At 68.6% G+C, this 57,671-nt stretch carries 44 protein-coding genes (1 of these 44 only partly in view); 24 read left to right on the top strand and 20 right to left on the bottom strand.

Going from position 1 to position 57,671, the window contains the following annotated elements:
* From fdhF to H7F49_RS07975, 7 genes are all read left to right on the top strand, one after another.
* Nucleotides 1–2,211 carry the 3' portion of a formate dehydrogenase subunit alpha gene (fdhF, locus tag H7F49_RS08005; RefSeq protein ID WP_185683055.1) on the top strand. Its footprint begins 627 nt before the window's first position, so 2,211 of the gene's 2,838 nt are visible here — the last part of the coding sequence; the start codon falls outside the window, past its left edge; the stop codon is at nucleotides 2,209–2,211.
* Nucleotides 2,208–2,444, top strand: coding sequence for a formate dehydrogenase subunit delta (locus tag H7F49_RS08000; RefSeq protein WP_235982011.1), 237 nt, complete (start codon nucleotides 2,208–2,210; stop codon nucleotides 2,442–2,444). Before fdhF ends, H7F49_RS08000 begins: the two co-directional genes overlap by 4 nt.
* Before the next feature lie 114 nt (nucleotides 2,445–2,558).
* Nucleotides 2,559–3,332, top strand: coding sequence for an SDR family NAD(P)-dependent oxidoreductase (locus tag H7F49_RS07995; protein ID WP_185683054.1), 774 nt, complete (start codon nucleotides 2,559–2,561; stop codon nucleotides 3,330–3,332).
* A gap of 74 nt (nucleotides 3,333–3,406) precedes the next feature.
* The gene (locus H7F49_RS07990; protein WP_185683053.1) at nucleotides 3,407–4,477 is read left to right on the top strand and encodes an acyl-CoA dehydrogenase family protein; all 1,071 of its coding nucleotides are present in this window, start codon (nucleotides 3,407–3,409) and stop codon (nucleotides 4,475–4,477) included.
* Nucleotides 4,474–5,646: an acyl-CoA dehydrogenase family protein gene (locus H7F49_RS07985; protein ID WP_185683052.1), complete on the top strand. Its 1,173-nt coding sequence runs from the start codon at nucleotides 4,474–4,476 to the stop codon at nucleotides 5,644–5,646. Before H7F49_RS07990 ends, H7F49_RS07985 begins: the two co-directional genes overlap by 4 nt.
* 51 nt (nucleotides 5,647–5,697) lie before the next feature.
* Nucleotides 5,698–6,234 carry an Lrp/AsnC family transcriptional regulator gene (locus H7F49_RS07980; protein ID WP_235982010.1) on the top strand — a complete coding sequence of 179 codons (537 nt, stop codon included), beginning with the start codon at nucleotides 5,698–5,700 and terminating at the stop codon, nucleotides 6,232–6,234.
* A complete protein-coding gene (locus H7F49_RS07975) occupies nucleotides 6,234–6,788 on the top strand; it encodes an Lrp/AsnC family transcriptional regulator (RefSeq protein ID WP_185683051.1) in 555 nt (184 codons plus the stop codon). Before H7F49_RS07980 ends, H7F49_RS07975 begins: the two co-directional genes overlap by 1 nt.
* Before the next feature lie 110 nt (nucleotides 6,789–6,898).
* On the opposite strand, the gene H7F49_RS07970 is transcribed toward H7F49_RS07975, so the two are convergent.
* From H7F49_RS07970 to H7F49_RS07950, 5 genes are all read right to left on the bottom strand, one after another.
* Entirely contained in the window at nucleotides 6,899–8,623 is a 1,725-nt protein-coding gene (locus H7F49_RS07970; protein ID WP_185683050.1) for a TonB-dependent receptor domain-containing protein, read from the bottom strand.
* Between the two features lie 44 nt (nucleotides 8,624–8,667).
* Nucleotides 8,668–9,063, bottom strand: coding sequence for a nuclear transport factor 2 family protein (locus H7F49_RS07965; protein ID WP_185683049.1), 396 nt, complete (start codon nucleotides 9,061–9,063; stop codon nucleotides 8,668–8,670).
* Entirely contained in the window at nucleotides 9,060–10,157 is a 1,098-nt protein-coding gene (locus H7F49_RS07960; RefSeq protein WP_185683090.1) for a cobalamin-independent methionine synthase II family protein, read from the bottom strand. The genes H7F49_RS07965 and H7F49_RS07960 overlap by 4 nt, the downstream gene beginning before the upstream one ends.
* A 67-nt stretch (nucleotides 10,158–10,224) precedes the next feature.
* Nucleotides 10,225–11,622 carry a syringate O-demethylase gene (desA, locus tag H7F49_RS07955; protein WP_185683048.1) on the bottom strand — a complete coding sequence of 466 codons (1,398 nt, stop codon included), beginning with the start codon at nucleotides 11,620–11,622 and terminating at the stop codon, nucleotides 10,225–10,227.
* On the bottom strand, nucleotides 11,606–12,364 hold the full coding sequence (locus H7F49_RS07950; RefSeq protein WP_185683089.1) for an alpha/beta fold hydrolase: 759 nt from the start codon (nucleotides 12,362–12,364) through the stop codon (nucleotides 11,606–11,608). The genes desA and H7F49_RS07950 overlap by 17 nt, the downstream gene beginning before the upstream one ends.
* Nucleotides 12,365–12,604: 240 nt before the next feature.
* Here H7F49_RS07950 and H7F49_RS07945 point away from each other — a divergent pair, with 240 nt between their 5' ends.
* The gene (locus H7F49_RS07945; RefSeq protein WP_185683047.1) at nucleotides 12,605–13,336 is read left to right on the top strand and encodes an IclR family transcriptional regulator; all 732 of its coding nucleotides are present in this window, start codon (nucleotides 12,605–12,607) and stop codon (nucleotides 13,334–13,336) included.
* 30 nt (nucleotides 13,337–13,366) lie between these two features.
* On the opposite strand, the gene H7F49_RS07940 is transcribed toward H7F49_RS07945, so the two are convergent.
* From H7F49_RS07940 to H7F49_RS07930, 3 genes are all read right to left on the bottom strand, one after another.
* The gene (locus H7F49_RS07940; protein WP_185683046.1) at nucleotides 13,367–14,452 is read right to left on the bottom strand and encodes a glycosyltransferase family 4 protein; all 1,086 of its coding nucleotides are present in this window, start codon (nucleotides 14,450–14,452) and stop codon (nucleotides 13,367–13,369) included.
* A complete protein-coding gene (locus H7F49_RS07935) occupies nucleotides 14,449–15,330 on the bottom strand; it encodes a UDP-2,3-diacylglucosamine diphosphatase (RefSeq protein ID WP_185683045.1) in 882 nt (293 codons plus the stop codon). Before H7F49_RS07935 ends, H7F49_RS07940 begins: the two co-directional genes overlap by 4 nt.
* 133 nt (nucleotides 15,331–15,463) lie before the next feature.
* Nucleotides 15,464–16,192, bottom strand: coding sequence for a ParA family protein (locus tag H7F49_RS07930; protein WP_185683044.1), 729 nt, complete (start codon nucleotides 16,190–16,192; stop codon nucleotides 15,464–15,466).
* A gap of 329 nt (nucleotides 16,193–16,521) precedes the next feature.
* On the opposite strand from H7F49_RS07930, the gene H7F49_RS07925 reads away from it, so the two are divergent.
* Nucleotides 16,522–18,747 carry a TonB-dependent receptor gene (locus tag H7F49_RS07925; RefSeq protein ID WP_185683043.1) on the top strand — a complete coding sequence of 742 codons (2,226 nt, stop codon included), beginning with the start codon at nucleotides 16,522–16,524 and terminating at the stop codon, nucleotides 18,745–18,747.
* Between the two features lie 69 nt (nucleotides 18,748–18,816).
* Here the strand turns inward: H7F49_RS07925 and H7F49_RS07920 are convergent, their stop codons facing one another.
* Entirely contained in the window at nucleotides 18,817–20,178 is a 1,362-nt protein-coding gene (locus tag H7F49_RS07920) for a M20/M25/M40 family metallo-hydrolase (RefSeq protein ID WP_235982009.1), read from the bottom strand.
* A gap of 140 nt (nucleotides 20,179–20,318) precedes the next feature.
* Nucleotides 20,319–22,121, bottom strand: coding sequence for a tannase/feruloyl esterase family alpha/beta hydrolase (locus H7F49_RS07915; RefSeq protein WP_185683042.1), 1,803 nt, complete (start codon nucleotides 22,119–22,121; stop codon nucleotides 20,319–20,321).
* A 129-nt stretch (nucleotides 22,122–22,250) separates the two neighbouring features.
* Here H7F49_RS07915 and H7F49_RS07910 point away from each other — a divergent pair, with 129 nt between their 5' ends.
* Nucleotides 22,251–22,676, top strand: coding sequence for a MarR family winged helix-turn-helix transcriptional regulator (locus H7F49_RS07910; protein ID WP_185683041.1), 426 nt, complete (start codon nucleotides 22,251–22,253; stop codon nucleotides 22,674–22,676).
* A 58-nt stretch (nucleotides 22,677–22,734) separates the two neighbouring features.
* Here the strand turns inward: H7F49_RS07910 and H7F49_RS07905 are convergent, their stop codons facing one another.
* Nucleotides 22,735–24,996 carry a TonB-dependent receptor gene (locus tag H7F49_RS07905; protein ID WP_185683040.1) on the bottom strand — a complete coding sequence of 754 codons (2,262 nt, stop codon included), beginning with the start codon at nucleotides 24,994–24,996 and terminating at the stop codon, nucleotides 22,735–22,737.
* 172 nt (nucleotides 24,997–25,168) lie between these two features.
* Here H7F49_RS07905 and H7F49_RS07900 point away from each other — a divergent pair, with 172 nt between their 5' ends.
* The 3 genes from H7F49_RS07900 to H7F49_RS07890 all read left to right on the top strand — a co-directional run bounded on the left by H7F49_RS07900 (nucleotide 25,169) and on the right by H7F49_RS07890 (nucleotide 30,222).
* Nucleotides 25,169–26,746 carry an amidohydrolase gene (locus tag H7F49_RS07900; protein ID WP_185683039.1) on the top strand — a complete coding sequence of 526 codons (1,578 nt, stop codon included), beginning with the start codon at nucleotides 25,169–25,171 and terminating at the stop codon, nucleotides 26,744–26,746.
* Nucleotides 26,747–26,837: 91 nt separating this feature from the next.
* Complete coding sequence (locus H7F49_RS07895; RefSeq protein ID WP_185683038.1) at nucleotides 26,838–28,382, top strand: S10 family peptidase; 1,545 nt, start codon at nucleotides 26,838–26,840, stop codon at nucleotides 28,380–28,382.
* Between the two features lie 193 nt (nucleotides 28,383–28,575).
* Nucleotides 28,576–30,222 carry a family 43 glycosylhydrolase gene (locus H7F49_RS07890; RefSeq protein WP_185683037.1) on the top strand — a complete coding sequence of 549 codons (1,647 nt, stop codon included), beginning with the start codon at nucleotides 28,576–28,578 and terminating at the stop codon, nucleotides 30,220–30,222.
* Between the two features lie 64 nt (nucleotides 30,223–30,286).
* Here H7F49_RS07890 and H7F49_RS07885 read toward each other — a convergent pair whose 3' ends face one another.
* The 4 genes from H7F49_RS07885 to H7F49_RS07870 form a co-directional block, all read right to left on the bottom strand.
* Complete coding sequence (locus H7F49_RS07885; RefSeq protein WP_185683036.1) at nucleotides 30,287–31,546, bottom strand: M24 family metallopeptidase; 1,260 nt, start codon at nucleotides 31,544–31,546, stop codon at nucleotides 30,287–30,289.
* Nucleotides 31,547–31,621: 75 nt separating this feature from the next.
* Nucleotides 31,622–32,893: a Xaa-Pro dipeptidase gene (locus tag H7F49_RS07880; protein ID WP_235982019.1), complete on the bottom strand. Its 1,272-nt coding sequence runs from the start codon at nucleotides 32,891–32,893 to the stop codon at nucleotides 31,622–31,624.
* Nucleotides 32,894–32,992: 99 nt separating this feature from the next.
* Nucleotides 32,993–36,589 carry an ABC transporter permease/M1 family aminopeptidase gene (locus H7F49_RS07875; protein ID WP_235982008.1) on the bottom strand — a complete coding sequence of 1,199 codons (3,597 nt, stop codon included), beginning with the start codon at nucleotides 36,587–36,589 and terminating at the stop codon, nucleotides 32,993–32,995.
* A 16-nt stretch (nucleotides 36,590–36,605) separates the two neighbouring features.
* Nucleotides 36,606–37,496, bottom strand: a complete 891-nt coding sequence (locus H7F49_RS07870; protein WP_185683035.1) for an ABC transporter ATP-binding protein — start codon at nucleotides 37,494–37,496, stop codon at nucleotides 36,606–36,608.
* Nucleotides 37,497–37,830: 334 nt separating this feature from the next.
* Between H7F49_RS07870 and H7F49_RS07865 the strand changes: the two genes are divergently transcribed.
* Both H7F49_RS07865 and H7F49_RS07860 read left to right on the top strand, forming a co-directional pair.
* Nucleotides 37,831–38,940, top strand: a complete 1,110-nt coding sequence (locus tag H7F49_RS07865) for an IS110 family RNA-guided transposase (protein ID WP_185683034.1) — start codon at nucleotides 37,831–37,833, stop codon at nucleotides 38,938–38,940.
* A gap of 417 nt (nucleotides 38,941–39,357) precedes the next feature.
* Nucleotides 39,358–42,204, top strand: a complete 2,847-nt coding sequence (locus H7F49_RS07860; RefSeq protein ID WP_185683033.1) for a M16 family metallopeptidase — start codon at nucleotides 39,358–39,360, stop codon at nucleotides 42,202–42,204.
* 9 nt (nucleotides 42,205–42,213) lie between these two features.
* Here the strand turns inward: H7F49_RS07860 and madM are convergent, their stop codons facing one another.
* Nucleotides 42,214–42,987 carry a malonate transporter subunit MadM gene (gene madM / locus H7F49_RS07855; protein WP_328806599.1) on the bottom strand — a complete coding sequence of 258 codons (774 nt, stop codon included), beginning with the start codon at nucleotides 42,985–42,987 and terminating at the stop codon, nucleotides 42,214–42,216.
* On the bottom strand, nucleotides 42,980–43,345 hold the full coding sequence (madL, locus tag H7F49_RS07850) for a malonate transporter subunit MadL (RefSeq protein ID WP_185683031.1): 366 nt from the start codon (nucleotides 43,343–43,345) through the stop codon (nucleotides 42,980–42,982). The genes madM and madL overlap by 8 nt, the downstream gene beginning before the upstream one ends.
* A gap of 257 nt (nucleotides 43,346–43,602) precedes the next feature.
* Here madL and H7F49_RS07845 point away from each other — a divergent pair, with 257 nt between their 5' ends.
* On the top strand, nucleotides 43,603–45,126 hold the full coding sequence (locus tag H7F49_RS07845) for a malonate--CoA ligase (protein WP_235982007.1): 1,524 nt from the start codon (nucleotides 43,603–43,605) through the stop codon (nucleotides 45,124–45,126).
* 54 nt (nucleotides 45,127–45,180) lie between these two features.
* On the opposite strand, the gene H7F49_RS07840 is transcribed toward H7F49_RS07845, so the two are convergent.
* Complete coding sequence (locus H7F49_RS07840; RefSeq protein ID WP_185683030.1) at nucleotides 45,181–46,143, bottom strand: sugar phosphate isomerase/epimerase family protein; 963 nt, start codon at nucleotides 46,141–46,143, stop codon at nucleotides 45,181–45,183.
* The gene (locus H7F49_RS07835) at nucleotides 46,143–47,375 is read right to left on the bottom strand and encodes an MFS transporter (protein ID WP_235982006.1); all 1,233 of its coding nucleotides are present in this window, start codon (nucleotides 47,373–47,375) and stop codon (nucleotides 46,143–46,145) included. The genes H7F49_RS07840 and H7F49_RS07835 overlap by 1 nt, the downstream gene beginning before the upstream one ends.
* Nucleotides 47,376–47,531: 156 nt before the next feature.
* Between H7F49_RS07835 and H7F49_RS07830 the strand changes: the two genes are divergently transcribed.
* Genes H7F49_RS07830 through H7F49_RS07820 form a run of 3 tightly spaced genes read left to right on the top strand, consistent with a single transcriptional unit; the run spans nucleotide 47,532 to nucleotide 50,838 of the window.
* Nucleotides 47,532–48,071 carry a gluconate 2-dehydrogenase subunit 3 family protein gene (locus tag H7F49_RS07830; RefSeq protein WP_185683029.1) on the top strand — a complete coding sequence of 180 codons (540 nt, stop codon included), beginning with the start codon at nucleotides 47,532–47,534 and terminating at the stop codon, nucleotides 48,069–48,071.
* Nucleotides 48,072–48,121: 50 nt separating this feature from the next.
* Nucleotides 48,122–49,807, top strand: a complete 1,686-nt coding sequence (locus tag H7F49_RS07825; RefSeq protein ID WP_185683028.1) for a GMC oxidoreductase — start codon at nucleotides 48,122–48,124, stop codon at nucleotides 49,805–49,807.
* A gap of 20 nt (nucleotides 49,808–49,827) precedes the next feature.
* Nucleotides 49,828–50,838 carry a LacI family DNA-binding transcriptional regulator gene (locus H7F49_RS07820; protein WP_185683027.1) on the top strand — a complete coding sequence of 337 codons (1,011 nt, stop codon included), beginning with the start codon at nucleotides 49,828–49,830 and terminating at the stop codon, nucleotides 50,836–50,838.
* Nucleotides 50,839–50,868: 30 nt separating this feature from the next.
* Here H7F49_RS07820 and H7F49_RS07815 read toward each other — a convergent pair whose 3' ends face one another.
* Nucleotides 50,869–51,333 (bottom strand): Lrp/AsnC family transcriptional regulator, encoded by a 465-nt coding sequence (locus H7F49_RS07815; RefSeq protein WP_185683026.1) that lies wholly within the window; start codon nucleotides 51,331–51,333, stop codon nucleotides 50,869–50,871.
* Nucleotides 51,334–51,608: 275 nt separating this feature from the next.
* Between H7F49_RS07815 and H7F49_RS07810 the strand changes: the two genes are divergently transcribed.
* The 5 genes from H7F49_RS07810 to H7F49_RS07790 all read left to right on the top strand — a co-directional run bounded on the left by H7F49_RS07810 (nucleotide 51,609) and on the right by H7F49_RS07790 (nucleotide 57,349).
* Complete coding sequence (locus H7F49_RS07810; RefSeq protein WP_185683025.1) at nucleotides 51,609–53,261, top strand: carboxylesterase/lipase family protein; 1,653 nt, start codon at nucleotides 51,609–51,611, stop codon at nucleotides 53,259–53,261.
* 40 nt (nucleotides 53,262–53,301) lie between these two features.
* Nucleotides 53,302–55,155, top strand: a complete 1,854-nt coding sequence (locus tag H7F49_RS07805) for a bifunctional sugar phosphate isomerase/epimerase/4-hydroxyphenylpyruvate dioxygenase family protein (protein WP_185683024.1) — start codon at nucleotides 53,302–53,304, stop codon at nucleotides 55,153–55,155.
* 76 nt (nucleotides 55,156–55,231) lie between these two features.
* A complete protein-coding gene (locus H7F49_RS07800) occupies nucleotides 55,232–55,876 on the top strand; it encodes a TetR family transcriptional regulator (protein WP_235982004.1) in 645 nt (214 codons plus the stop codon).
* A 169-nt stretch (nucleotides 55,877–56,045) separates the two neighbouring features.
* Entirely contained in the window at nucleotides 56,046–57,020 is a 975-nt protein-coding gene (locus H7F49_RS07795) for an alpha/beta hydrolase (protein ID WP_185683022.1), read from the top strand.
* Nucleotides 57,017–57,349, top strand: a complete 333-nt coding sequence (locus tag H7F49_RS07790; protein WP_185683021.1) for a hypothetical protein — start codon at nucleotides 57,017–57,019, stop codon at nucleotides 57,347–57,349. The genes H7F49_RS07795 and H7F49_RS07790 overlap by 4 nt, the downstream gene beginning before the upstream one ends.
* Nucleotides 57,350–57,671 lie beyond the last annotated feature (322 nt).

Here is a 57,671-nt window from a genome sequence, read left to right as displayed (position 1 = left end):
GAATGCGTGTCGTGCGGGGCCTGCGTCGCCGCCTGTCCGACCGCGACCCTGAACGAAAAGGCGGTGAAAGAGATCGGCAAGCCCGAGCGCGCGGTGATCACCACCTGTGCCTATTGCGGAGTGGGCTGCACCTTCCGCGCGGAAATGCGGGGGCAGCAATTGGTGCGGATGGTGCCCTGGAAGGACGGCAAGGCCAACCGCGGCCACTCCTGCGTCAAGGGCCGCTTCGCCTGGGGCTATGCCCACCACGCCGACCGCATCACCCGGCCGATGATCCGCGAGGCGATCACCGATCCGTGGCGCGAGGTGAGCTGGGACGAGGCGATCCGCTTCACCGCCGCGCGGCTGACAGCGATCAAGGACCGGCACGGCGCGCGGGCCCTGGGCGGGATCACCTCGAGCCGCTGCACCAACGAGGAGACCTTCCTGGTCCAGAAGCTGGTGCGCGGCGGGTTTGGATCGAACAATGTCGATACCTGCGCGCGGGTCTGCCATTCGCCCACCGGCTATGGTCTGGCCAAGACCTTCGGGACCAGCGCGGGCACGCAGGACTTCGATTCGGTCGAGCATACCGATGTGGTGCTGATCATCGGCGCCAACCCGACCGACGGGCACCCGGTCTTTGCCAGCCGGCTGAAGAAGCGCTTGAGGCAAGGCGCCAGGCTGATCGTGATCGATCCGCGCCGGATCGACATGGTGCGATCGCCGCATGTACAGGCGGATTACCACCTGCCGCTCCAGCCCGGGACCAACGTGGCGATCCTGACCGCGATGGCCCACGTGATCGTGACCGAGGGGCTCGCGGACGAGGCTTTCGTGCGCGAACGCTGCGACTGGGACGAGTATCAGGACTGGGCCCGCTTCGTCAGCGATCCGCGGCATTCTCCCGAGATACTGGAAGCCGTCACCCGCGTTCCCGCCGCCGATCTGCGCGGGGCGGCGCGGCTGTTCGCGCAGGGGCCCAACTCGGCGATCTACTACGGCCTCGGCGTCACCGAGCACAGCCAGGGCTCGTCGACCGTGCTCGCCATCGCCAACCTCGCCATGGCGACCGGGAACATCGGCCGGCCCGGGGTCGGGGTGAACCCCCTGCGCGGGCAGAACAATGTCCAGGGCGCCTGCGACATGGGCTCGTTCCCGCACGAGCTGGCGGGCTATCGCCATATCTCGGACGCCGGCACCCGTTCGTTGTTCGAGGCCGAGTGGGGCACGCCGATCGATCCCGAGCCGGGACTGCGCATCCCGAACATGCTCGACGCGGCGGTCGAAGGGACGTTCAAGGCGCTTTACATCCAGGGTGAAGACATCCTGCAATCGGATCCGAACACCCACCACGTCGCGGCCGGGCTCGCCGCGATGGACTGCGTGATCGTCCACGACCTGTTCCTGAACGAGACCGCCAACTACGCCCACGTCTTCCTGCCGGGCTCCACCTTCCTGGAAAAGACCGGGACCTTCACCAATGCCGAGCGGCGGGTGCAGATGGTGCGGCGGGTGATGGACCCGGCGAATGGTTATGAAGACTGGGAAGTCACCCAGCTTCTGGCGAAGGCCATGGGTCTTGGCTGGTCCTACACCCATGCCAGCCAGATCATGGACGAGATCGCCCGGCTGACCCCCAGCTTCGCCGGGATCAGCCATGCCCGGCTCGAGGCCGAGGGCGGGCTGCAGTGGCCGGTCAACGATGCCGCGCCGCAGGGCAGCCCGGTCATGCATGTCGACGGTTTCGTGCGGGGCAAGGGCAAGTTCGTCGTCACCGAATACATCCCGACCGACGAGCGGACCGGGCCGCGCTATCCGCTGCTGCTGACCACCGGGCGGATCCTCAGCCAGTACAACGTCGGCGCGCAGACCCGGCGCACGGCCAATGCGGTGTGGCACGAGGAGGACCTGCTCGAGATCCATCCGCTCGATGCCGAGAACCGCGGGCTCAAGAGCGGCGACTGGGTGCGCCTCGCCTCGCGCGCGGGGGAGACGACCTTGCGGGCCCTGGTCACCGACCGGGTCGCGCCGGGGGTGGTCTACACGACGTTCCACCACCCCGACACCCAGGCCAATGTGGTCACCACCGAGAACAGCGACTGGGCAACCAACTGCCCCGAGTACAAGGTGACCGCGGTCCAGGTCTCGGCCAGCAACGGCCCGTCGGACTGGCAGCGCGACTATGCCGCGCAGGCGCGCCGGTCCCGCCGGATCGAGGCGGCGGAATGAGCGGCGGGACGACCGCGAACCTGGTCCGCATGGCGAACCAGATAGCCGCCAACCTGGCTGCCCATGGCGCCGACGCGGCCGCGGCCGAGACCGCCGAGCACATCGCCCGCTACTGGGATCCGCGGATGCGCGCCGCCCTGCGCGAGGTCGATCCGGCGCAGCTCAGCGCGATCGCCCGTGCGGCCGTGGCCCGGCTCGACCCGGCCGGCGCTGCGAGTCCCCCTTCCGATTAGCGCCAAATCATGCGTTGTACGTATAAAATGACGTGTTGATTTACGCATACGGTTGACAGAGAGCCGATTCTGATCGCAGGTGCGTGGCAACGCACAGCTTGGAAGAGGTTCGACATGTCCCAGGAATTCGCCGGCAAGGTGGCGCTCATCACCGGTGGCAGCGACGGCATCGGCCTTGCCACCGCGCAGTTGCTTGCCCGCGGCGGGGCCAGCGTGGTGATCTGTGGCCGGCGGCAGGAGATGCTCGACCAGGCCAAGGCGCGGATCGAGGCCGAAGGCGGCCGGGTCGAGGCGATCCGGCTCGACGTGTCCGATCTCGATGCCTATGCCGCGGTCGTGGCCGATGTCGCCGCGCGGCATGGTCGGCTCGACATGCTGGTGAACAATGCCATGTCGGTCCACTATGCCCCGATCGGGCGGCTCAAGCTGGAGCACTGGCGCAAGGATTTCGCCGTCAATGCCGAGGCCGTGTTCGTCGGCACCAAGGCGGCGATGACGGTCATGGCCGAACAGGGCGGCGGGTCGATCGTCAACATCGCCTCGACCACCGGGATCCGGGCGATGGCCAATTATGCCAGCTATTCCGCGTCGAAGGCGGCGTTGATCCAGTTCTCCGCGGTCGCCGCGATGGAGGGTTCGCGCAAGGGCATCCGCGTCAACGTGGTCGTGCCCGGCCAGGTCGACACCGCTGCCACGCTCGACTTCGCCGCCAAGGCGCCCGAGATCGCGGCGCAAACCGCCGATGCCATCCCGATGGGCCGAGGTGGCCAGCCGGAGGAACTGGCCGAGGCGATCGTGTTCCTGCTGTCGGACCGCGCCAGCTACATCACCGGGATCGCCCTGCCAGTCGATGGCGGAAAGAGCGTGCAGCTTTACATTCCGGGCTGATCGCGGCCCTTCCGCTTGTCGCCCTAACCCCGCCCCCACTCCCCATCCCCCTCGCACCGAGGATCGACCATCCCATGGAATTCGCCCTTTCAGACGAACAGCAGATGATCGCGGAAACCGCACGGGCGTTCTTTGCCGAGAACGCGACCAGCGCGCGGACCCGCGCCGCCATGGCCGCCAGCGGACCCGACGCCGGGATCGACCGCGCGCTGTGGCAGGCCTTCTGCACCGAGCTTGGCCTGTCGGGGATCGGGATTGCCGAGGAGGCCGGGGGCGCCGGGCTGGGCTTCGTCGAGCTGGCGCTGGTGGCCGAGGCGGCCGGAGCGCAGGTCGCGGCCCTGCCGATGCTGGGCAGCCTGGCCCTGGCCGCCCAGGCGATCGCCGCCGGAGGCACCGCGGCCCAGCGCGCCGACGTGCTGCCGGGCCTGCTTTCGGGCGAGATCATCGCCGGTTACGTGCACGATGCGGGCCTGAAGGCCGAGGACAACCGGCTGACCGGTCGTGACGCCTTCGTGGCCCATGGCGCCGCGGCCGGCCTGTTCGTGGTGACGTCCAACCAGGGTGCCTGGCTGGTCCGGGCCGATGCGCCGGGGCTGACGGTCATCCCGCAGACCACCATGGACCAGACCCGTCCGATGGCCCGCGTCACGCTCGACGGGGTCGTGGGCGAGCCGCTGGCCGATGCCGCCGCCGCCATGGCCCGGGCGCAGGCCTGCGGCTGGATCACGCTGGCCGCCGAAGCGCTTGGCGGGGCGCAGGCCGCGCTCGACCGGACCGTCGCCTATGCCAGGGAGCGGGTCCAGTTCGGCCGGCCGATCGGCAGCTTCCAGGCGTACAAGCACCGCCTGGCAGACCTGGTGATCGAGATCGAGCAGGCACGGTCCGCGGTGTGGTGGGCGGCCTGCGCCGTCGACGAGGGCGCCGAGGATGCCGCGCTGGCGCTGCACGCCGCCAAGTCCTTCGCCGCCGACACCTATTTCCTGTGCGCCGGCAACATGATCCAGCTTCACGGCGGGATCGGCTTCACCTGGGAGCATGACGCCCACCTGTTCTTCAAGCGCGCCCGCGCGATCCAGACCGCCCTGGGCCAGGGCTCGTGGCATCGAGAGCAGGTCGCCACCCTCATTCTTGGAGATGCCGCATGAAGCTCGGCTTTTCGCCCGCCGAAGAACAGTTCCGCGCCGAATGCGCCGACTGGCTGAACGGCCAGATGGCCGGCGAGTTCAAGGACATCAAGGGCATCACCCAGCTCACCGCCATGCCCGAACGGCGCAAGGAGTGGGAACAGCAGCTCGCGGCGCATCGCTGGTCGTGCATCGGCTGGCCCGAGGAGTGGGGCGGCCGCAATGCCACCCTGGCGCAGCAGGTGATCTTTGCCGAGGAATATGCCCGCGCCGGGGTGCCGGGACGCATCAACCACATCGGCATCGAGCTGGCCGGGCCGACCATCCTGACCTTCGGCACCGACGCGCAGAAGCGCCGCTTCCTGCCCGATATCGCCGCGGGCAAGACCATTTTCTGCCAGGGCTTCTCCGAACCCGGCGCGGGGAGCGATCTCGCCAGCGTCCGGACCAAGGGCCGGGTCGAAGGCGACGAATGGGTGGTCAACGGCCAGAAGATCTGGACCAGCCTGGCCCACATCTCGGACTGGATCTTCGTGGTGACCCGCACCGAGGAGGGATCACAGGGTCCCAAGGGCCTGTCCTTCCTGATGATGCCGATCGACCAGCCCGGGATCGAGATCCGCCCGATCCGCCAGATCAACGGCGATGCCGAATTCAACGAGACCTTCTTCACCGACGCGCGCTGCCCGGTCGACAGCCTGATCGGTGCGCCGGGGGAAGGGTGGAAGATCGCCATGGGCCTGCTCGCCTTCGAGCGCGGCGTCTCGACGCTGGGCCAGCAGATGGGCTTCCGCAACGAGCTGGACGAGATCATCGCCGCGGCCAAGGCCAACGGCGCCGCGCGCGATCCGCTGATCCGCCAGCGTCTCGCCAAGGCCGAGATCGGCCTCAGGCTGATGCGCTATGGCGCGCTGCGCATGCTGTCGAACAGCGACCATTCGAAGATCGACGGGGCGGCGCTGACTTACAAGATCCAGTGGGCCAGCTGGCGGCGCAACCTGGGCGAGCTGGCGATGGACGTGCTGGGCCAGGCCGGCGAGGTGGCGGCCGGGGACCATTACGAGTGGGACACCCTGCCGAACCTGTTCCTGTTCAGCCGTTCGGACACGATTTATGGCGGCACCAACCAGATCCAGCGCAACCTGATCGCCGAACGCGGGCTGGGCCTGCCCCGCGAGCCGCGCGGCTGAGCCGGGCCGTGGTGCTTGCCTGCCCGATCGGCTTGGCCTAGCGGGACAGGGATGGAGCACGGGCTGGACATGCTCGACAAGGCGCTGGTGGCGGCGACCGGCGGGGATCGTCCGCCGCGGCGGACCCGCGGGCAGGCGCTGGACGCGATCGACCGGCGGATCATCGCTGCGCTGCAGCGCGATGGCCGGGCCCAGAGCACCGCGATCGGCGAGGAGCTGGGGCTGTCGGGCAATCTGGTGGCCAACCGCATCCGCGCCATGGATGCCGCCGGGCTGATGCGGGTCGTCGCGGTGGCCGACTACCGCGTCCATGGCTATCGCCTGCTGGCCCGGATCCGCCTGACCGTGTCGGGCCGCTCGCCGCGCGAGGTGGCCGAGGAGCTGGCGGCGCGGGCCGACGTGCTGTCGGTCCACCTCACCTCCGGCCGGTTCGCGGTCAGTTGCCTGCACGCCTTCACCACGGCCCGCGACATGATCGAGGCCGCCCGCGACGTCTCGGCCGGGATCCGCGGGGTGCAGGATGTGGATGTCGAACTGGTCAACACCGTCTATCGCTACAGCCCGTCGGTCGGGCCGCTGGAGGCCTGATGCCTGACGATCTGCCACCCGTTGTCGCGCCCGACCTGCTCGACCGCCAGATCGCGGCGATGCTGGCCCAGGACGCCCGGCTCAGCTTTCGCAAGATCGCCGCCGACCTGGGCGTGACCGAAGGGACCGTGCGCGGGCGGGTCAAGCGGCTGCAAGCCGGCGGGCTGCTCAAGCTGACCCCGATCGTCGACATGTTCCGCGCCGGGCTGGCCGATGGCGGCGGGCAGATCATGGTCTTCGTCACCGTGACCTGCGCCAGTGGCCGGCTCGACGAGGTGCGCGACCGCCTGCTCGACCTGCCGCTGGTCCGCGCGCTGTACGATGCGAACGCCGCGCACCGGCTGGTCGCGGTCTGCCTGCTGGCCACCGTGGCCGAAGCGGCCGAGGTGACCAACCAGATCCTCGCTCTCGACGGCATCCGCGAGGCCGAAAGCGAGATCGTGCTGCAGACGGTCAAGTACAACGCCGCGATCGGGCCGATCGCCACGTTGGAGGACTTTGCCCCGGCCGCGACCGAGACGGCCCGCCGCTCGACAGCGGCCTCCTCCGAATAGGTGGCCCGGACCAGATCGGACCATGGCTCTCGCCCCTGCAGGACGGGCTCTAAAGGAACCCGCCTCGGGCCGTCCTGCCCCGACCGCTGAAGCACGGCGCGAGCGTCGGGTCAGATGTCGGCGACCAACTGGACCAGCAACAGCCTGGGATTGATGTAGGTGAAGCCTCCGCTGGCTGACACATTCCAGGCGTAGGCGTTCAAGGCGTTCTGCAGCTGGAGGCGCAGCATGATCGGCTTGTCGTGCACCGCGAAGCGGTAGCGTGCGCCCAGGTTCAGCGTGGTGCGTCCCGGTGCGAACAGGGTGTTGGGGATGTTGGCGGTCCGCGCCGACAGGCTCTCCGCCGCCAGGTCGAGCGAGAGCGGTCCCTTGCCCTGCTGCATCCGCCAGTCGATGTTGAGCACCGATCGGCGGCGGGCCTGGCCAACCGGTCGCGGGCCGATCTGACTGAGCGAGGCCGGGTCGCCGCCGATGCGCGAATCCATCAGGAGCGTGCCGGCGACCGCCACCAGCCCCGGGGTTAGCTGGCCCGTCAGGGAAAGCTCGATCCCCCGGTTGCTGAGGCTGCCGATCTCGCGATAGCGGAACGCCGGATCCAGATTGTAGTAGGGCTTGCTGATGCGGAAGGCCGTGGCGACGAGGCCCAGTTGCTTGCTCAGCGTGAAACGGGCCCCGGCTTCGATCTGGCTGGTGCGGATGGCTGGCGGAGCCTCCGCGCGATTGGTCGCCACGTCGGGCGCGATCAAGGCCTCCTCCTGCCCGCGCGTATAGCCGCCGAACAGCGTCAGGCCGCGCACCGGGACCGCCCAGGCCGAGATGTTGCCGATCAGCGGGCGGTCGCGCACACGGATGTCGGGACTCGTCGGGGCCGAGAAATCGATGGTCTTGGAGTAGTCGGTGCGGGACAGCGCAAAATCCAGCCCGGCCTTGCCACGCAGGGTGCCGCTGTACGCGAAACCATAGGTGCGCTGGCGCACCACGTCATGGTCGAGCGCGGTGGTCACGATCGCCGGGGCGGGGCGCGGGTCGGGATTGATCGCCGAGCTGGGGCCCAGCGCGATGCGCTGGCCTCCGCCAAACCAGCGCTCCTTGTTGCGCCCGCGCAGGCTGAGCACGAACGAGTGGTTGATCCGGCCGGTTGCCCAGTCGCGAACCAGGCGGAGTTCGCCGGACAAGGCCTTGTCGCGGTTGTCGCGCGCGGCCACGATGATGCGGTTGGCGGTGCTGCCGCTGGCCGTCACCCCGGTCAGGTTATCCGAGAAGTTCCAGAGCAGGATGCGCGCCGAGTTGAACAGGCCGGCTTCGATCCGCAGCGACCCGATCTGCCACTTGCCGGCGAACCCCACGAGATTGCCGTCGGTCTCGCGCCCGGTCCAGGGCTGTCCGAGGAACAGGCCCCTGCGGACACGCGGGGGCAGTGCGGTGCCGGCCGGAAACAGGGTCGCCCGCGCCTCCTCGCTGCGGGTGAAGTTGGCGCCGCCGAACAGCAGCAGCTCGGCACCGGGAGCCGGCCGCAGCAGCAGGGTGCCCGCAATCCCGCGGCCGCGGTGGCTGCCACCTTCGGGACGGCGCGCCTCGCGGAAGCCGAAGCCGAGAAACAGACCGCCGCTTTTGCTGGCAAAGGGCAGGGAGAGTTCCAGGTTCCCCCCGGGGCCCGGACTGACCGGAGACGCGGTGTCGAGCTGCAGGCTCAGGCCGGTTTCCGAGCCGACCTGGTTGATGTCGAAATCGACCAGCCCGGTCGGGGCCGGGAACGGAAAGCGCTGCGCGGCGATGCCGACCCGGATCGTGTTGCCATCGACCAGCCGCGGCGGCACCCGGTCGACGATGTCCACGTAAAGCCCCCGCAGCCGCACATTTCCGGCGTCGACCCCGGCGTTCAGGGACTGAAGGTCATCGTTCCGCGCCGCTCGCTGAACCGCCAGCCCGCCGTCGTGCGGATGAAGCGATCGTGAAACCAGCCGACCGCGGGCGGAGTAGTCCCGGTGTAGAGCACCATCGCGCTCGTGCCGCGGGCGTGATCGGCATCTTCGACATCGATCACCACGTTGCTGCAGACATGCCGCGTAAGGCGCGGGGGACGGGCGCGGAAGGCGGCGAGGATGGCCGTGTGCCCACGGATCTCGATATCCGGGGCTGACGGGCGGGTCATGATCCCGTCCTCGGCGTAAAGCGCAGCCAGATCCGCCCAGTGCGCAGCGTCGTTGAGGTTGGCATAGAGCGCGACGAGACGCGCGCAGTCCCACTCGATCGCCCGGCGTTCGTCGGGGCTCACAGCCGGGCCCCGGCGATGTCGGCACCCGCGCGCAGGGCCTTGAGCTTCTTCTCGGTGACCAGCGGATCGATCTTGCCGTAACCGGCGAAAGTGCCGAAGCCGCAGTCGGTGCTGCCGATGACACGGTCGGCCCCGACGATCCCGGCGAACCGCTCGATCCGCTGGGCGATCAGCTCGGGATGTTCGACATAGTTCGAACAGGTGTCGATCACCCCGGGGGCGAGCACCTTGGTGTCGGGCACCTCGGCATCGCGCCAGACGGTCCATTCGTGTTCGTGGCGCGGGTTCGCGGCCTCGAACAGGACCGTGCCGGGTCGCGCCTTGAGCACGATGTCGATCACCCGTTCGAGCGGGATATCATGATCGTGGGGACCTTCGTAATTGCCCCAGCACACGTGCATCCGCATCCGCTCGGGCGGAATGTTCGCGGTGGCGGCGTTGAGCGCCTCGACGTTCGCGGCGGCGACCTTCAGGAACTCGGCCTCGCTGAGATCCTGGTAGCCGGTGTGCCGCGACATGGCGAGGTCGGGACAGTCGAGCTGGAGATCGAACCCGGCTGCGACGATCGTCTCGTACTCCTCGCGCATGGCATCGGCGAGATCGGCGAGATAGGCCTCGTGGCTGGGATAGTACCGGTTCACCTGGAAGGCGGTGATCAAGCCCGGCGAAGCGGCATTCATGAACCCCCGTGCGCCGCCGCCATGGGTATCGAGCGCGGCGCGGAACCGGCGGATGTCATCGTGCAGCGGGGCCAGCGTGACCAGCCGCACCGGCCCGACGCAGGAGGCGCGGACGAACTCCTGGCTGCCCATGATCGTCGCCAGCTTGCGGCTGAGCTCCGGCACTTCGGCGAGATCGGCCGCAGGCTTGCGGTCGACATGACCGCCGAACCCGGAAAGGCGCTCGATCATGTAGGTCGAATAACCGACCTTGCCCATCTCGCCGTCGCTGACAATGTCGACCCCGCAGCCGGCCTGGAAGGCGACGGAGCGGTTGACCGCGGCGGTCACCACGCGATCGAACTCCTCCGCATCGAACGGTTTGCCGCCGTCGCGGGCGAGCAGCAGCGCGGTCAATTCGGGGCCGCGCGGCATGCTGCCGACGTGGGTGGTGGCGATGGGCGTCAAGTCCGCTCTCCTGTGCTGGTCTGGGTCCGATCCCTCAGCCGCGCTTCGTCCGCCAGCCGTCGGCATAGCTGTCGCGCGCCACCTCGGAATAGGGCACGGGCGAGACGACTGCCTTGATCTCGGTCTGCACGTGGCGCTCGACCGTCGGCTTGGAGGTGCCGCCGTCGGGTTCGCCCCACAGCAGGCTGACCTCGGTCCCCGGTTCGGCCACGCTCTCGTCGACCATGGCGAGGGCGAGGAACCGTCCGGCATTGACGGTGTAGCCGATCCAGGTGGAGAGGCCGACCGTCCGCCCGTCCTGCAGCACCGCGTCATAGGGGTGCATGGCATAGACCGCGCTGGGAAACTCCAGGAACTTGGCCTTGTCGCCGGTCTGCAGCATCGAGCTCATCACCCGGACAATGTCCGCATTGTCGAGCGCCAGGGTGACCTTGCGGCGGTGCGGCCGGTCCTTCATCGCCTCGAGCGCCTCGCGCCCGACGAAGTCGTGATCGAACTTGACCATGTGGCCATAGCCGAGGTCCCACGGCGTCAGGTAATAGTCCTCGATCCGGTCCGACACGAAACTCCCGCCGATCGAGCACATCCCGGCATAGGCATTGGCGGGCAACCACTCGCGGAAGGCTCTGGTGCCGTCACCGGTGTAGACCGCCGGGAGGGGCGAGGGGATCCACCCGGATTCGAGCGTGTTCGAGCTGTAGGTTCGCCCGCCGCTGAGCCTGAGGCCGAAGTCCTGCCCCGCTGCGATCAGCGCGTCGCGCACCATGTGGTAGTCGGCCCAGGGACCGAACAGCTCATAGCCCGGCTGCCCCGCCATGCCGTGCCGCAGCGCGCGCACCTGCGCACCGGCGATGGCCACCGTGGTCATGTGGAAGAACTTGAGGTCGGGCGGGGTCTGGCCCATCGCCCGCTCGAGCACGGCCATGGCGTTGGGGCCCTGCAACTGGAAACGGTAATTGCGACGATGGCCCTGCTGGTCGAGCGGGCGGGCGGCGGTGCGCTCGTCGCGCTCCACCCGCACGTCCCACCGCCCGGTCGAGGCCCAGTACTCGACCCATTCGATGGTCGGCGCGCGGCCGACCAGCTCGAAGGTGTTCTCGGCCAGGTAGAACAGGATCACGTCGCCGATCACATAGCCTTCCGGGGTGACCGGGGCGAACTGCTTGGCGCGGTCGGGGACGAAGCCCTTGAAGCTGTTCGGGGCAAGCCAGGCCAGCATGTCGAAGGCACCGGGCCCGGTGACCAGCAGATCGACCATGTGGAAGCTCTGGTTGAACAGGATCGCGGTCTCTGCCCAGGCGCGCTGTTCGTCACGCCAGTTGGTGTATTCGGCCGGCACGCCCGGATAGACGTTCGGCCCGACCTGCTGGTTGCGCAGGAAATCGACGATGCTGGTCTGGGCATTCAGCTTAAGCTCAAGCGAGGCGGTCACGGTGATCTCCTGGGGCAGGACATGGGGAGCCGGTGGCGGGGTGGGCCAGCCATTCGGCGAGGACGGCAACAAAGGCTTCGGGCGCCTCGGCGGGCAGCATGTGGCCGGCCCCCGCGATCACGCGCAGGACCGCGCCGGGAATGGCCGCTGCGATCGCCTCGTGCTGGGCGGGCGGCGACCAGCGGTCCTCCGCGCCGACGATCACGAAGGTCGGGCAACCGATTCCGGGCAGGACCGCCAGCGCATCGGGGCGGGACAGCAGGGCCGTGACCTGCGCCGCGTAGATGTCGAGGCCCGCGGCGATGCACATCGCGCGCAAGGCCGCGACGAGCTCGGGCCGCTCCCGCGAGCGGTCCGCCAGCATCGGCGGCAGCCAACTGTCGACCAGCGCTGCCATGCCGTGCTCCCGGCCCAGCGCGCCCAGCGCATGGCGATTGTCCACCTCGCCGGGGGCCACCGGATGGACTCCGGTATCGACCAGGGCCAGGCGTTCGACCCGCTCCGGCGCCCGGCGCACGATCTCCAGGGCAACCCGCGCCCCCATCGAATGGCCGAGCAGGCTGACCCGCCCGGGCAGGCGCGACAGGGCATAGTCCGCCATCGCCGCGATCGTGCTCGCCCCGCCGTAGAAGCCATCGATCACCCCGGCCTGCGGCAGGCGCGCGATCGCGTCCCCGAACATGCGGGAATCGCACAGCAGGCCGGGCAGGATCGCCACGGGAGGCATGGGGTGTGATGACATCGCATCCATGAAACATTCACCTATACGAAACAAACCGGTCTTGCTAGGATCAATCGGTCAGCCCTTCGTCGAGCCCCGCCCCGCATGTTCGGATCATCGCGCTGCAATGCCACGCCCGGCTTTGCTGGAGCGATAGCCGTCCCGACGGGGTCGGACGGATCGCTCCAGCTTCTTGTTTTGGCGCGCTTTCCGAATCACCGGATGATTCCATCCGGTTCGAAAACGCTCTAGGCTGGCGCCATGACGAGTGTTTCCGCCCGGTCGCCGCAGGTCAAATCCGCGATGCGCACGCTCGACATCATCGAATTCGTGGTCGGCCGGACGGAACCGGTCCAGGCGCAGGAGGTGGCGACCGCGCTCGGCATTCCGATGAGCAGCATGTCCTACCTTCTGAGCACCTTGTGCGACCGGGACTACCTGGTGCGGGACGGACGCCGCTACAGCCCCGGCCCGGGGCTGCTCCGCCTGCGCACGCCGGAAACCGCCCTGTCGCTGGAAGCCCGCCTTGCCCCCATGATCCGCGCCGTGCGGACCGAGCTGGACGAGACCGTGTCCCTGTTCGGCCTGGACGGCTGGGAGGCGCGGGTGCTCGTCACCGAGGCGAGCGGCCAGTCGCTGCGCTATGCGATCGAGCCCGGTGCCCGTCGGCCGCTCCATGCCCTCGCCGGGGGCAAGGCCCTGCTCTCGCTGCTGCCGGACGACGCCCTGGCGCGCTACTTCCGCGAAAGCGCGCGGGACAGGTTCACCACACACACCCTGGTCGACGAAGCCGACCTGCGCGCCGAGATCGACCGGGTGCGGACCAGCGGCTTTGCCGAGGCGCGCGAGGAGAGCCAGTCCGGGATCTGCAGTCTGGCACGCCCCATCGCGCTGCCGGGCCAGCCGATCTGCGCGGTCAGCATCGCCGTGCCTGCGGTCCGCTATACCGACCGGCTGCGGGCCCAGGCCCAGGCGCTGCTGCGGCACTGGTGAGCCCGTCGCACCCGGCCCGCATGATCGCGGTCAGGCCGGCTCGAGCGCGCTGATCGCGGAGTCGGACGGAACCTTGCTCCCCGTCGCCCCGGACAAAGCGGACAGGAACTGGTCGGTCGCCGCTTGCCAGGTGTACCGCCGCGCGAAGACGGCGGCGGCTTTCCGGTCGCAACCCAGGGCGCGGCCGATCGCGGTCGACAGATCCGGGTCCAGGCAGCCGATCCGGGCGGGAAAGTCGCCATCCGGGCCATAGCCCTTGAGCCCGATGATGTCGCTTGGCCCGGTGACCGGGAAGGCCGCCACGGGCAGACCGCAAGCCAGGGCCTCGATCATCACCAGGCCGAAGGTGTCGGTCAGGCTGGGAAAGACGAACAGGTCGGCCGCGCGATAGGCACTGGCCAGGTCCTCCCCCTCCAGGGTGCCGAGGAAATGGACCCCGGGATAGCGCGCCCTCATCATGGCCAGGTCGGGCCCGTCACCCACGACCACCTTGCTGCCGGGCAGGTCGAGCGCGAGGAAGGCGTCGAGGTTCTTCTCCGGGGCCACGCGTCCGACGTTGAGCAGGATGGGCCGGGGCAGGTCGGCCAGAGCAGGATGGCGGGACCCGTCGGGCCGGAACAGCCAGTGGTCGATGCCGCGCGTCCAGCGATGGGTCCGCGCAATCCCCCGCGCGTTGAGCTCGGCCTCGAGGCTGGGGGTGGCGACCAGCACGGCGCGGCTGTCACGATGGAACCGCCGCAGCAGTGGCCAGAACCGTTCCACCGACAGCCCGGTGCGGACCGCCGCATATTCGGGGAAGCGGGTATGGAACGCCGTGGTGAAGGGCACGCCCTGGGCCAGGCACCAGCTTCGCGCCGCCCAGCCGATCGGCCCCTCGGTGGGGATATGGACAATGTCCGGGGCGAAGGCGTGCAGCAGCTTCCGGGCGGTGAAGCGCGGCGCGACCGCCAGGTCGATCGACGCATAGCCGGGCATCGGCACGGTCAGGAACCGGGCGGGCGTGATCAGTTCGACCTCGTGACCGCGCAGGTCCAGCTCGGCCACGGTCGCGGCCAGCGTGCGCACCACACCGTTGACCTGCGGCAGCCAGGCATCGGTGGCGATCGCGATCCTCATGCCACCTGCTCCACGGCTTCGGCAAAGGCCACGGAGGCCGATGGATCATCCTTCCATTCCACGATCGAGATGGCGCCGGCGAAGTCCTCCACCAGGGCGGTGCAGCTTTCCACCCAATCGCCGTCGTTGAAATAGGTGATGTCGCCGATCTGGCGGATCTCGGCGCAATGGATGTGCCCGCAGACGATCCCGTCGAAGCCGCGCGTCCGGCCTTCGTTGGCCAGAGCCTGCTCGTAATTGCAGACGAACTGGACGGCGTTCTTGACCTTCTTCTTCATGTAGGCCGAGAGCGACCAGTACGGCATGCCCATCCGCTTGCGGACGGCATTGACCACGATGTTGGCGCGCAGCAGCAGGGCGTAGGCCTTGTCGCCCAGGAAGGCGAGCCAGCGGGCATAGAGCACCACGCCGTCGAAGGCGTCGCCATGGGTGACCAGCAGCCGGCGACCGTCGGCGGTGCGGTGGACCGCCTCCGTCGCCAGCTCGACGCCGCCGAAGCTGAACCCGGCGAAATCGCGCAGCACCTCATCGTGATTGCCGATGATCAGGGTCACCTGGGTGCCGCGATGGGCCATCTTGAGGATCCGGCGCACCACCTCGTTGTGGGCATCGGGCCAGAACCAGGCCTTGCGCAGGCTCCAGCCGTCGATGATGTCGCCGACCAGATAGAGGTGCTCGGTCTCGATCGCGCGGAGGAAGTCGACCAGCATGTCGGCCTGGCAGCCGCGTGTGCCGAGGTGGACGTCCGAGATCCACACCGCCCGGTACCGCCGCTTGGGCCGGAAGCTGCGGGGCTCGGGCAGGTTGAGCCATTCGGGCACCCGGGCCGCGGGATCGCGCCGGGCGGGCAGGGTGTTTCTGTCGAGGTCGGTGATCATTGGCCGAGTCCCAGATGCTGTGCCTGGTGGTCTCCTGCCAGAGGGGAATGTCGGCGCGATGACGACTTGAAGACAGTTCCGTGAATGGACTGACTGGCCCCCGCGCCCGCGCCGCGCGTGTCTTGACGGCGGCTCAGCCCTGCAGCTTGCGCTCGATCCCGGCCCACAAGGCCCGCACCGCATCGGCCGCCGGGGAGCGCGGGGCGAAGGCGCCGACCGGCTTGCCCTGCACGCCCATCTGCTCGACCACGCTGGCCATCGGCACCACCGGCCAGTCGGGTTCGGCGGCATGGGCCTGCAGGTGGAGCTTGCGGCGGGCATCGTACATCGCGAAGACCGGCAGGACCGGCGCATGCCGGCCGTGATGGCGGCGCAGGTCATCCAGCACGTCGTCCAGCGCGCGGCGCGCCAGCGGGGATGCAGTCAGCGGCACGATCACCACATCCGCGGCCCGGATGATCTGGTCGCTCAAGGCGTTGACGACCGGAGGACAGTCCAGGATCACGCGATCGTACCATTCGGCCAGCGAGCCGGTCAGCCGGGCGAGCCGCTTGCGCTTGCCGAGCCGGTCAAGCAAGCGGTCGATCCCGCGCAGGCTCGGGTCGGCGGGCAGGACGTCAAGGCTGGGCCAGGCGGTTGGCACGATCCCGTGGCGATCGAGCGTGCTCTCCTCGAACAGGGCCGCGGCCCGGGCGTCGCGCCGACGCTCGACCCCCAGCAGGAACCCCCCGCCGCCCTGCGGGTCGAGGTCCCACAACAGGGTGCGCCGGGCCGACACGCAGGCCGAGGCCCAGGCCAGATTGGCGGCGAGGGTGCTCTTCCCCACCCCGCCCTTGCAACTGTAGCAGGCGACGACCTTCATCGATCGGGACCAAAGCGCGTCATGCCCGGATGCTGCCTTGGCCGGGCCGGCGCGGCAAGCCCGCCCTGCTCGATGCCCCGGTGTGGCACAGTGGCGGGGTGGCTGATTCCGGGCGATGCCACCCGTTTTCACGATAGCGCGAAAAATTCCGTTTTGAGATACGCAAACATGGACTCATGTCCAGATATGTGAAAAATATGCGTGAAAGAATCCCGCAAATCATGCGCTAAATGGGGGGTGGTATGGGCAACGGCGGCAATTCCGGCGGGAGGCATCAGCGGCGTGGAGCTGGTCAGCGGTTGGTTGTGCCGCGTTGGGGGATTTCGGCCATGGCTGTGCTGGCAGCCCTGCCGGCCAGCGCTCAGGACAGGGGTAGCTATGCCTCCGCGGGGGCGGACCGCGCCGACGAGATCGTCGTTACCGCCCGCAGGACCGCTGAGCGTCTGCAGGACGTGCCGATCGCGGTGACGGCCCTCTCCGGGCGGGCGCTCGAGGCGAGGGGCATCGGTTCGGTCACCGAACTGCAGCAGGTCGCGCCCAATCTTCAGTTCACTCCAGGAACCGGCGGCAACAGCGGGGCGATCGCCCCGTTCATTCGCGGTGTCGGTGAGAACGACTTCATCATCACCGCCGATCCCGCCGTGGGCACCTACTTTGATGGGGTCTATGTCGCCCGGACATTCGGCGCTCCCGCGGAGTTGCTCGACGTCGAGCGCGTGGAGGTGCTGCGCGGACCGCAGGGATCGTTGTTCGGCAAGAACACCGTGGGTGGCGCGATCAGCGTGGTGACAAGGTTGCCGGGCGCCGCGCGCGAGGTTGAGGGTGACCTGCGTTACGGATCGTACAACGATGTGCGCCTGCGCGCCCGGTTGGCGGTTCCGCTGGGCGAGGGGCTGTCGCTGGGGCTGTCAGGTCTGGGGCAGTGGGGTGACGGCTGGCAGAAGGTGCCCTCCGGCAGGAACCTGGGGAACCGGAACGTGGTGACCGGACGCGGGGTGCTGCGCTACGTCTCGGGACCCTTCGAGGCCGTCGCGGAGGTCGACGGATTGCGGCGTCGCCAGAACTCGGCGGCCCATTCGTTGCTGGCGTTCAGCCCGACGTTCTTCTCGTTCCTGCAGTCCACCTTCATCGCGCCATGCTGCACCGTCCCGGACAGAATCGACCGCACCGACACGTCGCCCCAGTTCAACCGCGACCATGCCGATGCCGTCAATTCGTCGCTGACGCTGAGCTATGACCTGGGCGGTGCCAGGCTGAAATCGATCAGCGCCTACCGCTGGGTCCACGCCCAGTTCGGCCGCGATGGCGACGCCTCGTCGAAGGTGAACTATGCTGGCGATTTCCATAACGAGCGGGCCAGGCAGTTCAGCCAGGAACTGCAGCTCAGCACCCCGCTGCTTGGGCGGGGCAACCTTCTGCTGGGGGCCTACTATTTTCGCGAGAGCAGCATCGATCTCACACACCTGACGGTTGCCGACGGCCTGTTCAAGGCGCCCGGGTTCGCGGCCTTCTCCAGCGGGGTACTGGGCATTCCCCCGGCCTTCCTCGATTTCAACCTCGATTTCGACAACCGGCAGACCAACACCAACCTTGCGGTGTTCGGCAATGCCTCGGTCCCGCTGGGCTCCGCCGTCACGCTTGAGCTTGGTGGGCGCTACACGCACGAGAAGAAGTCGTTCTTCCAGGCTGCCAATCGGGTCGACAGCAACACTCCGCTGCTGTTCGGGACCCCGTCCTATACCCTGGCGCGAAGCTGGGACGCCTTCACGCCGCGGGTGTCGCTGAGCTATCGCTTGCGTCCCGACATCCTGGCCTATGCTTCCTGGTCCCAAGGGTTCCGAAGCGGTGGGTTCAATGGTCGCCCGACCTCGCTCGAGGAAATCGGATCGTACAATCCGGAACGCCTCGACGCTTTCGAGGTCGGCCTGAAGAGCCAGCTCGGCAGCGCCGTCACTCTCAATCTGGCGGCTTTCCGCAACCAGTACCGTGACCAACAGCTGCTGATCAGCACCGTCAGCAAGTCCACCGGGCTGATCGTGGTCAGGACCGAGAACGTCGGACGGTCCCGGATCCAGGGCCTTGAGGTCGAGGCTGTCGTGAGGGTATCGCCGCGCTTTCGTATCGATGCCGCGCTCGGCCTGCTCGATGCGAAGTACCAGAACTATGTCTCGGTCATCGCCGGGGTGCCGACCGACGTCAGCAGCCGCACGCCCAAGCAGTCGCCTGACCTCACCGGCGCCCTCGGCCTGTCCTATACCTTGCCGCTGGGCCGTGATCTGGAGGCGATCTTCCGGGCCGATGCCTCCTATCGGTCGAAGAACTTCACCGACGTCGAGAACACGGCCGAGCTGTCGGCTCCCGATCATGCGATCGTTAACCTGAGCACGACGATCCGCCTGCCGGGCCAAGGACTCGCCCTGCGTCTCGCCGTGGACAACCTGACCAACCGACGGATCATCGTTGCCGGTTATGATGCGCGCAGTTCGTTCGGCTTCCTTGAAGGATACTTCAACGAACCCCGCCGCTTCTGGGTGACTTTGAGCTATCGGAACTAACTGCGGCCAACCATGCATGGTGGGTTGTCGCTGCGGCCGGATCGGTCGCAGCGACACCGCCAGCGACGGTCAGTCGGCCGAGGCCAGGATGGTCCCCAGCGCCACGGCCATGCCTTGCACGGCCTCGTCCCGGCTCACGTCGATCCACTCGCCCAGCGTGTGCTCGCCGCCGCCCCTTCCGCCCGTGCCGATGGCAATGGCCGGGATCCCCAGGCTCATCGGCACATTGGCGTCGGTGGACTGGGCGATGAAGGCCGGCTGGAGCCCCATCAGCACGGCCATGTCATGGGCATTCCGCGCCAGGGGGCTCGATGGCGGAGTGGTTCCGGCCGGACGGTCGCCGATCGTCTCGAAGCTGACGGTGATCCGGCCCATGGCCGTGGATCGCGCGGCGTTCTCCTCGTCCACCGCGGCTTGCGCGATGTCATGCAGCGCGCGGTCGATCCGCGCGATCTCCGCGGGCGCGGCCGACCGGATATCGATCTCGACATAGGCCTTGGCCGGGATGGCATTGACCGAGGTGCCGCCGCCGATGACGCTGGCCGAGAAGGTTGTCCTGGGCTCGGCGGGAACCGGAACGGCATAGAGGCCGCTCACCGTGCGGGCGAGGGCGGCGACCGGATTGACGATCCCGAACTTCTCGAAGCTGTGCCCGCCCGGGCCCGCGAAGGTCAGGCGAAACCGGCGCGAGCCCACCCCGGTGGTGGTGATGCGGGCCGCGCCGCTGCCATCGATGGTGATGAACCCCGCCGCGTTCCTGGCAGCCGGATGGCTGGCGAACAGATGGCGCATGCCGCGCAGGTCCCCGGCCCCTTCTTCCCCGACATTGCCGACGAAGACCACGTCCCGCCGGGTCCTGATCCGCGCCCGGTCCATGGCGCGGACCAGGGCCAGCAACTGGGCCAGGCCGCGCGTGTCGTCGCCGATCCCCGGCGCCATCAGGCGGGTGCCCTCCCGCCTGACCCTGACGTCGGTCCCCTCCGGAAAGACCGTGTCGAGGTGGGCGGCGACGATCAGCGGCGGCAGCGACGGGTCCCGTCCGGGACGGCGGGCCACGACATTGCCCAGACTGTCCATGGCCACATCGGCCAGGCCGCTGGCCTTCAGCATGGCGGCAAAGGCCCGGGCCCGGGCCTCCTCCTTGAAGGGCGGGGCGGGAATCTCGGTCAGCGTGATGATCTCGGCGACGAACCGTTCGTGGTCATCCGCCAGGGCCTGCCGAGCGGCCTTGAACGGAGCGCTGCCGACCAGCCGGGCCAGTGCGCCAGTCCCGGGCTGCTGCTCGGCCGGCTTCTCGGGCCCCTTCTCGGGCCCCTTCTCGGGTTGCGCCCGGGCGGGCCCTGCCCCGGCGCAGGCCGCGAACAGGGCGAGCGCGGCCAGCGCGCCGCGGCGCGGCATTGTCTGGATCGGCAACAGGGTCTGGATCGGCAACAGGTCCTCCCGGCACAAAGACGGACGCCCGGTGCCCGGCCCGGGCCGCGTCCCACGGTCGGTCACGGCTACCAAGTCCGCATCGCCCTGAACAGGGCTCCGATGGTCCCGACGTGCCCGCCGACGCCCGGGGGCCGTATTCAGGGCACCTTGCAGCGGAACGATCCGGCCTCTTCGCGGTCCGGTCCGATGCGGCGCGGCTGCTGCGGATAGGGGCACAGCAGGCGCGAGCGACCGGGCCAGGGGGTGTCGGGACCGGCGGTCGCGGTGATCGCCCCCGGCGCCCGGCCCCGTTCGCGCCAGGCGACCAGTTGCGCAAAGATGTCGAAGCGCGTCGTGGCCGGACCGCCCCCGCCATGATTCATCCCGGGTACGGCATAGAACCGGATGAACCGCCCGGCCCGGCCCCGTTCGCGGCGATCCACCGCCTTGAGCCAGCGCAGCGAGTCGAGGATCGAGAAGACCGGATCGCTGACCCCGTGGAACAGGATGATCTTGCCGCCGCGCCGGGTGAAGGCCGACAGGTCGGTCGCATCGGCGTGCATGAAGTCGGCCGCGGATTCCCCGAGTTCGCCCCACTTTTGATGAGCATCGGCGAAGGCCTGGTCGATGTCGGCGGTCAGGGCATAGCGGCTCAGCGATGTCACGTCGGCCGCCACCTCCAGCGGTGGCGAACGGAACACCGCGGAATTGCTCGGCGCGCCCAGGCGGATCAGGGCGCCGTTGTTGGCGGTTGCGGCATAGTCGCCCATCTTCCACATGCGCCAGCCCTGCGAGACGCCCGCCGCGGTCGCGGCGCCGATCCCGGCATCCCAGGCCCAGTCGGAATAGATGGCCCGGCCATCGCGGGTCCGGGCCCCGCCGAACACCTTGCGCAGCGCCGCCACCTGCATCGGCAGCAGGCATTGCGCGGTCTTGTCGGCCGGCCGGCCGCCCGGGCAGGTCACATGGGCCAGGGCCGGCACGACGCGGGCGGTGGTGCAGGCGGGAAAGGCCTCGATCATGCCGTCGCGGGTGCCGTCGAGGCCATCGCAGGCGCTGAGGATGGCCTGCTGGGCCAGGACGATGTCGGCATCGCTCATCGCGCGGTTGATCAGCGGCAGACCGTCGTTGCCCACTTCGCCCCGGGCCTTGGCCACGGCGGCGAAGGCCTGGCCGTCCCACAACTGCGCGATCGAGGCATGGGCCAGGTGGAAGCCGGGATAGCCGATCAGCGCCGCATCGAAGTCGCGCGGGAAGCGCTGCACGGCCATCATCGCCTCCTGCCCCCCTTTCGACCCCCCGACGAAGTAGGTGTACGTGGTCGCGCGACCGTAGAAGGCCCGGATCAGGGCCTTGCCCGTCCGCACCACAGGCCCGATGAACCCGCCGCCATAATTGTGGCGGGCGATGGCATCGTGACCGAACGTGGCGATGCCCTGCCGCCGGGGATCGTTGTTGACGGCATTGTCGTGCCCGGAATCGGACGAGATCACGGCATAGCCGCCATTCAGCGCGGTCACCCCGGGCTGGCCGAACAGGGCACCCTGGGCGTCTCCCACCATGCCGTTGGTGCCCCCGCCGCCCTGGAACACGAAGCGGCCGTTCCACTCGCGCGGTAGCCGCAGGTGAAAGCGGATCGCATAGGGCTGGCCATTGGCGCCCGTGCGCTGCTGCAGCTGGCCCAGGATCTCGCAATGGGCGGGCATCGCGGCGACCGGCATGGGCGGGCGTCCGTCGCTGGCGGCCGGGGCCGGCGCGGCCGGCGTCGCCTCGCGCAGGGCCGCGGCCGTGATCACGGTCGATGGGTCGGGCAGGGCGGCCCGGGCCAGATCGGGGCAGGCAATCGGGTTGGACGGCGTGGTAGCCGTGGCGGCGACCGCCGGGGTGGCGACGATCGGGGCGGCAACGGTGGTCAGGATCCATGCCGCGCCAGCCAGCCCGAACCGTTCAAGATGCTGCATCGATTGATCCTTTCGCCTTTGTGTCTGAACGACTTACGTTTGTGTTATACTCTATAACGACTGGACAACCCAGCCCGCTCGCGCCATCGCTGCTGGCACCGCAACCGCCGGACCCAGCGAAGGTCGCCGATGAAGAACCCGCTCCAGTCCTATCCCGGCTATCTGTTGCGCCGGGCCGCGATCAGCCGTCTCGCCGAGCTCGAGAAACGGATCGAGCCGCTTGGCCTGTCGGTCACCGAAGCCTCGATCCTGGCCCTGGTCGAACACAACCCCGGGATCTCGCAGGCCGAGTGTGGCCGGCTGCTGTCGATCCAGCGGCCCAACCTCAATCCGATCATGCGCCGGCTGGTCGAACGCGGGCTGGTCGTGCCGAGCCCGGGTCCGGGGCGGGTCCAGCACCTTGCGCTGAGCCCGGAGGGCAGGGACCTGACCCTGCGCGCCATCGCCGAGTTCGAGGCGCACGAGCAGCGGATTTTCGACGCCGTCCCGGCCCATCTGCGCGACGAGCTGGTCCCGCTGCTGATCGCGCTCTGGGCGCCGGAACCGGGCCCCTGACGGCACTGCCGCCCCATGGGGGCCGGATCGGGTGGCGTTCCCGACCCGGCCTGCCGCATCAGAACCGGGTGATGACCCGCACCCCGTATTCGCGCGGGGCACCGTACAGCTCGTTCTTGCCGTTCTGCCCGGCCACGTAGAACTTGTTGGCCAGGTTGGTGGCATAGCCCTCGACCTTCCAGTTGTCCTTCTCGAACGTCACGCTGGCCTGGAGCAGGCCGCGCGCCCGGATCAGGTCGGTCGAGGCCTGGTAGGTCGGATAGGCCCACTGCGCCCCGATGTAGGCATAGGCCACGCGCGGGGTCAGCGCGATGCCGTTGCCAAGCTCGTGGCGATAGGCCGCCGCCACGTTCCAGGTCCACTTCGGGCTGTAGAGGTTCGGGCCGCCCGAGCTGGTGGCATAGGTGTAGTTGAAGCAGGTCGGCCCGTTGGCCACGCCGGTCGCACACTGCGGCAGGCTGACGCCGGCGGGAATGGCCCACTTGTTGATCAGCCGCAGGGCGCTGACGCTGGAATCCACGAAGGACAGGCCGCCGTCGAGCGAGAACCCGCCGGCCCGCGCCTGGACGCTTGCTTCGAAGCCCTTGATGTTCGAGTTGGCGAGGTTGGTGACGCCGCTCTGCCCGGACAGCGGATTGACCACGTCCATCTGGAAATTGTTGTAGGTCATGTAGAACACGCCCACCTGGGTGCGCAGGTGGCGGTCCAGCAGCGTGCCCTTCCAGCCGGCCTCGTAATCCCACACGGTTTCGGGCGCGAAGGTCCCGCCGGGCGGGTTGATCCCGCCGTTCTTGTAGCCGCGCGCGGCGAAGACATAGAACAGGTTGTTCTCGTCCGGCTTGTAGTTGAGCGCCAGCTTGCCGGTCATCCGGCCGTCGCGCTCGGTCCCGGTCTGGGGCACCAGCACGGTGGCGCCCACCGGCGGCGTGGCGAGGATCTGCTCCAGGGTCGATCCGGCGGCGGCGCGATAGACCGCGCCCGAGCCCTCGACATGGAAGTGCGAGTAGCGCAGGCCGAAGTCGATCGAGAAGCGGCTGTCGAGCTGGTAGGTCGCCTGGCCGAACACGCCGAGCAGGGTCTTGTCGGTGACCGGCTGGGGCAGGGTGGTAAAGGCCCCGTTGGTCGAGCTCCAGTTGTGCAGGTCGATCTTGTTGTGCTGGTAATAGCCGCCCAGCACGTACTTGAAGCGCCCGGCATCGGGCGAAATGATGTTGATCTCCTGGCTCAGCACGCGTTCGCGCACGTTGTTGGCGCCGGCCGTCTGGTTGAGCGTCGAGTTGCTGCGGTTCAGCGCGGTCGCGTCGGATTCGTTCAGCGTCGACAGGCGCTTGTTCTGCCAGGCCGAGACCGAGCGCAGGGTAAGGCCGCCGGCGAATTCGTACTTGGCCTCGAGCACGCTGGCGAAGGCGCGTTCGTGGTTGGCCACCGGCGAATCGTAATTGACGGTCCACGGCGTGTTCGTCCGCCCGGCGACGTAGGGGTTGTTGGTCGTGGTCGTCGCGATCGGCTGGAGGGCGAAGCCGCCGGTCTGGCGATCGACCACCTCGATCTTGAGGTTGGCCTGGAACCCGCCCGACTGGAACAGCGCCTGGATGCGGCCATCGCGTTCGCGCAGCCGCTCGGGCCGGTTCCTGGCCGGGCCGGTGTCGGTGAACCAGGGATCGTGATCGTTGAACAGCCCGGCCACGCGGATCGCGAAGCTTTCGCCCAGCGGCACGTTGAGCGCGGCGTTCAGGCCGACATTGTTGAAGTTGCCATAGTTCGCCATGGCATAGCCGCCCACCTTGCCGAGCTGGGGGCGCTGCGTGGTGAGATAGACCGCGCCGCCGGTCGAGTTCGCGCCCGACAGCGTGCCCTGCGGCCCGCGCAGCACCTCGGCGCCGGCCATGTCGTAGAACTGCCCGTTGGACACGATCGGCGGCTGGAACACGCCGTCGATGTAGGTGGCAACGCCATTGGTCACCTGGGGCGATCCGGAAGCCAGGCCGATGCCGCGGATGTTGAACGAATCGGTGATGCCGGACCGCGAGATCGTAAGCCCGGGCGTCGCGGTCTGCAGATCGATGGCGCGCATGACCCGGCGATCGATCAGCGTGTCACCCGACAGGGCGGTGACCGCGATGTTGACGTTCTGGACGTTCTCGCGCCGGCGCTGGGCGGTCACGACGATGTCCGACCCGTCCTTGCTCGGCTCGGCCGCCGCAGCTTCGGCGGCGTCGGCTTCGGCGGCTTCAACGGCGCGGGCCGGGGCGGCCCCCAGCACCGTGGTGAGCAGCAGCGCGGCAATCTGCGCGCGGGTCCGGTGGCTGCGATTCGACATATCCCTCTCTCCTCGTGTCCTCTGCGGGGCTGACTGACGTTATGCTATATAACATAATCAAGATCAAGCCGTGCGTGGTCTTGCAGAAAGACCGGCGGTCCGGGGGGATGGCCATTCGGCGATTGCCTGGCGCCATGCAGCCGATATTCTCCCCCGCGAGGGAGATTTCGTCATGCGCATTCCGGTTGCCGCCACCATCCTGGCCCTGTCCGCCGCCGCCGCCGGACATGCCGAGGCGCCGCCGGCCGTCAAGGCCGATGCCACCACTGCGGTCGAGGCGCGCGCCGGTGAGCTCGCCACGATGATCGATCAGGTCTTCAGCTACGCCGAGCCGGGATTCCAGGAGGTGAGGACCAGCGCCTACCTGGCCGGCATGCTTGAGAAGAACGGCTTCAAGGTCGTGCGCGGGGTGGCCGGGGTGCCGACCGCCTTCACCGCGACCTGGGGCGAGGGCGGGCCGCTGATCGCCCTCGGCAGCGATATCGACGCGCTCCTCGGCCTGTCGCAGACCCCCGGCGTGGCCCAGGCGAAACCGATGGTGGCCGGAGCGCCCGGTCATGGCGAGGGCCACAACAGCGGCCTGCCGATGATGATCGTCGCTGCGATCAGCGCCAAGGAGGTCATGCAGAAGAACGGCATCAAGGGCCGCATCATGGTCTGGCCCGGCGTGGCCGAGGAGCTGATCGGGACCAAGGCCTACTACGTGCGGGCCGGCCTGTTCGATGGCGTCGATGCCAGCCTGTTCGCCCATGTCGGATCGGATCTCGACACCGCCTGGGGCCCGCTCAAGAACACCGCGGCGCTCAGCGTGGAGTACACCTTCACCGGGCGCACCGCCCATGCCGCCGCGAACCCCTGGGACGGCAAGAGCGCGCTCGACGCGGTCGAGCTGATGGACGCCGGCTGGAACTTCAAGCGCGAGCATCTGCCGGTCACCCAGCGCAGCCACTATGTGATCACCAACGGCGGCAACCAGCCCAACATCGTCCCCGGGCAGGCCAGCGTCTGGTACTACTTCCGCGACACCGGCCTGCCGGCGGTCAAGGCCATGTACGACAGCGCCAATCGCATCGCCGAGGGGGCCGCCCTGATGACCGACACCAGCGTCACCCGTCGGGTGCTCGGTCACGCCGCTTCCAACTATGGCAACCGCCCGATCGCCGAGGCGGCCTTTGCCAACATGCAGGCAGTGGGCCTGCCGCAGTGGACCGAGACCGATCGGGCCTTTGCCCGGGCGGTGCAGGACGGTTTCGGGCGCGATGCAAAGCCGATGCGGACCGATGGCCCGCACCTCTGGTCACCGGACCGCCCGGACCCCGACGCGACGAGCGGATCGGATGATATCGGCGACATCATGTGGACGGTTCCGACCATCACGATCCGCTATCCCTCGAACATTCCGGGACTGTCCGCGCACAATGTGATGGCGGCCGCGGCCATGGCCACGCCCATTGCCCACAAGGGTGCGCTGGCCGGGGCGAAGGTGGCCGCGCTGACCGTGCTCGATCTGATGACCACCCCCGATCTGGTCGCCCGGGCCAAGGCCTGGCAGCAGGAGGTCCAGTTCAAGACCGAGCGCTACCAGCCGCTGCTCGGCCCCGATGACACGCCGGCCATCCACCTCAACGCCGACCTCATGACCAGGATGCGCCCGGCGATGGAACCCTTCATCTTCGATCCCCGCAAGCACCGGTCCTACCTGCAGCAGCTCGGCATAGCCTACGGCAGCCCCGCCAAGACCGCGCCCTGAACCGGCCAGGGCCTGTCCGCCGCCGATTGCACGCGGTGGGCGGCCCGGGTATCGATCCGCCCTACGCATCCCCCCAGCAGAGAGCTTCCTCATGCGCTTCGCATCGCTTGCCTCCATTGCCACGCTGCTCGCCCTTGCCGCCCCCCTGCCGGCCTGGTCGCAGACCCCGGCGAAGGCCGAGCAAAAGGCGGGCGATGGCAAGGGGGACAACGGCAAGGGCGACAAGGTTCCCGCCGGGGAAGCGCCCGCGCCCAACCGCGTCGTCGCCAAGCGCAGCGGCGTGTTCGGCGGCGTGCGCATGAACTACACCGCGATCGTCGGCGAGACGTTCCTTAAGGACAAGGCCGGCAAGCCCACCGCGGCAATCTTCTCCACCACCTATCTGAAGGACAGTCCCGAGCCGAACCGGCCGGTGTTCTTCCTGTTCAACGGAGGTCCCGGATCGGGCAGCCTGTGGCTGCACATGGGCGCCTTCGGGCCCAAGCGGGTCAACCTCCCCGACGCCAAGGACGATGGCGCACCGCCCTACGACATCACCGACAACCCGGAATCGCTGCTCGACGTGGCCGACCTGGTGTTCATCGATCCGGTCGGCACGGGCTGGAGCTATGCCCTCGGCGATACCGACCCCAAGACCTTCTGGGGCGTGAAGTCCGACGCGGAATCCATTGCCCAGTTCATTCGTCTCTGGCTGAACGAGCACAACCGCTGGAACGCCCCCAAGTTCCTTGGCGGCGAATCCTACGGGACGACCCGCTCGGCCGCCGTCGCGGCAGAGCTCACCCGCGATTACAACGACGTCGCCCTCAACGGCGTGGTGCTGATCTCCACCATCCTCGATTTCGGGCTCGAGGCCGAGGACGAGGGCAACGAATTGCAGCACATGGGCACGTTGCCCAGCTATGCCGCCGCGGCCTGGTATCACAACAAGCTCAACCCGCGCCCGGCGACCGTCGAGGCGGCCGTCGCCGAAGCCCGGGTCTTCGCCACCGGGCCCTATGTGGCCGCCCTGCTCAAGGGCAACAGCCTGTCCGCCGACGAGCGCGCGGCGGTCCGTGCCCGCATGGCGCAGTTGACCGGCCTGTCGGAGGCCTTCCTCGACCGCGCCAACCTGCGCGTCACGCCCGGCCGGTTCTACAAGGAACTGCTGCGCGACCGCGGCCTGACCATCGGTCGGCTCGATGCCCGCTACACCGGCACCGACTATGACAACGCGGGTGAGGAGCCCGACAACGATCCCAGCTTCTACGGCATCGACGCCAGCTATCCGGCTGCGGTCAACGCCTACCTGCGAGGAGACCTGGGCTACAAGACCGACCGCAGCTATGTCTCGATCGGCCCGGTCGGGCCGTGGGACTGGCGGCTCGGCAATGGGCGCGACGCCTATGTCAACGTGGCCCCCGGGCTGGCACGCAGCCTGCGCGAGAACAGCCGGACCAAGGTCTGGGTCGGGCAGGGCTGGTACGATTTCGCCACCCCCTTCACCTTCGCCGAATATGCGATGAACCGCCCGGGCTGGCCCAAGGACCGGGTGGAGTTCCACTATTACGACGCCGGACACATGATGTACGTCCACGACGCCGACCGGAAGAAGCTCTCCGCCGATCTGCGCGACTTCATCCGGCGGCAGAAGTAGAGGCCCCGCCCCGGCCAAGTCGGCCGGCAATAGGACGCCGACGGCGAGGCTGCCGGGCATCAGTCGGGCTGAGCTGCTGTACCGCCTTGCAGCCGCGCGGGCGCGTGGGACGATCCGGCGACCCGGATTCGCGCTTGATTCCCCTGTTTCCGCCCTATAGTAGAATTGCTATTCTAATAATCCGAGAGTCTGCATGGAATCCCGTCGCAACGCGATCAAGCTGGGCCTGACCGCGCCTCTGGCAGTCTCCGCGTCGATCGGGCGGGCGGCGTCAGGCCCTGGGGTGCCCGGCGTCCAGGCCCCAGCCGCGACCCCGGCGCCAGCCGAGCCGGCCTGGCCTCGCGGGATCGAGGGCCAGCGCAAGGCGGACCTTGGCGATGGCCGCTATCTCAATCCGGTGCTGGCCGGGGACTATGCCGATCCGAGCGTCCTCAAGGACGGCGACGATTACTACATGACCCATTCGTCGTTCGATTCGGCGCCCGGCCTGCTGATCTGGCATTCTCGTGATCTGGTGAACTGGCGCCCGATCGGATCGGCCCTGCCCAGGCCGCTGGGAACCGTGTTCGCGGTGGATATCGCCAAGCACGGGGATCGCTACTTCATCTACATTCCCTTCATGCGGGCGCCGTGGTCGCCACCACTGGCCAGCTTCGCCAACATCTATGTGATCCATGCCCCGTCGATGGCCGGGCCGTGGAGCGCGCCGATCGACCTGAAGATCGGCGGGCTGATCGATCCGGGCCACGTGGTTGGCGAGGACGGGCACCGCTACCTGTTCTTCAACGACGGCAAGCGGGTCCGGTTGACGCCCGACGGACTGGCCACCGCCGGACCGGTCGAGACCGTCTACGAGGCCTGGCGCTATCCCGATGACTGGATCACCGAGGCCTGGTCACCCGAGGGCCCCAAGCTGTTCCGGCGCGGCGATTACTTCTACCTGGTCAACGCCGTCGGGGGTACCTCCGGCCCGGCGACCGGGCACATGGTCGTGGCGGCGCGATCGCGCTCCATTCATGGCCCGTGGCAGACCTGCCCGCACAATCCCATCGTGCGGGCCCGGTCCGATCAGGACCTGTGGTGGTCGCGCGGCCACGCCACCTGCGTCGAAGGGGCCGACGGCCGCTGGTTCATGGTCTATCATGGCTATGAGCGCGGCTATCACTCGCTCGGTCGGCAGACGCTGCTCGAACCCATCGAGTGGGACGACGACGGCTGGTTCCGCGCCACCGGCGGCGACCTCTCGCAACCCCTGGCGAAGCCGCCCGGAACACCCGTTCCCCACGGCATGCCCCATTCCGATCCCTTCCGGCAGGAGGCGCTCGGTCGGCTGTGGACGCTTTACGCCAGCGCCCCCCAAGACGCCTCGCGGGTGACGGTGGCGGATGGCATCCTCAGTCTGACGGCCAAGGGAGACAGCCCGGCCAATTGTTCGCCCTTGACCCAACTGGTGGGCGATCGGGCATACGAGGTGCAGGTCGAAGTGGAACTGGTCGGCGCGACGCAGGGCGGGCTCCTGCTGTTCTTCGACGACCGGCTGTTCCTCGGCATGGGCATCGACGGGCAGCGGATGATCACCTATCGCGGCGGCAAAGCGGCCTACTGGCAAGAGCCCGCGCCGGCCACGCGCCGCCTGTTCCTGCGGATTACCAACGATCGGCAGATCGTGACCTTCCATTACAGCACCGACGGGCAAGCCTGGACGCGCCACGCGGTCCGCGCTTACGTGGCCGGCTACAATGCGAACACGATCGACGATCTGCTGAGCCTGCGGCCGGCCCTGTTCGCCGCGGGATCGGGGAAGGTCCTGTTCCGCGACTTCCGCTACCGGGCGCTCTAGACACCGTTTCCGCAAAACCGAAACGGCCTGGTACCGACCCGCTCGCCCGGGCCCCTGCGAGGTCTCAGACCGGTTGGTCGAGCGAGGCTGCGGGTTGCGACAGCCAGCGCGGTCCCTCGGCCGTCATGTGGAAGCAATCCTCCAGGCGGACCCCGAACTTCCCCGGCAGATAGAGCCCGGGCTCGTTCGAGAAGCACATGCCCGGGGCCAGGCGGGTGGTTTCGTTGCCGACCAGGTTGACCGGTTCGTGGCCGTCCAGCCCGATCCCGTGGCCGGTGCGGTGCGACAGGCCGGGGAGCCGGTAACGCGGACCGAAGCCCGCGCTTTCGTAGAAGCGGCGCACCGCGCGGTCGACGCTGCCCGCCTCCGCCCCGGGGCGGGCTGCGGCAAAGGCGATGCGCTGGCCCTCGCGCACCGTGTTCCAGACCGCGGTGACCTCTGCAGGGGCCTTGCCGAGCACGAAGGTGCGCGAGATGTCCGACTGATAGTCCTCGACCGTGCAGCCGCAGTCCATCAGGATCGCCTCGCCGTCGCGCACCACCTGCGGCTGGCCCGAGCCATGGGGATAGGCCGAAGCCTCGCCCAGCAGGGCCATGGAGAACTGGGGAACGCCGCCCAGCCTGAGCGTTGCGGCATTCATCAGGGCCCCGATCGTGCCCGGTGTCATGCCCGGGCGAAGTCGCGGCCAGAGCCAGCGATAGGCCGCCATCGTCACGTCGGCCGCCTTCTGCATCAGGGCGATCTCGGCCGGAGACTTGATCATCCGGCAGCGGCGCACGACCGGATCGGCCGATACCACGCTCAGTGCAGGCAGGCGGGCCGCGAGCCCCTGGCTGACGAAGAACCGGACGGTCTCCTCGACCCCCAGCCGGCCGCGCTGGACCCCGCGCTGCCGCATCGCGTCGGCGACCAGGGCGATCGGGTCCTCGTCCTCCTGCCAGACCCGCACATCGGCCGGAACCATCAGCGTCTCGCGCACCGAAGGCTCTTCGAAGAAGGGGGTGACGACCAGCACCTCGCCATCGCGGAACAGGACCGCCGCGGTCAGGCGTTCGCTGCGCCGCCACTTGATGCCGGTGAAATAGGCGAGGCTCGCGCCCGGCTCGATCAGGATCGCGTCGATTCCCGCCTCGCCCATCAGGGTGCGCGCCCGGGCGATCCGCTCGGCCCGTTCCCGTGGCGAGATCGGCACGACGTCACCGGTGATCCGGGTCAGATCATCGGCTTCGGACTGCGCGGCCAGCCGGCCGGGCAAGAGCGCACCCGCCGCCAGGAGGCCGCTGGCGCCCAGCAGGGTTCGTCGCGAGGTGGCGGGCAGGTCCATAATCACGGGATCGCCGGAAACGGCCAGGCGCGCAATGGCCTTGTGCGCCGGGCGGGTGCCGGGGCGGGCCGACCCTCAGGAGCCCTTGGCCACCTTCCCGCCCTTCATCACGAAGCGCACCTGCTGCAAGGTCGTGACATCCTTGAGCGGATCGCCGTCGACCGCGATCAGATCGGCATAACGGCCCGGCGCGATCGCGCCCACATCCGCGGTGCGGCCCAGCGCCTCGGCGGCGTTGCGGGTGGCGGCCTGGATCGCTTCCAGCGGGGTCATCCCCCACTGGGTCATGGTGACAAACTGCCGGGCGTTGTCGCCATTGGGATAGACCCCGCCATCGCTGCCGAACACCATCTTGACGCCCGCGGCATGGGCGGCGCGGAAGGTTTCGCGCTGCTTGCGCCCGATCATCCGTTCCTTCTCGAGGCTCTCGGCGAAGACGCCGTTCTTGGCCCCTTCGGCCAGGATGTAATCATCGTTGTAGATGTCCATCGAGAACCAGGCCCCGCGTTCCTTGGCCAGGCTGAAGCTGGTGGCGTCGGCCAGGCTGGCGTGCTCGATCGTATCGACCCCGGCGCGCAGCGCGGCGTTGATCCCGGCCGTCCCGTGGGCATGGGCGGCAACCTTCATGCCGAGCATGTGCGCCTCGTCCGTGATGGCCTTGACCTCGTCATCGGTCAGTTGCTGCCCGCCGACCGAGTCTGTCTTCGAGAAGACCCCGCCGGTCATGCAGATCTTGATCACCTCCGCCCCGTACTTGCGATTGCGCCGCACCAGCGCGCGGAATTCGTCGGGCGAATTGGCGATCTGCGGGCTTGGCACCGGGATGCTGGGCGGAAACTCGGTGCTGTCGCAATGGCCGCCGGTCGCGCCGAGGGCATAGGTGGCGGGGACGATGCGCGGGCCGGGGACATAGCCCCGCTCGATGCCCTGCTTCAACGCGACGTCGTTGTAGTTGTCGGTGCCGACATTGCGCACGGTCGTGAAGCCCGCCGCCAGGGTCTTCGCGGCGTTGGCCACGCCGACCACGGTCCAGAAGTTGTCGGTGAACTCCAGCCCGCGATAGCCGCTGAACGTGGGATCGGAGGTCAGGTGGACGTGCATGTCGATCAGCCCGGGAAGCAGGGTGCGCTCGCCCAGATCGATGGTCCGGGCATCCGCGGGCACGGCATCGCCGCGCCGGCCGACGCTGACGATCCGCTCACCGTCGACCACCACCTGCACATTGTCGATCACCCGCCCGGCCAGGACGTCGACCATGTGCGCGGCCCGAATGACCACGGGCTCGGCCTGGGCCGAGACTGGCAGGGCAAGGACCAGAACGGCGGCGAGGGCGGTGCGGGTGCGCAGGGTCAAGGGATCATCCGGCTGGTTGGGACTTGATGGGATGGAGAAGGGGTACTCCTCCGGGCGCCGGCTTGTCCACTGCCAACGGCGGCCGCCGCCCGGTCAGTTCACCGCCACCAGATTGTCGTCCGCATCGCGATCGATGTAGAAATTGTAGGGGTCGACCCCGGCGAACAACGGCTTCCCGGCGGTCCGCAGTTCGATGGTCTGCACCCCGTTGCGGATCGGTTGGCGGGCCATCGCCAGCACCTTGGCCTTGTCGAAGGCTCCGCTGCCGGGGCGGGCGGTGAACAGGCCGACCTCGATGGTCTCGGCCAGGTTGACCGGTGTTTCCCGGCCCTTGCCATCGGCCGTGAACTTGGCGGCATCGATCGTGATGCGGGTCACCCACTGTCCGTTCGCGGCGGGGCGGGTCGTGGCCGAACGGGCCTTGAGATCGTAGATCGTGATCCGCTGGAACAGATCGGTGATCAGCGCCTGCTGCTCGGGGGTCCGCGCCTCCTTGCGCAGTTCGGCGACGAGATCGAGCGAGCGGGGATAGGGCGCGCCCTTGAAGCGGTAGGTTCCGACCAGTCGCGCCAGCGCGCGATTGACCGCGTCCTCGCCCAGACGCTGCTGGAGCAGGTACATCGCCAGCGCACCCTTGCGGTAATGGATGTGCTGCTGGTTCTCGACCCGATCGAGCGGCTGTTCGGCCAGGACATCGGTCTTGCGGGCCGCCAGGTAACGGTCCAGCTCGTACTTCAGGAACCGGCGGATCTTGTCGCGCCCCTCCAGCCGCTGCATGACCATCAGCGCGCTGTACTGGGCGAGCGTTTCCGACAGCAGCGTCGCCCCCTGCATGTCGGCGCCCACCACCTGGTGGGCCCAGTACTGGTGGGCGATTTCGTGGGCGGTGACATAGGTCACGTAGTCGATCTTCTCGGGATCGCGCACGTCGGCGGCGAAGCCGATGTCTTCGGAATAGGGGATCGTCCCGGCAAAGGCCTGGGCGAAGCTGGCGTAGCCGGGGAACTCGATGATCCGGGCATAGCCGAACTGATAGGGCCCGAAATTCGCGGTGTAGTAGGCCAACGAGGCCTTCATCGCCTTGAGCATGCCCGGGACGTTCCAGGCGTGCCGCGGATCATGATAGACCGAGAGCCGCACGGGGCCGAAGCGGTCCTCGGCCAGGGCATAGCGGGCCGACTGGACCGAGAAGAAGTTCAGGATCGGGGCCGGGCTGGTGAACACCGCGGTGCGGCGGCCATCGCGGACCACGTCGGACACCTTGTCGCCCGGGGCGATCGGCACCTGATCGGCGGAGGTGCTGATGGTGATGCGGGAATTGACCCAGTCGGCATGGATGTAATTCTCGCCTTGGGCGCTCGTGTCCTCCAGCCGGGCCGGGTGCAGTTCGTCGGGCAGGCCCTGCCGCCGCCGCTTGGTGCGGTCCTGCAGCAGGCCGTTCCGGTCCATGCCAATGATCGGCGCGAAGGCCAGGTTGTTGACGAAGGTGCCGTTGGCGACAAGGTCGGTAGCCGCCTGATCGTTGGCAAACCCGCGGTGCCAGATGCGCGACGCGAAATCGAGCCGGGTCATGGCTCCCGGCGCCAGCGGAATGGTGAAGCGGTAAATGCGGTAGCCGTTGTCCCGGTCGTCGCTGGCCAGGGTTGCCCCGCTGACGTCCAGCCGGGTGAAGCGCGCGGCCTCGTCGCCCTGCCGGACGTGCAGTTCCGTGATCGGCACGCCGCTGTCGTTGCGCAGCAGGTAGTGGCCCGAGGCGTCCATCCGCCGCTCATCGGGATAGATCGCGATGGTGAAGTCCACGTCGGTCACCACGGGGCGCGGCAGCCGCTCGTATTTCAGGTACTTTCGCTCATAGGCCGCGGTGCGCGCCTCGCGCGCGTCGGAGGTCTCGTAGCGGTTGAGCCCGTGGGTGTTGTGATGGATCACCAGCCCGGTGCCGATCATCCCGGCGATCGCGGCCAGCGCCGTTGCCCCCGACACGGCCGTGGCCCGTCCGCTCATGCCCTTCAGCCGCGGCCGGACCGCCACCACGGTTCCGCGCGGCCAGGCCCAGTGGGCCAGGACCAGCAGCACCACGGCTGCGCACAGCCAGTAGGCCAGGGTGATCCAACCGCCGATCCAGAAGCTGCCCATCCCGTTCATGTCGCTCAGCGGATCGGGCGGACTGGCGCCATAGGTGTAGAGCAGGTCGCGATAGCCCAGGTTCGACAGGAACACCCGGGTCACGAACCACACCAGCATCAGCGCCCAGCCGACATACTTGTTGGGGCTGAGCACCTGCAGGAACACCGCCAGCACCGCGATCAGCAGCAGGTGGGCGCTCTGCGGCAGCACATAGGCCGCCAGGTACATGCCCAGATCGATGCTCCGGGCTCCGTGGGCGAGCTGGAACAGCACGCCCGTCAGCATGCCGGCCAGCGCCATCAGCACCAGCACCGTCGTGATGGCCAGGATCTTGGGGATCAGCATCGCCCAGCCGGCCACCGGTGCGGCATCGACGATCTCGTTGATCTTCACGTCGCGCTCGCGCCAGACCAGCTCGCCGCCATAGAACACGGCCACGATCAGCGTGAACAGGCCGGAGCTTTGGATCACCGTGGTCACCACACTGGCGGTGAGCGGGTACGACGGAGTGCCGTATAGCGTCTCGGCGAAGATCAGGTTGAACGCGGTAAAGACCACCGCGATCAGCAGCAGGACGATCAGGCCCGGACTGCGCAGCACCTGCAGCGTCTCGGTCTTGAGCCTGGCCCGGAACGTCCCCATCGCGTGAGCCGGGCCGAAGCTGCGGCGGGCCGGCCGGGTGAGCGATCGCGGCGGCACCCGTGCGGCCGCGGCGCCGCGGCGGGCCTGACGGGCCAGACGCCGTTGCCGCCAGCGCGACGGGGCCCGTTCGGTCATGCTGAAGCGCGCCCAGGCGATCCCCAGGAACAGCGCGCTCCAGGCCAGGCTGATCAGGCGGTTGATCAGCAGGTTGCCTTCCAGCGGGATGAGCCGCGTGTTCATGTCGGCGGCGGTCCAGTACCGTGTCGCCTCGCTGATCGCCCCCATGGCCATGGGTTCGAACCGGGCACCGGCGGTTTGGTACTGCGGCTCGCTCCCCACGACCGAGGCCACGGTGAGGTAGCCCATCACGAGGATGAGCACGCCGATGTAGCTGGCCAGCATCGATCGGGTCAGCGTGGCCAGGCTGAACAGCAGCGCCGATGACAGGATCAGGTTGGGGATGGCGATGACCAGGAAGGGCCAGAGGTAAGTCGCCAGGCCGCCCGGGCCGACCGTCTCCGGATCGACCCAGGGCATGGCCGCCCCGACGGCGATGCCCAGCGGCACGGCGGCATAGCCGAGCACGGCTATGCCCAAGCCGCCCACGAAGCGTCCGGCGAGGAAGCTCGAGCGGCCGACCGGGGTGGCCCGGATCATCGGCCCGAACCCGGTGACATCATCGCGCACCACCGCGTTCGCCACGAAGGACGTGATTACGAACAGGTAGAACAGCGAAAGGATGCCCAGGGCGATGGTGACGGCGAACGGCGAATTCTCATGCACCGACGGCGGCACGCCAACACTGACATTGCTGCTCGCCGAAAGGCCGAAGCCGAGCAGGAAGAAGATCGCGACCGACACCCAGAACACCGGGTTGCGGAGCTGGTAGCGGATCTCGAAGGCGGCGATCGACGCGGACAGCATGGCCTGCCTCTCCCACTTAAGCGGCGGCTTCGGCGGGGGCCCGGCGCGCTTCGGCCAGGGTGGTGAAGTACACGTCCTCGAGCCCGCCGGACACCGGTGTGAACCCCTCCGGCTGGCTGTCGGACAGCACGTGCACCACGATCTCCCCGGCGAAGAAGCGGTAAGAGATGACCTCGTGGCTGGCCTGCATCTCGGCCAGTTGCTGATGCGGCACGGTGCGGCGCCAGACCCGTCCCGCGATCGACCCGATCAGATCGTGCGGTGCGCCTTCGAGCTGGACGCGGCCGCCGGCAAGGACCGCCATGCGCGGGCACAGGTCGGCCACGTCGTCGACCAGGTGAGTCGACAGGATCACCACCACGGACTCGCTGATCCCCGCGAGGAGGTTGAGGAAGCGGTTGCGCTCCTCGGGATCGAGCCCCGCGGTCGGTTCGTCGACGATGATCAGTTCGGGATCCCCGATCAGCGCCTGGGCAATGCCGAAGCGCTGGCGCATGCCGCCGGAAAATCCGGCGATCGCCTTGCCGCGCACCGCCCACAGGTTGGTCTGGTTCAGCAGGTGCTCGACCGCATCCCGCCGCTCCCCGGCATGGTGGATACCCTTCAGCACGGCCATGTGATCGAGCATCTGGTAAGCCGAGACGCGGGGATAGACCCCGAAGTCCTGGGGCAGGTAGCCCAGGGTGCGCCGCAGCCGGTCCGGTTCGGCCAGGACATCGATTTCGCCGAAGCGGATGCGGCCTGTCGTCGGGGCCTGCAGCGTGGCGATCGTGCGCATCAGGGTCGACTTCCCGGCGCCATTGGGACCAAGCAGCCCGAACATGCCCCGCGGGATGGTCAGGTTCACATCGTCCAGCGCCCGGGTGCCGTTGGCATAGACATGGCTGACGCCCTTCACCTCCAGCATCAAGTTCCCTTTCCGCAGCATCGTGATCCAGGGGCAGCATAGTTGCTTGCGCGCTGGCGTGAAGCGGCATTTCGCCGTTCCGAACAAGCCGTTGAGTTCAAAGGGCGGGATCATGTGCCGGGCCAGCCGTGGGGCGCGGCGGCGGGCGCGGGCCGCCGAATCCGGGCGCTGGCCGATGCCGGTGCGCGGCCTCCGGCGCGATTGTTGCTGGCCGCCTCCAGATTATCTAAGACCGTATGTCCGCCTCGGCATGTGAGGTGGCTCGCCCTACACTGCGTGATCCGAGGGTTGCTCGGAACTGGCCGAGCCGATCCTCATCGTAGGAGGACGAGCCGTGGGCCATCATACAGATGTATTCGTCGGAATCGACGTTGCGAAGTCGCGCAATGCGATCGCGATTGCTGATCACGAGCGTGGTGGAGAGGTCCGGTATTTTGGGGAGGTCGATGCATCCCCCGACACAATGCGACGGGTGGTGCAGCGGATTGCCGACAAGCACGGACGCGCCCATTTCTGTTATGAAGCAGGGCCGACAGGTTACGGCCTCCACCGCCTGATCACGTCCATGGGTCATCCGTGCGATGTCGTCGCGCCCTCGTTGATCCCAAGGAAGCCTGGCGACCGAGTGAAGACCAACCGTCGTGACGCGGTCGGCCTGGCCAAGCTTCTCCGTGCGGGCGAATTGACGCCTGTATGGGTTCCTGACGAAGGTCACGAAGCCATGCGCGATCTGGTTCGTGCGAGAGCCGCGGCTGTCGAGGCCCAGAGGGTCCATCGGCAACAAGTGAGTGCCTTCATGCTGAAACATGGGCGCATTTTCCCGCGCAAGAAGAGCTGGTCGATGCGCTACTTGCGGTGGCTGCAAGAACAGCGCTTTGAGCATCCTGCCCATCAGATTGCGCTGCAGGAGCTTGTCGATGCGGTGCGGATATCCAAGGAACGGGTCGATCGGATCGAGGCGGCAATCGAGCAGTTCCTGCCAACCTGGTCACTGGCTCCGGTCGTCCGAGCTCTACAGGCATTGCGTGGGGTGGATCTCATCGTCGCCGTTACATTCGCAACTGAGATCGGGGATGTGCGTCGCTTCGATAGTCCCCGTCAGCTGATGGGCTATCTTGGTCTGGTGCCAAGTGAGCGTTCGACCGGTGACTCCGTCCGGCGCGGCGGCATTACGAAGGCCGGCAATAGCCGCGTGCGTCACATGCTGGTGGAAAGCGCCTGGACCTACCGCCACCCACCTCGCGTGGGCGCAAAGAAGCTCTATCGGCTTGAGCAAACCACTCCAAAGGTTCGCGAGATCGCATGGAAGGCGCAGAGCAGGCTTACGGCCCGCTACAGAACCCTGAGCGCGAACGGGAAGAAGACCACCGTCGTGTGCGCCGCCATCGCTCGAGAACTTACCGGCTTCATGTGGGCAGTTGCTCGGGAGGTGCAGCCCGCCTGAGGCTAACGCTCACTCCCGCTCACAGGCGGGGGTGGGGCCACGGCAGGGGAACATCCGTCAGACGCTTTGTGGCCGGCATTGCCGACGCCCGCTGTAAGATCGGATCAGCCCCGGACGCATAATCGGGAATGCGGTAGCCAACCCGCGTATCAGAGCTTGATCACCGACGTCTCTCAGGCCCCACCTCCACCTGTGCGCGGATACAACCGTGCCGCTTGCCCCAGCGGAATGATGCCGCACGCCTGAAGTGTTGACAGCGGACATCAGAGCATTGTCTCGGGTCCATCAGCGGCCGAACATGACAGGTGCGGTTAACCATCGCCTCTGTCTTGGTCGGATGTTCGGGAGGACGCGCTCGATGACGATCGCGATGGTTGTGCTTGCCTGGCGAGCAGGACAGACAGGAGAGAAAACCCAATGAAACTGCGCCACACCGTCAGCCTGATCGCGCTCACCCTGCTCTCTGCCTCGCTGGTGGCGCCCCCCGCCTTTGCCCAGGACGCGCCGCTCAAGCAGAAGGGGCGCTGGGCGCAGGAGTACAACGGCCGCAAGCCCGATCCGGCGGTGACCTTCGGCACCCTGCCCAACGGCCTGCGCTATGCCATCCTGCGCAACACCACGCCCAGCGATGGGGTGGCGATGCGGCTGCGGATCGGGTCGGGATCGATTGAGGAGACCGACGAGCAGCAGGGCCTGGCCCATTTCCTCGAACACATGGCCTTCCGCGGCAGCCGCAATGTCGCCGATGGCGAGGTGGTGAAGATGCTGGAGCGGCAGGGCCTGCGCTTCGGTCCGGACACCAACGCCTTCACCGCGCAGGACCAGACGGTCTACATGTTCAACTTCCCCAAGGCGGACGATGCCGCGCTCGACACCGGCCTGTCGCTGTTCCGCGAGATCGGCGAGCGGCTAACCCTGGATGCCGCCGCGCTCGAGGCGGAAAAGGGCGTGATCCTGTCGGAGGAGCGGGCCCGCGACGTGCCGGTCTACCGCATGACCAAGGCCAACCTCGGCAATGTCCTGGCCGGGACGCGCGCCGCGCGGCGCTGGCCGATCGGCACGGTCGAGACGATCAAGGCGGCCACGCCGGAGCGCATGCGGGACTACTACAGGCGCTATTACCGCCCCGACAACGCGACCCTGATCGTGGTCGGCAACATCGATCCGGCCAGGGTCGAGGCCCGGATCAAGGCCGGCTTCGCCGACTGGAAGGCCAGCGGACCGGCCACCCCGGTCGAACCCGGCACGCCGTCGCCGGCGCAGCCGGCCATCGAGTTCGTGGCGGCGGGCGCGCCCGATGTGCTGACCCTGAGCTGGGTGCGGCCGGTCGATCGCCGGGCCGATACGGTCGCGGTGGTGCGGGAACAGGCGCTGCAGCAGGTCGGCCTGGTGGTGCTCAACAACCGCATCGCCGATCGCGCCGCCAAGCCGGGCAGCCCGTTCGTCGGAGGCGGCGCCGCGACCGTTCCGGACCTGATCGATACGGCTGCGCTGACCCAGGTCGGCATCGCGGCCGCGCCCGACAAGTGGAGCGAGGCGCTGGCCGCGGTGATCGAGGAGCAGCGCCAGATCGTATCGGGACCGATCGCGCCGGAAGAGCTGCAGCGTGCTGTGGCCCAAGTCATGACCGGGCTCAAGGCCAAGGCCGAGGGCGCCTCGACCCGCAAGCATGAGGACCTGGCCAATGCCCTGGTCAAGGCGGTCGACCAGGACGAGCTGTTCACGCACCCGCAGCAGGACCTGGCCCTGGCCGAGACGGTCCTGGCCGGACTGACCCCGGCCGAGGTGTCGCAGGCGGTCAAGGCGGCCTTTGCCGGCCAGGGCCCTGTGCTGTTCCGCTCGGCCCAGGCGGGCGGCGCCGGCGTTCCCGCGCTGCAGGCGCAACTGGCCGCGGCCTATGCCCGCCCCCTGGCCCTGCGCGCGGCCGAGGTCGCCGTGGTCTGGCTCTATGACAGCTTCGGCGCGGCCGGGACCGTGACCGCCCAGACCCGCGACGCCGATCTGGGCACGACCCTCGTCACCTTTGCCAACGGCACCCGGCTCACGGTCAAGCAGACGCCCTTCGAGAAGGATCGCATCCGCATCAAGGTCTCGCTCGGCCAGGGCCGCGCCGGAGTCCCGGCACCGCTGGTCCATGCGCTGTGGGCGGCCGAGCTTGCGCCGCTGGGCGGGACCGGCAAGCTCGGGCTGCCGGACATCCAGCGGTGGGGCCAGTCCGGCGGCAAGTTCGTCGGCGCCACGCTGGAGAGCGACAGCCTGGCCTTCCACCTGAATGGCGTGACCCGTCCCGCCGACCTGTCGAGCGAGATGCAACTGCTGGCCGCCTTCGCCCGCGATCCGGGCTTCCGGCCCGAACTGGGCGAGAAGCTGGGGGCGATCGCCCCGATGATCGCGGGCCAGGTCGAGGCCAATCCCGGTGCGGTGTTCCAGCGGGAGCGCGATCGCCTGTTCGGCGGCGGCGATGGCCGCTTCGGCGAGGTGGTCAGCGCGGCCGACCTGTCGGCTACCCGCCCGGCCGATCTCCCCGCGCTGCTGGGGCCAGCCCTGGCCGGAGCCGCCGATCTCACCATCGTCGGGGATATCGACGTGCCGACCGCGGTGGCCGCTGTGCAGGCCACCTTCGGGGCTGGAGCCGCACGGCCCCGTCCCGCCGCGCCGCAGGTCCGCCTGACCATGCCGACGGGACGGACAGAGCCCTACACGGTGACTCACGCCGGGCGCGCCGACCAGGCGATCTATGGCGCCTTCTGGTCGCTGACCGATTACTTCGCTGATCCCCGGCAAAGCGATGTCGCCGATGTTGCGGCGGCGATCCTCGAGGCGCGGATGGTCGATACCGTGCGCGAGAAGCTGGGCATCACCTATTCCCCCCGGGCGCGCGCGCGGGCCTCGGTCCAGCTCCCCGGGCAGGGCTACATCGGCGTGTCGCTCGAGACGCCGCCCGCCAAGTTCGACACCTTCCGCACGCTGCTCGACCAGCAGTTGCAGGACCTGGCCGCCAAGCCGATCGGCCCCGACGAGCTCGCCCGCGCGGTCCAGCCGCTGATCCAGCGCGAGATCAAGCTGCGCGAGAGCAACGAATGGTGGGTGGAGAACCTGGCCACGATCTGGCGTGAGAGCCGCGCCAAGGCGGCGCTGGTCAGCAAGCCCGACCGTTTCGCGACGATCGCGGCGACCGAGGTCCAAGCCTTCGTGGCCAAACGCATGGCGAGTCAACAGCCAGTCGTGGTGATTGCGCGCGCGGCGGAGAAGGCGGGCCAGTGAACCGGCCGGCTAGACCAGCCGGCTCAGCGCCAGGAACAGGATGGAGGGGCAGAGCAGGCAGCCCAGCCCGGTGTGGAAGGTGGCGGTCAGCGCGCCGTAGGGAACCAGGCGCTGGTCGGTCGCGGCCAGTCCCCCGGCGACCCCGCTGACCGTGCCGGCCAGCCCGCCGAAGATCATCGCGCTGCGGGGATTGTCAAGCCCCATGGCCCGCGCGCAGACCGGGGTCATCACCATGACGAGCACGGCCTTGAGCACCCCCGTGGCGATGGACAGCGCCATCACGGGCGAGCTGGCGCCCAGCGCCGCTCCTGTCACCGGCCCGACGATGTAGGTGACCGCACCCGCGCCGAGCGTGGCGAGCGACACGGCGTCGCGGTAGCCGAAGCTCCAGGCCACGGCCACGCCGACAGCGAAGGGCAGCACCGTGCCCAGCAGCAGGGCGACGGCGCCAAGCAGGCCGGCCTTGCGCGCCTCGCCCACGTCAACCTCGAATGCGGTCGACACGATCGCGAAGTCGCGCAGCATCGATCCGCCCAGCAGGGCAAGGCCGGCGAAGGCGGGCAGGTCGGCCAGCCCCTTCTTGCCGCCGGTGACCACTCCGCCCCACCAGGCGAGGGCCAGCGCGGCCAGGATCGCGATCGCGCTGGCGTGGATCCGGCCCCGGAACAGCATGCGCGAGACCAGGGCGCTTGCCCCCATCAGCGCCCCGACCAGGGCGAAGGCAATCAGCAGCGACTGCTCGGCCAGCAGCTTGGCGGCCACGGACGCGAGGGCCTCAGTCACTCGCTGCGCCGCCCAGCCGCCCGAGCATACCGACCAGCGAGAAGCACAGGCCGACCGTGAGCACGGCCGCGATCGCCACCATCGGACCGCCATCGAGCGCGGCCAGGACGTTCTGCTGGGCGGCCATCGCCACCACGATCGGGATGTAGAGCGCGGCCCAGAACTCCACCCCCAGCCGCAGTTGCGGGGTCAGCCGGCCCGTCCGGGCCAGCCAGCTACGCGCGGCCATCAGCAGCATCATGGCCAGACCCACGCCCCCGACATTCGCCTTGACGTGCAGGGCCAGGCCCAGGGCCTCACCCAACGCCACGCCGATGATCGTGCAGAGCGCCAGCAGCGCCGTTCCGTAGATCGCCATGTTCCCCTCTCCTGCCGCGGTGTTCCGCCCGGGCGCATGCGGAGCCGCGCCCATGGGGGCCCGCATGCCCGCTTCCTTGCCGTCTCCGCGTAGCCTGTTGGCCACCATCCGGGGCCTGGCCGTCACTGGACGCCTTGCCCGCAAGGTTATAGCGGAGGGGTGATCTGGCATACCGCGCTGAACGGATCAATCCGGCAGGACCAGCCCTGCGCCCGCTGCGGTTTGCCGCCAACATGGCACGGATGCGAGTCGAAGGAATGCCGGTGTACCCTGACATGTTCAGCCTGTTCCAGCAGCGCGCCGCAGCGGCTCCGGATGCTCCCTTCCTCATCGGGCCGGACCTGTCCGTGCTGAGCTATGGCGCGGCCCTGGGCCGCACCGCGCAGCTCGCCAACCTGTTCGCGGCCCGCGGCGTGAAGCCGGGCGACCGGGTGGCGATCCAGGCGGAGAAGAGCCCCGATGCGCTCCTCGCCTATCTCGCCGCGCTGCGCCTCGGCGCCGTGTTCCTGCCGCTCAACACCGCCTATACCCCGGCCGAGATCCGCTTCTTCCTCGGCGACGCCCGGCCGGCCCTGTTCGTCCATCGCCCGGAGGACGAGCCGGCCATGATCGCGCTGTGCGACGAACTCGGCATCGCGGCGCGGCTGACGCTCGACGCGGCGGGGCAGGGCAGCCTGGCGCAACGGGCCGATGCGCAGCCGGTCGAGGCGCCGGTCGCCGCCCTGCCGGGCGATGCGCTCGCCGCGATCCTTTACACCTCGGGCACGACCGGGCGGTCCAAGGGCGCCATGCTCAGCCGCGACAATCTGGCCTCCAATGCGGTGACCCTGGTCGATTGCTGGCGCTTCACTTCGGCCGACGTGCTGCTGCACGCCCTGCCGATCTTCCACACCCATGGCCTGTTCGTGGCCACCAACGTCACGATCGCCGCGGGCAGCGCGATGATCTTCCTGCCGCGCTTCGACGCGGCCGAGCTGATCCGTCTGATGCCCCAGGCCAGCGTGCTGATGGGCGTGCCGACCTTCTACACCCGCCTGCTGGCCGAGCCGGCGTTCACGCGTGAGACCGCGGCGGCGATGCGGTTGTTCGTCTCGGGTTCGGCTCCGCTCTCGGCCGAGACGCACAAGGCCTTCGCCCGGCGGACCGGCCATGCCATTCTGGAGCGGTACGGCATGACCGAGACCAACATGAACACCTCGAACCCCTACGACGGGGACCGGGTGCCGGGCAGCGTCGGCTTTCCGTTGCCGGGGGTCGAGCTGCGCATCACCGATCCGGAGACCGGCGCGGCCGTGCCGGACGGCGCGGTCGGGATCATCGAGGTGCGCGGCCCCAACGTATTCCAGGGCTATTGGCAATTGCCCGACAAGACCGCCGAAGACCTGCGGCCGGACGGCTTCTTCATCACCGGCGACCTCGGCCAGGTCGATCCGCGGGGCTATGTGACGATCGTCGGCCGGGCCAAGGACCTGATCATCTGCGGCGGCTTCAACGTCTATCCCGCCGAAGTCGAAACCGTGATCGACGCGGTGCCCGGGATTGCCGAGAGCGCGGTGATCGGCGTGCCGCACCCCGACATGGGCGAAGGGGTGGTGGCGGTGGTCCAGGCGCGCGATCCCGCGCTGGACGAGGCGGCGGTCCTGGCCGCCCTGTCCGGCCAGCTCGCCCGGTTCAAGCAGCCGCGGCGGGTGATCTTCGTCCCCGAACTGCCCCGCAACACCATGGGCAAGGTGCAGAAGAAGCTGCTGCGCGAGACCTACGCGGATCTGTTCGCGGGTTAGCGCCCGCCCCCATGCGCACGCACAGGCGCCGTGCCATCATTCCGCCAAGGGCGGTCAGCCGACGAAGCGGGTGAGGAAATCGGCACTGAGCTGCATCGAGGCGAAGCGGTCCCGGGTGAACGGGGGCTCCTGCTCGACATAGTAGTGCTCCACCCCGGCGGCGACGCAGGCGGGCAGGATGGCCCGCCAGTTGAGCCGGCCCTGGCCGACTTCGGCGGGGTCCTGCTGCAGCGCGTAGTTGGTCGGGGTGCTGGCCTTGATGTCCTTGACGTGGACCATCCGCACGCGCCCCTTGAGCCGGCGCAGCTCGGCAACGACGTCCCGTCCGCCCGCGGCGGCCCAGCCCAGGTCCAGCTCGATGAAGACCAGGCGCGGGTCAAGCTCGCCCAGCAGGACGTCCCAACCGGTGGTCCCGCCCTGCGGGCGGAATTCCATGTTGTGGTTGTGGTAACCCAGGCCGATCCCGAAGGGCTTGAGCGCGGCGGCACGTTCGTTGAGCAGCGCGGCCAGCCGCTTCCACATGTCGAGCCCGCCAGCTTCGACCGCCGCGACGAAGGCCGCGCGGGGATCGCCGCCCGGGGCAAAGGACAAGCGGTCGGGCAGCAGCGGCATCGGCAGGACCGCCTGGGTCACGCCGAGCGCCCCCAGCGTGTCGGCCAGTTCCTGGGGGCTGCTCATCAGCGAGGGGCTGCCCGGCGGCGTCCGTGCGGGCAAGGCGAGATGGATCGAGCCGAACCGCACCCCCGCCGCATCGGCGTCGGCCCGCAGATCCTTCGCCGGGCGGCCGTAGAACCCGGGCAGCTCGAAATCGCGATAGCCCATGCCGGCCAGCCGGCGCAGTGTGCCGGGCAGGTTGGTGCGCGGCGCGTCGCCCAGGGCATAGAGCTGCACGCCCAGCGGCTTGCCGATCCGGCGCAGCAACGGGGTCCCCCGCGCCGCCAGGGCCGGAACGGCAGCGGCGGCTCCGGCCAGGGTCAGGCCTGCGAGCAGGCCGCGACGATCGAATGCAGGGCTCATCAGGCGTTCTCCGGTGTCGCCGGAACGGCGTTGGGGGGGCGGAAAGCAAGGGCCAGGATGATCGCCCCGGCTGCGGCGAGCCCGGCCGGGACCAGGAACAGCCGGTGGTAATCGACCTGGCCATCCGGCCCGGTCAGGCCGGCGGTCAGGGCCGGGAACAGCGCACTCGCCACCATGTTGCCGATCCCCAGGATCAGCAGGTTGAACAGGCCCTGGGCGCTCGAGCGGACGTCCTTGGGGAAGGCCTCGTCGACGAAGATGTACACGGTCGCGAAGAAGAAGGCGTAGCAGATGCCGTGCAGGAGCTGGACCGCGACGATCGCGGGGACGCTGTCGGCGAGGAAGGCGAAGGCCAGGAACCGGGCGGCGTGGCCGAGGATGCCGACGATCATCGTCACGCGCCAGCCCAGCCGGCCGAGCACCCAGCCGAGCACCAGCATGGTCACCACCTCGGCGATCTGACCGAGCGAGAGCACCACCATCGACAGGTTGCCCGCGATCCCGACCCGGTTGGTCAGAAAGGCGTCGGCCATCACGAAGTAGCCGTTGTGGACCACCGAATCGATGAAGGTCACCAGGAACAGCACCGCGACGAAGGGCTGGCGCAACAGACCCAACGCCCGTCGCCAGGCCAGGGCATCGATCCCGTCCCCCGCCGGGTTTGGCGGGGTGTGCGGCAGGGTGAGCGAAAAGGCCGCCAGCGCGAGCGCAATCGCCCCGGCGACGAGGAAGATCGCGCGCACGTCCTCCGGTCCGGAATGGGCGCCAAGGATGAAAACGAAGGGCCAGCTCGCCATGACCCAGCCGACCGTGCCCCCGGCGCGCACCCGGCCGAAGTCCTTGCCGTCGCTGAGGTTGGCGAAGGCGATCGTGTTGGTAACCGACAGGGTCGGTACATAGACCAGGCTGTAGACCAGGTAGCAGCCGAAGAAGGCGGGAAAGGTCGTCGCCCAGGCGGCGCCGAACAGGCACAGCCCGCCAACCAGATGGCTCACCGCCAGGAACCGTTCCGCAGCGAAGTTGCGGTCGGCGAACTGGTTGGAGAAGAAAATCCCGACCACCGACGCGATGCCCCAGCACGATCCGACCAGCGCCTGCTGGCCCGGGGTGAAGCCCAGCATGCCCATGTAGGGAAACAGCTTGGGCGCCCAGGCTCCCCAGATCGCCAACTGCAGCGCCATCATGACGAACAGGGCGATCGTGCGCGGCCGGCGCGCCTGCGATGTTGACAAGGGTGGCTCCTCTGCCCAGTATTTTTGAAAACGTTGCCAGAACCGGTCCCGACCGGTCAAGCCGCAAAAGCCGGCCGCAAAGGCCGGCCGCAAATGCCGGAGTGCTATCGGCTGGGTCAGGCTGGCACAGGTCAGGCCGGCAGAGGAGAAGGGCCGATGATGCCGCTGGATCGCCGTAGCCTGCTGGATGCCGTCGCGGTGCTGATCGGGGCGGCGGCCTTACCCGGCCCTGCGCTCGGCGCAGCGGCCGCCGCCGGGCCCTCCCTGTTCGATCGGACCACGCGGGACCTGGTCACGGCCGTGGCCGACACGCTGCTCCCCCGGACCGATACCCCGGGCGCGGTGGACGCGGGCGTTCCGCAAACCTTCGAGGCCCTGCTGCGCGACTGGGCCGGTCCGGCGCGCCGGGCCGGTTGCCTCGGTGTGCTGCGAGCGATCGACGCGCAGGCGACCAGCGAGACCGGGGCAGCCTTTGTCGGGCTCACACCGGCTCGGCGCAAGACGGTGCTGGCGGCCTATGACGCCGAGCGCCTAGGCCGCGATGCCGACTACACGATGACCAGGGACCTGCTGGTCGCGCTCTACTACCTGAGCGAGCCGGGGGCCACGCAGGAGCTGCGCTACGAGCATGCGCCGGGGGCGTGGGAGCCATCGATCCCGCTCACCGCCCAGACCCGCGCCTGGGCCGGAGCCTGACCGGGACGCCAGCACCATTCGGCCGGGCCAGGTCGATCAAGGAGACTGCCATGTTCGATGCGATCGTCATCGGCTCGGGGATGAGCGGCGGGATGGCCGCCAAGGAACTGTGCGAGCGCGGCCTGAAAACACTGGTGATCGAACGGGGCCGCAAGCTCGAGCACGGCGCCTCCTACACCGATGGGCTCCAGCCCTGGGAACTGCCCAACGCCGGCAGCATTCCGGAGGAGGAGCTGGCCCGCGACTATCCGATCCAGCGTCAGTGCTATGCGGTGAACAGCGCCACCCAGCAATACTGGGTGAAGGACAGCCAGCATCCCTATGACACGCCGGCGGACAAGCCGTTCAGCTGGATCCGCGGCTATCATCTGGGCGGGCGGTCGATCATGTGGGGCCGCCAGACCTATCGTCTGTCCGAGATGGATCTGACCGCGAACGCCCGGGACGGGCATGGCATCGACTGGCCGATCCGCTATGCCGACCTGGCTCCGTGGTACGACAAGGTGGAAAGCTTCATCGGGGTTTCGGGCGAAAACGAGGGCTTGCCGCAATTGCCCGACGGGCAGTTCCTCCCCGCCATGCCGATGACCGACGGCGAAAAGCTGTTCAAGGCCGCGGTCGAGCGGCAGTTTGCCGGGCGCAGGGTGATCATGGGGCGCTGCGCCCATCTCACCCAGGCGCAGCCCCAGCACACCGAGCTGGGCCGGGCGCCCTGCCAGTACCGTTCGCTGTGCGAGCGCGGCTGCTCCTACGGGGCCTATCACTCCAGCCTGTCGTCCTCGCTCCCGGCCGCCGAGCGCACCGGCAACCTGACGATCGTCACCGATGCCATCGCCCATTCGATCGTCACCGACCCGGCGACCGGCAAGGCCACCGGGGTGCGGGTGATCGACCAGCACACCCGGGCGGCGACAACCTACCAGGCGAAGGTGGTCTTCCTCTGCGCCTCGACCATCGGCACCGCCCAGATCCTGCTCCATTCCGCCTCGGCCGCGCACCCGCGCGGGCTGGCGAACGGATCGGACCAGGTCGGCCGCAACCTGATGGACCATGTCTATGGCCCGGCCGTCCAGGCGATCATGGATGGCCCGGAGACCTACCATCGGGGCCGCCGCCCGAACGGCATCTACATCCCGCGCTATCGCAACCTCGATGGCCAGACCGAGCCCTACCTGCGCGGCTACGGGTTCCAGGGCCGGGTCATGCGCCAGGGCTGGCGCGGGGTGGCCGCTGCCAAGCCGGCGGTCGGGGCCGAGCTGAAGGACCAGGTGCGCCACCCTGGCCCCTGGGTGGTCGGGCTCGCGGGCTTCGGCGAAATGCTGCCCAACCCGGACAACCGGGTGACCCTGCACCCCACCAAGACCGACCAATGGGGCCTGCCGCAACTGGTGATCGACTGCCACCACGGCGACAACGATCGCGAACTGGGCCGCCGCATGCTGGAGGACGCCAAGGCCATGGTGCTGGCGGCGGGCGGGCGCATCGTCCGCGAGATCGGGCGGCTCAACCCGCCGGGGCTCGGCATTCACGAGATGGGCACGGCCCGCATGGGCCATGATCCCCGGACCAGCGTGCTCAACCGGTTCAACCAGGCGCACGAGGTGCCCAACCTGTTCATCACCGACGGCGCCGCGATGGCCTCGAGCGGTTGCCAGAATCCGTCGCTGACCTATATGGCCATGTCGGCCCGCGCGGCTCACCACGCCGTCGAATTCCTGAAGGCCGGCGCCATCTGACCAAGGGTAAGCAGGCCGTCGTGACGACCATCCGGGATATCGCTCGCCACGCCGGGGTCTCGGTGACCACCGTGTCGCGCACCCTGCGCGAACCCGAGGCGGTCCGGCGGGACAAGCGTGACCGGGTCCATGCCGCAATCGCCGAACTGAGCTATGTGCCCAACGCGATCGCGCAGCAACTGCGCCGGCCGCGGGCCGAGGCGATCATCGTGATCGTGCCCGCGATCGACAACCCGTTCTTCTCGGGGATCATCCAGAGCATCGAGAACGTCGCGCATGAGCTGGGCTACCGTGTGCTCATCGGCGAAACCCAGGGCAGGCAGGAGCGGCTCGACCACTATGCCGACATGGTCACGGCGCGGCTCGCCGATGGGTTGATCCTGCTCGGCTCGCTGCTTCCCACGCCGGTCCGGTCCGCCTTCGAAGCCGGTCGCCCGGTACCCATCCCGCTGGTGCTGGCCTGCGAACGGTATGACGGGCTCGACTGTCCCAGCGTGACGATCGACAATGCCGCCGCCGCCGAGGCTGCTGCCGACCATCTGATCCGGACCGGCCGGCAGCGGATCGCGACGATCACCGGCCCGTTGGCCAACCCGCTGGCGATGGATCGCCTGGCCGGATTTCGCGCGGCCCTGCAGCGGGCGGGCATGACCGCCGACGAAGAGGCGGTCGTCGAGGGCAACTTCTCGGTCGAATCGGGGCATGAAGGCATGCAACGCCTGCTGAGCGGACCCCGGCGGCCCGACGCGGTGTTCTGCGCCAATGACGAGATGGCGATCGGGGCCATCCGCGCCGCGGTCACCGCCGGGCTGTCGGTGCCGGGCGAGCTGGCCGTGGTCGGCTTCGACGATCTGCGCTTCGGAGCCTTCGCCACGCCGCCGCTGACCACGATCCGCCAGCCCACCGCGGGCATCGGGGAAACCGCCATGCGGATGATGGATGCCGAGCTGCACCAGCGTGGTCTGTCCGAACGGCAGGTGGTGCTGCCCCATGAGCTGGTGGTGCGGGGATCGTCGGTGGTCGCGGCCTGATTGGCCGGAGCTCGCCTTGCTCCGAACCGTTCAGTCCTTGACCGTTTCCATCGCGACGAAGGTCGATGTCTGGGCGACATGGGGAAGGGCGCTGATCTTCTCGCCCAGCACCGACCGGTACTTCCTGATGTCGGAGGTCCGCACCTTGAGCAGATAGTCGAAGCTGCTCGCGATCATGTGGCACTCCTCGATTTCGGGGATCCGGTGAACCGCCGCATTGAATTCCTGCAGCGCCTGGTCGCGGGTGTCGGACAGTTTGACCTCGGTGAAGGCGATATGGTCCAGCCCGATCTTGGCCCCGTCGATCAGGGCGGTGAAGCCGCGGATCACGCCGCTGTCGACCAGACGCTTGAGCCGCACCTGGCAGGGGGTCTTGGAGAGGCCGACCTGCTCGGCCAGGGCGGTGACCGGCATGCGGCCGTCCCGCCTCAGCGCGGCAATGATCTTGCGATCGAAATCGTCGAGATCGACCGTGGCTGAGCTGCGATGGGGCAAGACGCATTCTCCTCGGGGCACCAGGCCGGAACCGGCACGGCGGTCCGTCGGCCGGGGATGGCATCGAATTGTGGTCAAGGCCAGACCCGGTCCCGTCCGGCACGATGGCTCCAGTGGCCGCCTGCCCCTGGGCCGGGACCGACCACCGGCCTTGCCAAAATGTGTATGAACCATTTAGTTCATGATATTGCCTTTGCGATCAAACGGCGTATGCCTTGCGGCAAAAGGGACCGTTCCGCCGCAGCGGATGGAGCCCGTGTTCGGGAGAAATAGCCATGAATCCGAAGATCCTGGGAGTGGCGGTCGGGGTGGCGCTGGTCGGTTCGATGGCCGCGGCGCAGAGCGACAAGTCGATGCACGCGTTGATGTCCGGGCCGGTTCAGACCAGCAGCGGCCAGGTTGCCGGAACGGCTCTGCCATCCGGGGTCAGCGCCTGGCTGGGCATCCCCTTCGCCAAGCCGCCGGTCGGCGATCTGCGCTGGGCGCCGCCGCAGCCGTCGGCCTGGTCGGGGGTGTTCAACGCCGATCGCAAGGGGCCGGCCTGCATCCAGGTGCTCCGCCCGCACGACATCAACCACTATTTCGGGGAAGAGGCGACCGGCGAGGACTGCCTGACCATGAACATCTGGGCGCCGCCCGGGGTCAAGGCCGGGGCCAAGCGGCCGGTGGTGGTGTTCATCTATGGCGGCGGTTTCACCATCGGTTCGTCCGGCATGGCCAACTACGATGGCGAGGCCATGGCCAAGGCCGGCGCGGTCTTCGTCAACTTCAACTACCGTGTCGGGGCGATGGGTTTCCTTGCCCACCCCGAACTGACCGCCGAGCAGGGCGGGGCCTCGGGCAACTATGGGCTGATGGACCAGACCCTGGCGCTGCGCTGGATTCGCGACAACATTGCGGCCTTCGGCGGCGATCCCGACAAGGTGCTGATCATGGGGCAATCGGCCGGGGCCGGATCGGTCGCCGCGCAGATCCTGTCCCCGGCGGCACGCGGGCTGTTCCGCGCTGCGGTGATGTCGAGCGGGTGCAACCTGCGCGCGCCCAAGGCCACGCTGGCCGATGCCGAGAAGGTCGGGTTGGCACTGCAGGAACGGCTCGGCGCGAAGAACCTGGCGGCGCTGCGCAATGTGCCGGCCGACCGCATCCTCGCTGTGCAGTCCGAAACCCAGCTTGGCCTGTCGGTCAGCGGCGTGCGCATCTCCGGACCGATCATCGACGGACGGGTCCTGCCCCAGCAGGCCGCAGAGGCGGTCGCCGCGGGAAACTTCGCCAAGGTGCCGATGATCGCCGGCTTCAACGAGGATGACCTGTCGTTCGGCTTCGGAGCACTGACCGGGGCCAGCACCGTGGCCGACTACAATGCCGCGGCCGGGCAACTGTTCGGGGCCGATGCCCCGGCCTTCCTCAAGCTCTACCCGGTCAAGACCGATGCCGACGTGCGGGCTACCGCGCGCCGCGCTGCGCAGGATGCCGGACTGGCGGCGAACGCCCGTGCCTGTGCGGTCGAGGTCGCGGGGCACGGCGTCCCGGTGTGGATCAACGAGTACACCCGCCGCCACCCCTATGTCCCGGGCGTGCGGCTGGCCGATCAGGACACGGCGACGGTCGGCGCTTACCACACCGCGGACATTCCCTACTGGCTCGGCACCCAGGACAAGTACAACATGTTCCGCCAGACCCGTCAGTGGACCGAGTGGGACCGCACCCTGTCGAGCCGGATGATGACCGCCCTGATCGCCATGGCCGAGACCGGCAGCCCGGACACGGCGGCCATGCCGTGGAAGCCCTGGACCGCAAAGAACGATACGCTGTTGTGGCTGGGCGACAGCGTTTCGGTGAAGCCGCTCAACGTGACGGGACAGGCCTGGCTGGCCGCACACAAGCCGGCTGGCGGCCCCGCGCCGCGACCGACCACCCCGCGCGACTGATCCCTGGCGGCGTGCCGCCGACCGCCTGCTGGAGACCGACGTGACCAACGCCATTGCCTCCGTTTCGCTGAGCGGCACGCTCGAGGACAAGATCCGTGCGGCGGCGGCGGCGGGGTTCGACGAGATCGAGATCTTCGATGTCGATTTCCTCGCCTCGCCCCTGTCCGCCCGGGAGACCCGGACGCTGATCGGCGATCTCGGGCTGACCTGCTCGCTCTATCAGCCGTTCCGGGATCTGGAAGGCATGCCCGACCCGCTCCGGGCCCGGGCCTTCGACCGGCTGCGGCAGAAGTTCGACGTGATGGCCGAGCTTGGCTGCGATCGTCTGCTGCTCTGTTCGAATTGCTCGCCCCTGGCCTCGGACGATCGTCCCCGGATCGTCGCCGACCTGCGCGAGGTGGGCGAGATCGCCGCCGACCGTGGCCTGCTGGTCGGCTACGAGGCGCTGGCCTGGGCGACGCACGTGTGGGACCACCGGGTGGCCTGGGACATCGTCCGCGAGGTCGATCATCCCCATTTCGGCCTGCTGCTCGACAGCTTCCATTCGCTGGCCCGGGCGGTCCCGAACGAATCGATCCGCGAGATCGATCCGGCGAAAATCGTCTACGTCCAACTGGCCGACGCGCCCGTCCTCGACATGAACCGGCTCTACTGGAGCCGTCATTTCCGCAACCTGCCGGGGCAGGGCGGGTTCGACGTGGAAGGCTATGTCACCGAGCTGACGCGGATCGGCTACACCGGTCCGCTCAGCCTCGAGATCTTCAACGACCGGTTCCGGTCCACCTCGGCTGCCCTGGTGGCACGCGACGGGGTGCGCTCGCTCAATGCCCTGCGCGATGCCGCCGCCCGCAACCTGGGTCAGCCCACCCGCATGCCGGGCAAGGCCGAAATCCTGGGCGTGGAATTCGTCGAATTCGCCGTCGCGCCCGAGGATCGCACCGCGCTGGAGCAGACCATCGCGGCGATGGGCTTCGCCTGCGCCGGCCGTCACCGCAGCAAGCAGGTCACCCTGTGGCGGTGCGGGACGACCAATCTGGTCCTGAACTTCGCGGATGACGGCTTCGCCCGCGCCTACCGGCTGACTCATGGTACGGCGATCTGCGCGATTGGCCTGGTGGTGCGCAACAGCGCCGCCGCGATCCGCCGGGCCGAGGCCCTTGGCGGCAAGACCGAGGTGACCGACATCCCCTCGATGCCGGCGATCCGCGGGGTTGGGGGCAGTCTTGTCTATGTCCTCGATCATGGTTCGGCCGAGGCGATCTGGGCCAGCGAGTTCGACCTTGTCCCGGTCGAGCCAGCGGGCGAGGGCGCGATCGAGGGGTTCGACCACCTCGCCGTGGCGGTCCACAACGACGAGTTCCTGTCGTGGCAGTTGTACTGGCGCGCCCTGTTCGACGTGCAGGTGCAGGAGGCCCAGGACGTGATCGATCCCAACGGGCTGGTCGTGAGCCAGGCGATCCAGAATGCATCCGGCACCTTCCGCCTGACGATGAACGCCACGGATGCCCGCGACGCCCTGTCCTCGCGCTTCCTCAGCCAGACCTTCGGGGCGGGGTTCCAGCATCTGGCGTTCCATGCCGGCGACCTGCCCGCCCTGGCCCGCGCGGTCCGGGCGCGGGGGCTGGGCTGCCTGCCCATCCCGGCCAACTATCAGGACGATGCCCGCGCCCGGTTCGGCCTGTCCCCCGCGGAAAGTGCCACCCTGCGTGAGCTCGACATCCTGGTTGACGAGGATGCCCGCGGCAACCGCTATCGCCAGTTCTACAGCCGGGCCTTCAACAAGAGCTTCTTCTTCGAATTCGTCGAGCGATCGGGCTACGAGGGCTATGGCGCCCCCAACGCCCCGATCCGCCTCGCCGCGCAATCCCGCTACCGGGTGGAGCCGCTGCCCTGACCGCCGGGTGTGGCCAGCCTATTGCGCAATGGGGCCAATCGGCCATAGAGGGCCGGTGATCGCAAGGGGTGCCGCCTTGGCCGAGGGCAGGAAAGACAGCAAGCGCAGCCGGGAAGCGGCCGAGACGCGGGACAATATCCTGCAGGTCGCCACGCGTGAATTCGCCGACAAGGGGCTGGCCGGCGCGCGGATCGACGAGATTGCCGACAAGACCGCTTCGTCCAAGCGGATGATCTATTACTATTTCGGCGGCAAGGACGAGCTTTACCGGGCCGTGCTGGAACGGGCCTACGAACGGATCCGCGCCCAGGAACAGGACGCGCGGTTCGAGAACCTGCCGCCGGCCGAGGCCCTGCGGGCGATCATCGGGCACAATGTCGACTATCACTTCGAAAATCCCGATTTCGTGCGCCTGGTGATGAACGAGAACGTTCATTACGGCGAGCATATCGCCCAGATCGCCAGCATGAAGCAGCGCAACAGCACGATCATCGCGTCGCTGGGCGCGATCCTGGACAAGGGGGTCGAGGCCGGGGTGTTCCGGGCCGGGATCGATCCGGTCGATCTTCACGCGATGATCAGCGCGCTGAGCTTCTACAGCGTATCGAACCGCCACACCTTCCTGCACAATTTCGGGGTCGATTTCGCCGAACCCACGGTCCGCGCCAAACGGCGGGAGCTGATCATCGGCTGCGTGCTGAGCTGGGTGACCCGGGCCTGATCCCCCCCTGCGGCGGGTTGCACGCGCGATGGGGCCGGCGGTCCCTCCACAGCCCCTCCACAGCCCTTGTCCGTGCCTGCCAAATTATGTACGAACTGGTGCGCATAATATGACGGGAGAGGTGCGGGAGATGGCCAGAGCCCTGACAATCGTTGCCGCTGCGGCTGCCATGGCGTGTGCCGCCCTGCCGGCCTCGGCGGCGCCGGAACGGACCTTTGTCGTGGCGGACCGTCCCCTGTCGGACGATCTCAACCCCGGCGCGGTCAAGACCTGGCCCGGCGGGGTGACCTCGCACGCCGACCTGCGCTATGCCGCGATCTCCGGCTGGCGGCGCCTGACGCTCGATCTCTACATGCCGCCGCGCAAGGCCGGGCCCAAACCCCTGATCCTCTATGTCCATGGCGGGGGCTGGATGAACAGCGACAGCCGCCACTTCGGCGCGATCGCCGATCTGCCCGCCCTGTTGGCGCGGCTGGCGGGCGAGGGCTTCGTGGTCGCCGCGATCGAGTATCGCCATGCGCGCGAGGCCGCCTTCCCGGCCCAGGGTCATGACGTGCGCGCGGCCTTGCGTTTCCTCAAGGCCAATGCCGACCGCTTCGGCATCGATCCGGCCCGCACCGGGGTGATCGGCGGCTCGGCCGGGGCGCATCTCGCCGGTCTGCTCGCCCTGTCCTGCGGCGACGCGCGGCTCGATCCCGATGGCACCAAGGCGCCGGCGGGCAGTGAGTGCGTCCAGGCCTTCGTCGGCTGGTACGGGGTCTATGATGCCACTGCCCTGGCCGCCCAGCGCCCGAGCGGACGGGACGGCGGGATCGAGGGGCTGCTGGGCTGCACCGGCGGCTGTCCGGCGGACAAGCTGGCGCTGGTTAGCCCGGTCACCTACCTTGATCGCAGCGATCCGCCGACGCTGCTGATCCACGGGACCGAGGACAAGACGGTCCCGGTGGAGCAGTCGCACCTGCTGGAAGAGCGGATGAAGGCCGCGGGGGTTCCGGTCAGCGCGATCTACATTCCCGGGGTGGACCACAGCTTCATGGGCAAGACCCCGGCCGAGACCCGCGCCGCCACCCTGCGTGCCGTCAATGCCAGCTTCGATTTCCTGCACCGGCAGCTCGACATGCCGGCTGCCCCGGGGACGCGATGAGCCGGTCGCTCCTGCTCCTTGGTGCCTCGCTGCTGGCCGGAGTGCTGCTGCTGCGGGCGGAGCCGGTTCCGGCGCAGGCCGCACCGCCGCCGCCACTGGATCCCGCCCAGGTCCTCGCCGCCTTTGCGCCGGGGCCGGGGCGCGAGGTGACGGCAGCGGCTTGCGGGCAGTGCCATGCCCCCAGCCTGATCACCGGCAAGCACCTCGACAGCGAGGCCTGGGCCCAGCTCGTCGACCAGATGATCAGCCGCGGCGCCCCGGTCGAGGACAAGGACTACGATACCATCGTCGATTACCTGACGCGCAACTACGGCCCGGCGAAAGGCTGAGCGCCGGGCCGTTGCGCTGCCATGGGCCGCGTCGACATCGTCGAACCACCGCTGGCGCCCTGTTGCGGACGTGAGAAATGGAAACTCGAAATAAACAAAGCCCGCTCAGCCTGAGCTTGTCGAAGGCCACGCGCGACGGCTCAGGTGGGTGTTCGCAGCGATTCCATCTGGAGGCATGGTCGCGGGAGCTTGGGGCCGGCGTCGGCGCGTGGGCTTCGACAGGCTCAGCCTGAGCGGGGTTGGGGATATGGGACAGGCTTCATGGCACATCCATCCGCAGCTCTCGCTCAACGACCGCTCCCACCCCACCTTGCCACTCATC

Origin of the sequence: Novosphingobium aerophilum, assembly GCF_014230305.1 — a bacterium.
GTDB lineage: Bacteria > Pseudomonadota > Alphaproteobacteria > Sphingomonadales > Sphingomonadaceae > Novosphingobium > Novosphingobium aerophilum.
Note: the sequence above shows the minus strand (reverse complement) of the source record. Positions and strands in the feature narration are given on the sequence as shown.

Coding starts and splice junctions, on each gene's coding strand:
- H7F49_RS08000 (WP_235982011.1), top strand. CDS start 2,208: ATGAGCGGCGGGACGACCGCGAACCTGGTCCGCATGGCGAACCAGATA.
- H7F49_RS07995 (WP_185683054.1), top strand. CDS start 2,559: ATGTCCCAGGAATTCGCCGGCAAGGTGGCGCTCATCACCGGTGGCAGC.
- H7F49_RS07990 (WP_185683053.1), top strand. CDS start 3,407: ATGGAATTCGCCCTTTCAGACGAACAGCAGATGATCGCGGAAACCGCA.
- H7F49_RS07985 (WP_185683052.1), top strand. CDS start 4,474: ATGAAGCTCGGCTTTTCGCCCGCCGAAGAACAGTTCCGCGCCGAATGC.
- H7F49_RS07980 (WP_235982010.1), top strand. CDS start 5,698: ATGGAGCACGGGCTGGACATGCTCGACAAGGCGCTGGTGGCGGCGACC.
- H7F49_RS07975 (WP_185683051.1), top strand. CDS start 6,234: ATGCCTGACGATCTGCCACCCGTTGTCGCGCCCGACCTGCTCGACCGC.
- H7F49_RS07960 (WP_185683090.1), bottom strand. CDS start 10,157: ATGCCGCGCGGCCCCGAATTGACCGCGCTGCTGCTCGCCCGCGACGGC.
- H7F49_RS07950 (WP_185683089.1), bottom strand. CDS start 12,364: ATGTCATCACACCCCATGCCTCCCGTGGCGATCCTGCCCGGCCTGCTG.
- H7F49_RS07945 (WP_185683047.1), top strand. CDS start 12,605: ATGACGAGTGTTTCCGCCCGGTCGCCGCAGGTCAAATCCGCGATGCGC.
- H7F49_RS07940 (WP_185683046.1), bottom strand. CDS start 14,452: ATGAGGATCGCGATCGCCACCGATGCCTGGCTGCCGCAGGTCAACGGT.
- H7F49_RS07935 (WP_185683045.1), bottom strand. CDS start 15,330: ATGATCACCGACCTCGACAGAAACACCCTGCCCGCCCGGCGCGATCCC.
- H7F49_RS07930 (WP_185683044.1), bottom strand. CDS start 16,192: ATGAAGGTCGTCGCCTGCTACAGTTGCAAGGGCGGGGTGGGGAAGAGC.
- H7F49_RS07925 (WP_185683043.1), top strand. CDS start 16,522: ATGGCTGTGCTGGCAGCCCTGCCGGCCAGCGCTCAGGACAGGGGTAGC.
- H7F49_RS07915 (WP_185683042.1), bottom strand. CDS start 22,121: ATGCAGCATCTTGAACGGTTCGGGCTGGCTGGCGCGGCATGGATCCTG.
- H7F49_RS07910 (WP_185683041.1), top strand. CDS start 22,251: ATGAAGAACCCGCTCCAGTCCTATCCCGGCTATCTGTTGCGCCGGGCC.
- H7F49_RS07905 (WP_185683040.1), bottom strand. CDS start 24,996: ATGTCGAATCGCAGCCACCGGACCCGCGCGCAGATTGCCGCGCTGCTG.
- H7F49_RS07900 (WP_185683039.1), top strand. CDS start 25,169: ATGCGCATTCCGGTTGCCGCCACCATCCTGGCCCTGTCCGCCGCCGCC.
- H7F49_RS07895 (WP_185683038.1), top strand. CDS start 26,838: ATGCGCTTCGCATCGCTTGCCTCCATTGCCACGCTGCTCGCCCTTGCC.
- H7F49_RS07890 (WP_185683037.1), top strand. CDS start 28,576: ATGGAATCCCGTCGCAACGCGATCAAGCTGGGCCTGACCGCGCCTCTG.
- H7F49_RS07885 (WP_185683036.1), bottom strand. CDS start 31,546: ATGGACCTGCCCGCCACCTCGCGACGAACCCTGCTGGGCGCCAGCGGC.
- H7F49_RS07875 (WP_235982008.1), bottom strand. CDS start 36,589: ATGCTGTCCGCGTCGATCGCCGCCTTCGAGATCCGCTACCAGCTCCGC.
- H7F49_RS07870 (WP_185683035.1), bottom strand. CDS start 37,496: ATGCTGGAGGTGAAGGGCGTCAGCCATGTCTATGCCAACGGCACCCGG.
- H7F49_RS07860 (WP_185683033.1), top strand. CDS start 39,358: ATGAAACTGCGCCACACCGTCAGCCTGATCGCGCTCACCCTGCTCTCT.
- madL (WP_185683031.1), bottom strand. CDS start 43,345: ATGGCGATCTACGGAACGGCGCTGCTGGCGCTCTGCACGATCATCGGC.
- H7F49_RS07845 (WP_235982007.1), top strand. CDS start 43,603: ATGCCGGTGTACCCTGACATGTTCAGCCTGTTCCAGCAGCGCGCCGCA.
- H7F49_RS07840 (WP_185683030.1), bottom strand. CDS start 46,143: ATGAGCCCTGCATTCGATCGTCGCGGCCTGCTCGCAGGCCTGACCCTG.
- H7F49_RS07830 (WP_185683029.1), top strand. CDS start 47,532: ATGATGCCGCTGGATCGCCGTAGCCTGCTGGATGCCGTCGCGGTGCTG.
- H7F49_RS07825 (WP_185683028.1), top strand. CDS start 48,122: ATGTTCGATGCGATCGTCATCGGCTCGGGGATGAGCGGCGGGATGGCC.
- H7F49_RS07810 (WP_185683025.1), top strand. CDS start 51,609: ATGAATCCGAAGATCCTGGGAGTGGCGGTCGGGGTGGCGCTGGTCGGT.
- H7F49_RS07795 (WP_185683022.1), top strand. CDS start 56,046: ATGGCGTGTGCCGCCCTGCCGGCCTCGGCGGCGCCGGAACGGACCTTT.
- H7F49_RS07790 (WP_185683021.1), top strand. CDS start 57,017: ATGAGCCGGTCGCTCCTGCTCCTTGGTGCCTCGCTGCTGGCCGGAGTG.